This window comes from Thioclava sp. L04-15, assembly GCF_002020275.1.
GTDB classification, from domain to species: Bacteria; Pseudomonadota; Alphaproteobacteria; order Rhodobacterales; family Rhodobacteraceae; genus Thioclava; species Thioclava marina.
Window position 1 is genome coordinate 1002675 of the sequence record NZ_MPZW01000001.1, and the last position, 55688, is coordinate 1058362.

Annotated in this window: 53 protein-coding genes and 2 tRNA genes (2 of these 55 cut by a window edge); 26 read left to right on the top strand and 29 right to left on the bottom strand. The window is 64.0% G+C overall.

All coding sequences use genetic code 11. The features are described from left to right. The 4 genes from gpmI to BMI90_RS04975 form a co-directional block, all read right to left on the bottom strand. Positions 1-193: the start of a 2,3-bisphosphoglycerate-independent phosphoglycerate mutase gene (gene gpmI, locus BMI90_RS04960; protein ID WP_078526594.1), read on the bottom strand. Its footprint begins 1331 nt before the window's first position; only the first 193 of its 1524 coding nucleotides appear in the window; its start codon is at positions 191-193; its stop codon lies off the left edge, out of view. A gap of 59 nt (positions 194-252) precedes the next feature. Then, positions 253-720, bottom strand: coding sequence for a 23S rRNA (pseudouridine(1915)-N(3))-methyltransferase RlmH (gene rlmH, locus BMI90_RS04965; RefSeq protein WP_078526596.1), 468 nt, complete (start codon positions 718-720; stop codon positions 253-255). Positions 721-730: 10 nt separating this feature from the next. Continuing rightward, on the bottom strand, positions 731-1087 hold the full coding sequence (gene rsfS, locus BMI90_RS04970; protein WP_078526598.1) for a ribosome silencing factor: 357 nt from the start codon (positions 1085-1087) through the stop codon (positions 731-733). Positions 1088-1225: 138 nt separating this feature from the next. Then, positions 1226-2569, bottom strand: a complete 1344-nt coding sequence (locus BMI90_RS04975; protein WP_078526600.1) for a mechanosensitive ion channel domain-containing protein — start codon at positions 2567-2569, stop codon at positions 1226-1228. 246 nt (positions 2570-2815) lie between these two features. On the opposite strand from BMI90_RS04975, the gene leuC reads away from it, so the two are divergent. The 5 genes from leuC to BMI90_RS05000 all read left to right on the top strand — a co-directional run bounded on the left by leuC (position 2816) and on the right by BMI90_RS05000 (position 7620). Beyond that, positions 2816-4240 (top strand): 3-isopropylmalate dehydratase large subunit, encoded by a 1425-nt coding sequence (gene leuC, locus BMI90_RS04980; RefSeq protein WP_078526602.1) that lies wholly within the window; start codon positions 2816-2818, stop codon positions 4238-4240. A gap of 12 nt (positions 4241-4252) precedes the next feature. Next, complete coding sequence (gene leuD / locus BMI90_RS04985; protein ID WP_078526604.1) at positions 4253-4858, top strand: 3-isopropylmalate dehydratase small subunit; 606 nt, start codon at positions 4253-4255, stop codon at positions 4856-4858. Between the two features lie 115 nt (positions 4859-4973). After that, the gene (locus BMI90_RS04990; RefSeq protein WP_078526606.1) at positions 4974-5486 is read left to right on the top strand and encodes a DUF308 domain-containing protein; all 513 of its coding nucleotides are present in this window, start codon (positions 4974-4976) and stop codon (positions 5484-5486) included. A 269-nt stretch (positions 5487-5755) separates the two neighbouring features. Beyond that, positions 5756-6583 (top strand): hypothetical protein, encoded by an 828-nt coding sequence (locus BMI90_RS04995; RefSeq protein WP_146642589.1) that lies wholly within the window; start codon positions 5756-5758, stop codon positions 6581-6583. 47 nt (positions 6584-6630) lie between these two features. Further along, positions 6631-7620, top strand: coding sequence for an endonuclease/exonuclease/phosphatase family protein (locus BMI90_RS05000; RefSeq protein WP_348638921.1), 990 nt, complete (start codon positions 6631-6633; stop codon positions 7618-7620). Here BMI90_RS05000 and BMI90_RS05005 read toward each other — a convergent pair. Further along, on the bottom strand, positions 7584-8504 hold the full coding sequence (locus BMI90_RS05005) for a hypothetical protein (RefSeq protein WP_078526610.1): 921 nt from the start codon (positions 8502-8504) through the stop codon (positions 7584-7586). The two genes, BMI90_RS05000 and BMI90_RS05005, sit on opposite strands and share 37 nt — an antisense overlap. Before the next feature lie 215 nt (positions 8505-8719). Between BMI90_RS05005 and leuB the strand changes: the two genes are divergently transcribed. From leuB to BMI90_RS05020, 3 genes are all read left to right on the top strand, one after another. Then, on the top strand, positions 8720-9823 hold the full coding sequence (gene leuB, locus BMI90_RS05010) for a 3-isopropylmalate dehydrogenase (protein ID WP_078526612.1): 1104 nt from the start codon (positions 8720-8722) through the stop codon (positions 9821-9823). 116 nt (positions 9824-9939) lie between these two features. Further along, positions 9940-10923, top strand: a complete 984-nt coding sequence (locus BMI90_RS05015; protein WP_078526614.1) for a DMT family transporter — start codon at positions 9940-9942, stop codon at positions 10921-10923. A gap of 52 nt (positions 10924-10975) precedes the next feature. After that, a tRNA-Pro gene (locus tag BMI90_RS05020) sits at positions 10976-11052 on the top strand. A gap of 458 nt (positions 11053-11510) precedes the next feature. Here BMI90_RS05020 and BMI90_RS05025 read toward each other — a convergent pair. From BMI90_RS05025 to BMI90_RS05035, 3 genes are all read right to left on the bottom strand, one after another. Next, the gene (locus BMI90_RS05025; protein ID WP_078526616.1) at positions 11511-12251 is read right to left on the bottom strand and encodes an SDR family oxidoreductase; all 741 of its coding nucleotides are present in this window, start codon (positions 12249-12251) and stop codon (positions 11511-11513) included. 28 nt (positions 12252-12279) lie between these two features. Further along, a complete protein-coding gene (locus BMI90_RS05030) occupies positions 12280-12630 on the bottom strand; it encodes a cyclophilin-like fold protein (RefSeq protein ID WP_078526618.1) in 351 nt (116 codons plus the stop codon). Between the two features lie 94 nt (positions 12631-12724). Next, the gene (locus tag BMI90_RS05035) at positions 12725-13120 is read right to left on the bottom strand and encodes a cupin domain-containing protein (RefSeq protein WP_078526620.1); all 396 of its coding nucleotides are present in this window, start codon (positions 13118-13120) and stop codon (positions 12725-12727) included. Positions 13121-13233: 113 nt separating this feature from the next. Here BMI90_RS05035 and BMI90_RS05040 point away from each other — a divergent pair, with 113 nt between their 5' ends. The 6 genes from BMI90_RS05040 (at position 13234) to BMI90_RS05065 (ending at position 18612) form a co-directional block, all read left to right on the top strand. Next, positions 13234-14121, top strand: coding sequence for a LysR family transcriptional regulator (locus tag BMI90_RS05040; RefSeq protein WP_078526622.1), 888 nt, complete (start codon positions 13234-13236; stop codon positions 14119-14121). Positions 14122-14376: 255 nt separating this feature from the next. Next, positions 14377-14949 (top strand): dTDP-4-dehydrorhamnose 3,5-epimerase, encoded by a 573-nt coding sequence (gene rfbC, locus BMI90_RS05045; RefSeq protein ID WP_078526624.1) that lies wholly within the window; start codon positions 14377-14379, stop codon positions 14947-14949. Then, positions 14946-15983 (top strand): dTDP-glucose 4,6-dehydratase, encoded by a 1038-nt coding sequence (rfbB, locus tag BMI90_RS05050; protein WP_078526626.1) that lies wholly within the window; start codon positions 14946-14948, stop codon positions 15981-15983. Before rfbC ends, rfbB begins: the two co-directional genes overlap by 4 nt. Beyond that, positions 15980-16825: a dTDP-4-dehydrorhamnose reductase gene (rfbD, locus tag BMI90_RS05055; RefSeq protein ID WP_078526628.1), complete on the top strand. Its 846-nt coding sequence runs from the start codon at positions 15980-15982 to the stop codon at positions 16823-16825. The genes rfbB and rfbD overlap by 4 nt, the downstream gene beginning before the upstream one ends. Further along, positions 16825-17691, top strand: coding sequence for a glucose-1-phosphate thymidylyltransferase RfbA (rfbA, locus tag BMI90_RS05060; protein WP_245794974.1), 867 nt, complete (start codon positions 16825-16827; stop codon positions 17689-17691). Before rfbD ends, rfbA begins: the two co-directional genes overlap by 1 nt. 6 nt (positions 17692-17697) lie before the next feature. After that, on the top strand, positions 17698-18612 hold the full coding sequence (locus BMI90_RS05065) for a glycosyltransferase (RefSeq protein WP_078526632.1): 915 nt from the start codon (positions 17698-17700) through the stop codon (positions 18610-18612). Between the two features lie 3 nt (positions 18613-18615). Here BMI90_RS05065 and BMI90_RS05070 read toward each other — a convergent pair whose 3' ends face one another. Together BMI90_RS05070 and BMI90_RS05075 are read right to left on the bottom strand one after the other, a co-directional pair. Then, a complete protein-coding gene (locus BMI90_RS05070; protein ID WP_078526634.1) occupies positions 18616-19254 on the bottom strand; it encodes a ChrR family anti-sigma-E factor in 639 nt (212 codons plus the stop codon). Continuing rightward, on the bottom strand, positions 19251-19838 hold the full coding sequence (locus BMI90_RS05075) for a sigma-70 family RNA polymerase sigma factor (protein WP_210401914.1): 588 nt from the start codon (positions 19836-19838) through the stop codon (positions 19251-19253). The genes BMI90_RS05070 and BMI90_RS05075 overlap by 4 nt, the downstream gene beginning before the upstream one ends. Positions 19839-20027: 189 nt before the next feature. Between BMI90_RS05075 and BMI90_RS05080 the strand changes: the two genes are divergently transcribed. Genes BMI90_RS05080 through BMI90_RS05095 form a run of 4 tightly spaced genes read left to right on the top strand, consistent with a single transcriptional unit; the run spans position 20028 to position 23818 of the window. Then, positions 20028-21338 carry an FAD-dependent oxidoreductase gene (locus BMI90_RS05080; RefSeq protein ID WP_078526636.1) on the top strand — a complete coding sequence of 437 codons (1311 nt, stop codon included), beginning with the start codon at positions 20028-20030 and terminating at the stop codon, positions 21336-21338. Continuing rightward, complete coding sequence (locus BMI90_RS05085) at positions 21335-22087, top strand: DUF1365 domain-containing protein (protein ID WP_078526638.1); 753 nt, start codon at positions 21335-21337, stop codon at positions 22085-22087. Before BMI90_RS05080 ends, BMI90_RS05085 begins: the two co-directional genes overlap by 4 nt. Beyond that, positions 22087-23250: a cyclopropane-fatty-acyl-phospholipid synthase family protein gene (locus BMI90_RS05090; protein WP_078527241.1), complete on the top strand. Its 1164-nt coding sequence runs from the start codon at positions 22087-22089 to the stop codon at positions 23248-23250. The genes BMI90_RS05085 and BMI90_RS05090 overlap by 1 nt, the downstream gene beginning before the upstream one ends. Position 23251: 1 nt before the next feature. Next, positions 23252-23818, top strand: a complete 567-nt coding sequence (locus BMI90_RS05095) for a DUF3833 family protein (RefSeq protein ID WP_078526640.1) — start codon at positions 23252-23254, stop codon at positions 23816-23818. Here the strand turns inward: BMI90_RS05095 and mtgA are convergent, their stop codons facing one another. The 8 genes from mtgA to BMI90_RS05135 all read right to left on the bottom strand — a co-directional run bounded on the left by mtgA (position 23819) and on the right by BMI90_RS05135 (position 35141). Next, complete coding sequence (gene mtgA / locus BMI90_RS05100; RefSeq protein WP_078526642.1) at positions 23819-24562, bottom strand: monofunctional biosynthetic peptidoglycan transglycosylase; 744 nt, start codon at positions 24560-24562, stop codon at positions 23819-23821. Between the two features lie 31 nt (positions 24563-24593). Next, complete coding sequence (locus tag BMI90_RS05105) at positions 24594-25520, bottom strand: Hint domain-containing protein (protein ID WP_078526644.1); 927 nt, start codon at positions 25518-25520, stop codon at positions 24594-24596. A gap of 138 nt (positions 25521-25658) precedes the next feature. Beyond that, positions 25659-26234, bottom strand: coding sequence for a DUF1269 domain-containing protein (locus tag BMI90_RS05110; protein WP_078526646.1), 576 nt, complete (start codon positions 26232-26234; stop codon positions 25659-25661). Between the two features lie 75 nt (positions 26235-26309). Beyond that, positions 26310-30848 carry a glutamate synthase large subunit gene (gene gltB, locus BMI90_RS05115; protein ID WP_078526648.1) on the bottom strand — a complete coding sequence of 1513 codons (4539 nt, stop codon included), beginning with the start codon at positions 30846-30848 and terminating at the stop codon, positions 26310-26312. Next, the gene (locus BMI90_RS05120) at positions 30845-31603 is read right to left on the bottom strand and encodes a hypothetical protein (protein ID WP_210401915.1); all 759 of its coding nucleotides are present in this window, start codon (positions 31601-31603) and stop codon (positions 30845-30847) included. Before BMI90_RS05120 ends, gltB begins: the two co-directional genes overlap by 4 nt. 36 nt (positions 31604-31639) lie before the next feature. Continuing rightward, entirely contained in the window at positions 31640-33073 is a 1434-nt protein-coding gene (locus tag BMI90_RS05125; RefSeq protein WP_078526650.1) for an NAD(P)-dependent oxidoreductase, read from the bottom strand. 219 nt (positions 33074-33292) lie between these two features. Next, positions 33293-34090, bottom strand: coding sequence for an undecaprenyl-diphosphate phosphatase (locus tag BMI90_RS05130; protein ID WP_078526652.1), 798 nt, complete (start codon positions 34088-34090; stop codon positions 33293-33295). A 64-nt stretch (positions 34091-34154) separates the two neighbouring features. Next, entirely contained in the window at positions 34155-35141 is a 987-nt protein-coding gene (locus BMI90_RS05135) for a complex I NDUFA9 subunit family protein (protein WP_078526654.1), read from the bottom strand. A gap of 160 nt (positions 35142-35301) precedes the next feature. Between BMI90_RS05135 and BMI90_RS05140 the strand changes: the two genes are divergently transcribed. Next, positions 35302-35386: transfer RNA gene (locus tag BMI90_RS05140), tRNA-Leu, on the top strand. A gap of 150 nt (positions 35387-35536) precedes the next feature. On the opposite strand, the gene BMI90_RS05145 is transcribed toward BMI90_RS05140, so the two are convergent. The 8 genes from BMI90_RS05145 to BMI90_RS05180 all read right to left on the bottom strand — a co-directional run bounded on the left by BMI90_RS05145 (position 35537) and on the right by BMI90_RS05180 (position 43772). Then, entirely contained in the window at positions 35537-35887 is a 351-nt protein-coding gene (locus BMI90_RS05145; RefSeq protein ID WP_245794975.1) for a hypothetical protein, read from the bottom strand. An 11-nt stretch (positions 35888-35898) separates the two neighbouring features. Then, positions 35899-36669: a DUF6478 family protein gene (locus BMI90_RS05150; protein WP_245794976.1), complete on the bottom strand. Its 771-nt coding sequence runs from the start codon at positions 36667-36669 to the stop codon at positions 35899-35901. Between the two features lie 163 nt (positions 36670-36832). Next, positions 36833-37474, bottom strand: a complete 642-nt coding sequence (locus BMI90_RS05155) for a hypothetical protein (protein ID WP_168172719.1) — start codon at positions 37472-37474, stop codon at positions 36833-36835. 83 nt (positions 37475-37557) lie between these two features. Then, positions 37558-38196 carry an ATP-binding cassette domain-containing protein gene (locus tag BMI90_RS05160; protein WP_078526660.1) on the bottom strand — a complete coding sequence of 213 codons (639 nt, stop codon included), beginning with the start codon at positions 38194-38196 and terminating at the stop codon, positions 37558-37560. Further along, complete coding sequence (locus tag BMI90_RS05165) at positions 38193-39848, bottom strand: hypothetical protein (RefSeq protein ID WP_078526662.1); 1656 nt, start codon at positions 39846-39848, stop codon at positions 38193-38195. The genes BMI90_RS05160 and BMI90_RS05165 overlap by 4 nt, the downstream gene beginning before the upstream one ends. 7 nt (positions 39849-39855) lie before the next feature. Further along, complete coding sequence (locus BMI90_RS05170; protein ID WP_078526664.1) at positions 39856-41043, bottom strand: ABC transporter substrate-binding protein; 1188 nt, start codon at positions 41041-41043, stop codon at positions 39856-39858. Positions 41044-41055: 12 nt separating this feature from the next. Then, positions 41056-41661, bottom strand: coding sequence for a CDP-alcohol phosphatidyltransferase family protein (locus BMI90_RS05175; protein ID WP_078526666.1), 606 nt, complete (start codon positions 41659-41661; stop codon positions 41056-41058). Continuing rightward, positions 41658-43772: a bifunctional TVP38/TMEM64 family protein/FAD-dependent oxidoreductase gene (locus tag BMI90_RS05180; protein ID WP_078526668.1), complete on the bottom strand. Its 2115-nt coding sequence runs from the start codon at positions 43770-43772 to the stop codon at positions 41658-41660. The genes BMI90_RS05175 and BMI90_RS05180 overlap by 4 nt, the downstream gene beginning before the upstream one ends. A gap of 134 nt (positions 43773-43906) precedes the next feature. Between BMI90_RS05180 and BMI90_RS05185 the strand changes: the two genes are divergently transcribed. Continuing rightward, the gene (locus BMI90_RS05185; RefSeq protein WP_078526670.1) at positions 43907-44728 is read left to right on the top strand and encodes a BadF/BadG/BcrA/BcrD ATPase family protein; all 822 of its coding nucleotides are present in this window, start codon (positions 43907-43909) and stop codon (positions 44726-44728) included. Then, positions 44716-45858, top strand: a complete 1143-nt coding sequence (nagA, locus tag BMI90_RS05190) for an N-acetylglucosamine-6-phosphate deacetylase (protein ID WP_078526672.1) — start codon at positions 44716-44718, stop codon at positions 45856-45858. The genes BMI90_RS05185 and nagA overlap by 13 nt, the downstream gene beginning before the upstream one ends. A gap of 4 nt (positions 45859-45862) precedes the next feature. Here the strand turns inward: nagA and serB are convergent, their stop codons facing one another. Continuing rightward, on the bottom strand, positions 45863-46735 hold the full coding sequence (gene serB, locus BMI90_RS05195; RefSeq protein ID WP_078526674.1) for a phosphoserine phosphatase SerB: 873 nt from the start codon (positions 46733-46735) through the stop codon (positions 45863-45865). A 159-nt stretch (positions 46736-46894) separates the two neighbouring features. On the opposite strand from serB, the gene BMI90_RS05200 reads away from it, so the two are divergent. The 3 genes from BMI90_RS05200 to BMI90_RS05210 all read left to right on the top strand — a co-directional run bounded on the left by BMI90_RS05200 (position 46895) and on the right by BMI90_RS05210 (position 50508). Next, a complete protein-coding gene (locus BMI90_RS05200; RefSeq protein ID WP_078526676.1) occupies positions 46895-48040 on the top strand; it encodes a phosphoserine transaminase in 1146 nt (381 codons plus the stop codon). Positions 48041-48112: 72 nt separating this feature from the next. Beyond that, positions 48113-49708, top strand: coding sequence for a phosphoglycerate dehydrogenase (gene serA, locus BMI90_RS05205; RefSeq protein WP_078526678.1), 1596 nt, complete (start codon positions 48113-48115; stop codon positions 49706-49708). A 65-nt stretch (positions 49709-49773) separates the two neighbouring features. Then, a complete protein-coding gene (locus BMI90_RS05210) occupies positions 49774-50508 on the top strand; it encodes a metallophosphoesterase family protein (RefSeq protein WP_078526680.1) in 735 nt (244 codons plus the stop codon). Positions 50509-50511: 3 nt separating this feature from the next. Here BMI90_RS05210 and BMI90_RS05215 read toward each other — a convergent pair whose 3' ends face one another. Beyond that, complete coding sequence (locus tag BMI90_RS05215; RefSeq protein WP_078526682.1) at positions 50512-51384, bottom strand: MBL fold metallo-hydrolase; 873 nt, start codon at positions 51382-51384, stop codon at positions 50512-50514. A 165-nt stretch (positions 51385-51549) separates the two neighbouring features. Between BMI90_RS05215 and BMI90_RS05220 the strand changes: the two genes are divergently transcribed. After that, entirely contained in the window at positions 51550-52725 is a 1176-nt protein-coding gene (locus BMI90_RS05220; protein ID WP_078526684.1) for an acetyl-CoA C-acyltransferase family protein, read from the top strand. Between the two features lie 128 nt (positions 52726-52853). After that, entirely contained in the window at positions 52854-55073 is a 2220-nt protein-coding gene (locus BMI90_RS05225; RefSeq protein WP_078526686.1) for a response regulator, read from the top strand. Here BMI90_RS05225 and recQ read toward each other — a convergent pair. Then, a protein-coding gene (recQ, locus tag BMI90_RS05230) for a DNA helicase RecQ (protein ID WP_078526688.1) crosses the window boundary here: on the bottom strand, positions 55064-55688 show its final stretch. 1439 nt of this gene lie beyond the right edge of the window; only the last 625 of its 2064 coding nucleotides appear in the window; its start codon lies off the right edge, out of view; it ends in the stop codon at positions 55064-55066. The two genes, BMI90_RS05225 and recQ, sit on opposite strands and share 10 nt — an antisense overlap.

A 55688-nucleotide genomic window follows, 5' to 3' on the forward strand; every position in this document is an offset into this window, starting at 1 on the left:
CGGAATTGCCCATCTGACCGCTTGGCAGCCCGACATCGGGGCCAAAGGTGATCAGGGTCGACTTGTTCGGGTTGTTCCAGATGATCCGGTCGAGGTTCGGGCTGTTGGCCAGCAAAGGCGCGTTGCCCTCGCGTTCCTTTCGCTCACCAAAGCCATCGAGAATGCACAGGACGACGGGTTTCGGGCGGGTCATGGCGGCCTCCGTGATGTGTTGACCCCTCTTACGCCCAGCGGGGCTTTGCTTCAACAGGATCAGACGCGGTGATAGGGGGTGCCGGCGATGATCTGGCCGGCGCGGTAGATCTGTTCGGACAACATGACGCGGGCCAGCATATGCGGCCAGACCATCTTGCCGAAGGAAATCGAGAACTCGGCGCGCTCGCGTAAGGACGGGTCGATCCCGTCCGCTCCGCCGATGACGAAGCAGACATCGCGCGCGCCATCGCGCCAGCCTTCCAGCTTTTTCGCGAATTCCGGCGAGGAGATCAGGCTGCCGCGCTCATCCAGCGTAACGATGACCGCGCCATCGGGGATCGCGCGGGCCAGAAGTTCCGCCTCCGCGCCCTGCCCCAGACCCTTCTTGTCCTCGACCTCGACGACGGAAGCCGGACCGAGCCCGAAGGCCCGTCCGGATTTCTCGAAACGTTTGAGGTAGTCGTCGATCAGCTCACGCTCGGGACCCTTGCGCAAGCGGCCCACCGCGCAGATCGTGATCTTCATATCGTCAAGCTCAGACGGGAGCGCCCGCGGGCATCCACATCTTCTCGAGCTGGTAGAACTCGCGCACTTCCGGGCGGAAGACGTGAACGATCACGTCGGAGCTGTCGATCAGCACCCAGTCACCCTGATCTTTCCCCTCGACCTTGCAGATGCGGCCGAAGTCCTCTTTGAGCCGTTCGGTCAGCTTTTCGGCGATCGCGCCGACCTGACGCGAGCTGCGACCCGAACAGATCACCATGTAATCACCGATCGAAGACCGGCCACGCAGGTCGATCGTCACGATGTCTTCGGCTTTGTCATCTTCGAGGGAAGAAAGAACGCGAGCGAGGATCTCTTCGCTCGTAGCTTCGGCGTTCACGGCCTTCATACTCATGGCCGCCGCCTTTGTGCCGGCATCACTCGGCACGAGAGAAAGATGAGACAGGACATGGTCCTCCAGAGGTTGCGCGCCGGAAAGGCCCCGGCGCAGGCCATGTTTTTAAGGTAGCATCGCCTCTGCACGATTTCAATTTTCCTGCGGCGGTTTTTCGCGGTCAGGCTGAACGGCAAGTTGCGAGCCCTCCACCACGCGCACTTCGCGTTGCGGGAAGGGAATTGTGATGCCGTTCTCGTGGAAAGCGTCCCAAAGCGCAAGATAGACCGCACCACGTACATTAGTCAGCCCTTCGACCGGGTCGGTAATCCAGAACCGCAGGATGTAATCGACCGAGCTGTCGCCAAAACCCGTTATGTGACAGACGGTTGGACGGTTCTTCAGCACGCGCCCCACCGATTGCGCGGCCTCGACCGCGAGCTTGCGGACCTTGTGGGGGTCGTCGTGATAAGACGTTCCGAAATGCAGGTCGATGCGCACGAACTCGTCGGAATGGGACCAGTTGACCACCTGTCCCGTGATCAGGTCCTCGTTCGGGATGAGGTATTCGCGACCGTCGCGCGTGACCACAGAGACATAGCGCGCGCCCAGAGAATTGATCCAACCGAAGGTTTCTCCTAGGCTGATCACGTCGCCGGGCTTGATCGACTTGTCCATCAGGATGATCACGCCCGAGACGAGGTTCGACACGACTTTCTGCAGGCCGAAGCCGAGGCCCACGCCGATCGCGCCCGACAGAACCGCAAGCCCTGTCAGATCGAATCCCACCGCCTTGATGCCAATGAAGATCGCCGCGCCGTAGAGGGCGACCTGCATGACCTTGATCACCAGTTCGCCCATCGAGGGGCTGATATCCTCGTTCGTGCGAATGCGCACCGAGGTGCGGCCCGAGACGATCCGGGCGACCGAAAGCAGGATCGTCGTCAGCACCAGAGCTTTCAGAAGCGCATAGGCTGTAAGGCGGAAGCCGCCGAACTCGATCGCCGCACCCTCGAGGATCTTCACCGTCTCGTCCCACAGACCGAGATAGTAAAGCGTGACCCAGATCCACGCGCCCCAGCGCACGATGGCGCGCAGGAAACCGTTGCGGATCAGCCGTGCGACAAGGCCCACGAAGAGCCAGGCTGTGACGAGCGTCGCGGCGAGCACGACAAGAAAACGCCATGAATAAAAGCCCTTGAGAGCATCGAGGCCCAGAACAGCTCCCCAGGCGAGGATGATGAAGATCAACCCGCGCAGACGTTGGCGCAGCAAGATCACCCAGCGTTTCTGGCGTGTGCTCAGTTCGCGGTTGCGCGCCCAGTCATCGACCTTGGGCGCCAGCCAGATCCGGCCGAGATGGGCGAGCGCGAAGCAGCCCGCGATGATCCCGAACTGCCAAAGCCGCGAGGGCAGCACCATCGAATTGAGGAAAATCTCGATCTGGCTCCAGATCGAGCCCAGAATCTTCAGAATGTCCCCGTTCGCGAAATCCATCCTGTCACGTTAGCTTGCTTTGCGTGCCGCGCCAAACCCTGACTCTTCGATTGCCTCAAAGGCGGATTCGCCGTATTTAGCGCGCCATGACATTCGTTTTCGACATGGACGACCGCGCCCGCCTCCGCGAGCGCTTCTACGGCGAGAGCCGCTCGGTGCTGGCCCGACTTTGACGGCGCGCCGCCCCTGGGCGTTCGCGCCCGCATTCCCATGTCCAAAACCAGCTATCCAAGGAAAGTGAGAGCCATGTCCGCTCCGAAGACCCTCTATGACAAGATCTGGGACGCGCATGTCGTGTCCGAAGACGAAGACGGCACCTGCCTGCTCTATATCGACCGCCACTTGGTCCACGAAGTGACCTCGCCGCAGGCCTTCGAGGGTCTGCGCATGGCCGGTCGCAAGGTTCACGCACCCGAAAAGACCATCGCCGTGCCGGACCATAACGTGCCGACCACGACCGACCGCGCCTCGGGCGTGATCGAGAACGAGGAAAGCCGCATCCAGGTTGAGGCGCTCGACAAGAACGCCAAGGAATTCGGCGTGAACTACTACCCGGTGAACGATATCCGTCAGGGCATCGTGCATATCGTTGGCCCCGAACAGGGCTGGACCCTGCCGGGCATGACTGTCGTGTGCGGCGACAGCCACACCGCGACCCATGGCGCGTTCGGTGCCCTCGCCCATGGCATCGGCACTTCGGAAGTGGAGCACGTTCTGGCAACCCAGACGCTGATCCAGAAGAAATCGAAGAACATGAAGGTCGAGATCACCGGCCATCTGCGCCCGGGCGTGACCGCCAAGGACATCACCCTCTCGGTGATCGGCGCGACCGGCACCGGTGGCGGCACCGGCCATGTCATCGAATATTGCGGCGAGGCGATCCGCGATCTGTCGATGGAAGGTCGCATGACCGTCTGCAACATGGCGATCGAGGGTGGCGCGCGCGCTGGCCTGATCGCGCCCGACGAGAAGACCTTCGAATACGTGAAGGGCCGTGCCCATGCGCCGAAGGGCGCTCAGTGGGAGGCCGCGCTGAACTGGTGGAAGACGCTCTACACCGACGAGGGCGCGCATTTCGACAAGGTCGTGACGATCAAGGGCGAGGATATCGAGCCGGTCGTGACCTGGGGCACCTCGCCCGAGGATGTGCTGCCGATCTCGGGTGTCGTTCCCGCGCCGGAAGATTTCACTGGCGGCAAGGTCGAGGCGGCACGCCGCTCGCTCGACTACATGGGTCTCGAGCCGGGCACCAAGCTGACCGACATCAAGATCGACGTGGTCTTCATCGGATCGTGCACCAATGGCCGGATCGAAGACCTGCGCGCCGCTGCCGAAGTGCTCAAGGGCCGCAAGATGGCTCCGGGCGTGCGTGGCATGGTCGTGCCGGGCTCGGGCCTCGTGCGCGCTCAGGCAGAGGAAGAGGGTCTCGACAAGATCTTCACCGATGCGGGTTTTGAATGGCGCATGGCGGGCTGCTCGATGTGCCTCGCGATGAACCCCGATCAGCTGGCCGAGGGCGAGCGCTGCGCCTCGACCTCGAACCGCAACTTCGAGGGCCGCCAGGGCTACAAGGGTCGCACCCATCTGATGAGCCCGCAAATGGCTGCTGCCGCGGCCGTCACCGGGCATCTGACCGATGTGCGCGAGATGATGGAACTGGAAGACGCGTAAGGAGCGACGAGAATGGAAAAGTTCGAAAAAGTCACCGGGATCGCCGCCCCCATGCCGCTGGTCAATATTGACACCGATATGATCATCCCCAAGGGCTTCCTGAAAACCATCAAGCGCACCGGCCTCGGCGTCCATGCGTTCGACGAGATGCGCTATGACCGCCAGGGCAACGAGATCCCCGATTTCGTTCTCAACAAGCCGCAATATCGCGAAGCCTCGATCCTGATCGCGGGCGACAATTTCGGCTGCGGCTCCTCGCGTGAGCACGCGCCCTGGGCGTTGGCGGATTTCGGCATCAAGGTGATCGTCTCGACCTCCTTTGCCGACATCTTCTACAACAACAGCTTCAAGAACGGCATGCTGCCGATCGTGTTGCCGCAGGAGCAGGTCGATCTGCTCATGAAGGATGCCGAGAAGGGCTCGAACGCGCGGATGACGGTGGATCTCGAAAATCAGGAGATCACCACCTCCGAGGGTGAGACGATCAAGTTCGACGTCGATCCGTTCAAGAAGCATTGCCTGCTCGAAGGGCTCGACGATATCGGCCTGACGCTGGCGAAGGCCGCGGCGATCGACGCTTTCGAAGCGAAGGCCGCACAGGCGCGTCCCTGGGTCTGATCGCATTTTTTACTGAAGCGAAGGCCGTCTCTCGGGGCGGCCTTTTGCTTGAGCGCAGGGAACCGGCCCCCATGTTCTGCGTTTGTCATTTGACATATTTCACGGGAGAGATGCGATGAAACCTTCCACGCTTTTTTTCGCAAGCGGTGGCGCGATGATCCTCTTTGGCCTGTTGGCGCTGGCCAACCCCTTCGCGGCGTCACTCGCGATCACCACCTTTCTCGGAGCGCTCTTTCTGATCGGCGGGGTCATTCAGGCTTGGCTGTCCTTCAATGATCGGGGCGGAGCATACCGCGTCTGGCATGCCGTGGTTGCCTTTCTCAATATCGTCGTGGGCGTGTGGCTGATGGCTGATCCGCTTTCGGGGACGGTGTCCCTCGCTGCGGTGGTCGGCGCGCTGTTTCTGATCATGGGGGCGCTGCGGCTATTGATCGGGATGCAGCTGCCCAACGGGCAACTGCGCTGGATGCTTTTGCTAGCCGGGATCGCCTCCATCGTGATCGGGGTGCTCGTGTTCTCCGATTTCCAGAACGCGGCCACGGCAATCCTCGGGCTCTTGCTGGGGATTCAGCTGCTGGCCGACGGAATTGGTCTCGTCGTTTTTGGACTTTCGTCGCGCAACCTATGATTGTATAGATGCGTAAAATCCTTTAACCACAAGATATTGTAACACCTTCTAGAGCGCCACATTTTCGCTGCTTTATTGATGCAAAGCCGCACCAGTTCTTCCCCCAAATAGGCAGAAACAAACTGTTAATCTTAAGGAAAGATTGCCAGGGGGCATGAATATGGGCAAATTCATGGCAAGAATGAGGCGAGCCGTCACAATTGACGGCGATCACGAGGAAACGTGGTTCGGCAATGTATCGAACCCGACCGTGATGAAGGGGTAGGGCAGTGTTTTCACGTCTGGCAGGGGCGCTTGTACGCGCAATTCTGATCGCGGTGGTGATTTCCATCCCCGCTTTGATCCTTCCCGATACCAATAGCGATACTGCTCAGATCGTGGCGCTGATCTCGCTGTTCGCGGCGGCGCTGACTTTCTTCGAATATGCGTCGGTCTATCCGGGCCTCGTCGAGTTCCGTGACGCCCCGCCCTTCAACCGTATCCGTTTCATCTCGCTTTTCGCGACGGTGTTGTTGCTCACACTGGCAGAGCTGTCCCAGTTCTATCCGTCCACGCTGACACGTTTCATCGAGGTGATGGGATCGACCGTGGCCTCCTCGATCGACGTGCCTTACAGCCCGGTGCGCCTGCTGCAACTTGCGCTCCCGGCTGATGCGGGCGCACAGCATATCGCGATGGTGCGCACGGCTGCGGGCATGGCCTACCTGATCTCGCTCATCACGCTGGGCTATTTCGTCGTCATCCTGCGTCTGATCGGCTGGCCGCAAGCGCAGACGAAATTCAATGTCTGGGTCAACCTTCCCACGTTTGATCCGACCGCGGGCGGGGATGTCGTCGAACGGCTGCGCCGCGACGCATGGTTCAACATCGCGCTGGGGTTTCTTCTGCCCTTCCTCATTCCCGCGGTGCTCAAGATTGTCTCGATCAATTTCGTCGTGGTGACCTTGGAAAGCCCGCATACGCTGATCTGGATGGTGACCGCATGGGCTTTCCTTCCTGCAAGCCTGTTCATGCGTGGCATCGCGCTGGGCCGGGTTGCGCATATGATCGAAGAAAAGCGCCGCCTTCAGGACGCAAACGAGTATCTGCCGGCCTGATCGCGGCACTGTTTCTGGCCGGACCGGCCGCCGCGGAAACGCTGCGCGTGGCCACCTGGGATGCCGGGTTGAGCCGCTCCGGTCCGGGATTGCTTTTGCAGGACATCGAGAAAGGCGATCCTCAGGTCGTTGCTGTGCGCGAAGTGATCGACACGGTCTCGCCCGACATCCTTCTGCTGACCGGGATCGACTGGGATTATGATGGGCAAGCGCTGGATGCGCTCAATAGATCGCTCGCCACGCCCTACCCCTATTTCTATGCGCCCCGCTCCAATAGCGGAATGCAGAGCGGCGCGGATCTCAACGGCAATGGCGTGCTTGGAGAGGCGCGCGATGCGCAGGGCTATGGGCGCTTTCCTGGGCAGGGTGGCATGGCGCTCCTGTCCCGCCGCCCGATCCGGGCCGACGCCGCGCGGGATTTCTCCGACCTGCTGTGGCGCGACCTGCCGGGGACCATGATCGGCAAAACCGGGATGTCGGACGAGGCGCAGGCGGTGCAACGACTGAGCTCCAGTGCGCATTGGGATGTTCCTGTCGAGATCGGCACAGGCGCGCCGCTGCATCTCCTCGCATTCGCCGCGACACCTCCTGTTTTCGACGGCCCCGAAGATCGCAATGGCTGGCGCAACCATGACGAGGCGGCGTTCTGGCTGCGCTACCTCGATGGCGATCTGCCCGAGACGCCGCCCGCGCGGACGTATATCCTGCTCGGGGATGCCAATCTCGATCCGGCCGACGCAGAGGGGCGGCGCGCGGCGCTTCAGTCCCTCCTCAGCGGTGGGTTTCTGCAAGATCCCGCGCCCCGAAGCAAAGGCGCCGAGCTTGCCGCGGACGCAGATCACAAAGGCGATCCGGGGCTCGATACGGCCGATTTCGATGGGCCGGGCAATCTGCGCCTCGATTATGTGTTGCCCTCGAGCGATCTGAAAATCGCGGCAGCGGGAGTGGTCTGGCCTGCCCCGGATGCCCCGCTTGCCAAAGCTGCCGCGCGTGCGTCGCGTCAGAAACTGGTCTGGGTCGACATCGTCTTGCCCTGATCGGGAACGACCTTCAGTCCGCGAATGTAGAGATGTTCGAACACGATCCGTTCAAGCGTCTTGGGTGTCATGTCGGGGAAGCGCGCCGAAAAGTCACTGCCGTCGATCGAGTGGCTCATATCGTAGAGATAACGCATCTCGCGCAATTCGCGCGCCAGCTCCCAGACCGGAGAGGCCAGCAACAGCGCCGTCCAGGGAAACCGCCTGATCGCGATCTCGCGCCCCATCTGGCGCGACAGTTCCGTGGCCAGTTCCTGTGCCGAGAAGACCGTGCCCGGAAACCCGAGATCGAGCAGCCCCGGCTCGGCGTCGCCCGTTTCGGCCAGTCGCACAGCAATGCGGGTCAGATCCTCGAGATCGCCATAGGTTCGACGGGCTTCCGGTTTGCCGAGCGTCGTGATCCGGCCCTTGCGCAGATCCTTAAGCATAACCCGGTTGAGGATCGTATTCGTGGCCTCGGCATGGATGAAATCGCCGCTGCGCAGGATCACCACGGAATGCCCGTCCGCGGCATGGGCGTGGTAGCGTTCCTCCATCTCGGCGCGAATGCGGCCTTTTCGGGTGCAGGGGTGATGGGGCGTCTGCGCGGACCAGGGCGAGGGTTCGCGCCCGAAGACATAGACATTGCCCGGCACCATGACCGAGGCGCCGCTGTCGCGTGCGGCCGCCAGAACCTGATTGGTGATCTTGGGGATTTCGCCGGCCCAATCATGATAGTTGGGCGGGCTCATCGCGTTCACGATCCAGCGCGCCCCGCGCGCGGATATCCCCATATCGGTCCCGCGCCTGTAGCGATCGACATCCCAACCGGCCGCCCGGAACGCCCGCGCGGCGGCGGATCCGAACACGCCGCCCATTCCCAGGATCAGCACCCTGCGAGTCATTTCCGGCCTCATTTCATCTCTGCTCTTGTGCGCAAGCATGCGCCGATCCGCGTGCGGGTGCCACTCGGTCCCGTCGCGATCCGCAAAACCCCGCCGAACCTTCGGCAAGCCATTGCCGATCGTCCAGACACGCTTTCGCGACCTCTGCCGCTTGACCAAGGGGCGGGCAGGGGATAGGCCCTTCGCAACCCTGTTTTTCTTGGGAGATAAGCCTCATGTCCAACCCCTCCATCCTCATCCTGCCCGGCGACGGGATCGGCCCCGAAGTCATGGCCGAGGTGCGCAAGATCATCGACTGGTTCGGCGCCAAGCGCGATCTCGTCTTCGATGTCAGCGAAGACCTCGTGGGCGGTGCCGCCTATGACAAGCACGGCGTGCCGCTGGCCGATGAGACCATGGCCAAGGCGCAGGAAGTGGACGCGGTGTTGCTCGGCGCCGTCGGTGGGCCGAAATACGACGTGCTCGACTTCTCGGTGAAGCCCGAGCGCGGCCTGCTGCGTCTGCGCAAGGAGATGGACCTGTTCGCGAACCTGCGTCCGGCGCAATGCTTCGACGCGCTGGCCGATTTCTCGTCGCTCAAGAAGGATGTCGTGGCCGGTCTCGATATCATGATCGTGCGCGAACTGACCTCGGGCGTCTATTTCGGCGAACCGCGCGGTATCTTCAACGAGGGCAACGAGCGCGTGGGCATCAACACCCAGCGCTACACCGAGTCCGAGATCGAGCGCGTTGCCCGCGCCGCCTTCGAGCTCGCGATGAAGCGCAATAAGAAGCTGTGCTCGATGGAAAAGGCCAACGTCATGGAGTCGGGCATCCTCTGGCGCGAGGTCGTGACCCGCGTCGGTCAGGACTACCCGGAGGTCGAGCTGTCGCACATGTATGCCGACAACGGCGCGATGCAGCTGGTGCGCGCGCCCAAGCAGTTCGACGTGATCGTGACCGACAACCTCTTCGGCGACATCCTCTCGGATTGCGCGGCGATGCTGACCGGGTCGCTCGGGATGCTGCCTTCGGCCTCGCTCGGCGCGCCGATGGAAAACGGTCGCCCGAAAGCGATGTACGAGCCCGTGCACGGCTCGGCCCCCGATATCGCGGGTCAGGGCAAGGCCAACCCGATCGCCTGTATCCTCAGCTTCGCCATGGCGCTGCGCTACAGCTTCGATCAGGGCGATGAGGCGACCCGCCTCGAAACCGCGATTGAGAAGGTGCTGGCAGACGGCGTGCGCACGGCGGACCTGATGGGTCCCGAAGGCGGCGTGCCAGTTTCGACCGCCGAGATGGGCGACAAGATCATCGCGGCGCTCGACGCCTCGCTCTGATCCAGTCAGACAGTCAGTCAAAAGGCGCGGGCAAAAGCTCGCGCCTTTTTCGTCTGACAGCCTTGCAACTCCCGCGCAACCGCTCAAGATGTGAGCGGTAACACCGGGAAGCTCGAATGTCCGAAATCGGCGGAAAATCCAATGCGCGCGGCGCGGGCCTTGGCCTGTTGTCGATGGCGATCTTTGCCACGCATGACGTTATCATCAAACATCTCGGCCAGACCTATTCGCCCGTGCAGATCGTTTTCTTCGCGGCGCTTTTGTCGTTTCCGCTGCTGTCGGTCATCCTGCTCAACGACAAGCGAGAAGGCAGCCTGCGCCCTGTCCATCCCGGTTGGGTCATCGCGCGGGTGATCACCACCGTCGTGACCGGTCTGTGCGCCTTCTACGCGTTTTCGACACTGCCTCTCGCGCAGGTCTACCCGCTTCTCTTCGCGATGCCGCTTCTGGTGACGGTCTTCTCGATCCCGCTTTTGGGCGAGAAGGTGGGCATTCATCGCTGGGCGGCGGTGATCCTCGGGTTGATCGGCGTCGTGATCGTGGTGCGGCCGGGTCAATCCGATCTGGCGCTGGGTCATTTCGCGGCAATGACGGCGGCGGTGACCGGTGCGCTGGCCTCGGTGATCGTGCGTCGGATCGGCTCGGAGGAACGCTCCGTCGTTCTTCTCCTTTCGCCGCTTCTGGGAAATGTGATCGCCATGGGGCTCTCGCTCCCCTTCGTCTGGGTTCCGCTGCAACTCCCCGATCTGGGGCTGATGGCGGTGATCGCGATTTTCGGGCTGACCGCATCGTTTCTGCAAATTCTGGCCTACCGCGCCGGCGAGGCGGCGATCGTCGCGCCGATGCAATATTCGCAGATCCTCTGGGCGATTTTCTACGGCTGGGTGTTCTTCCATGAAAGCGTCGATCTGCCGACGCTGATCGGGGCGGGGGTGGTGATTGCCTCGGGCCTCTACATCGTTTTCCGGGAGGCGACGGCGCATACTTCGGACAACCAGCCCGTGCTGCGCACCCGTGGCCGGAGTGAAACCGTGACCGCCCCGCGCTCGTCGATTCTGGGTCGTGTTCTGGGCCTGCGTGCACGCAATTCAAGAAGCTGAGCGAGACCCCCTTGCAAAAGCCTGCACAAGCCGCTAATTCCCCGCCCACGGTCGGAGCGTAGCGCAGCCTGGTAGCGCACCTGCTTCGGGAGCAGGGGGTCGGAGGTTCGAATCCTCTCGCTCCGACCATTTCCCGAAATTCAAGATCAGGGCATTGCCCCCTTTGGTGTCACAAGTCGCCCCTTGGGTGATCTGGCACCCCGTCTTCGCTGGTTCGCCGATTGAGCGCCTGGACCTGATCGGCGGGCAGTTCGGGCCCGCACTGCCTCATAAAAACATGAATGACCTGCGGGACTATCACAGCAAGTGAGATGTGGCTTGGGCCAGCGAAGCGGGCGGACAGCTTCCCGCGTTGCGAAGGCAAATTCGTCACCAGACTGAGGCTAGCGCACCGGTGGAGTGGTGCCAAAGCCGTGGTTTTCTTGGCGGGTGGCATCACTTCATCGACAGCAACTGAAAATCCGGCGGTCAGAATCGCCTTGGTTCGCTCTCGTCGAACGGTAGTCCCGGTGACGGCGCGGCCCCGCAAGTGGCATCCAGGCCGCATGGGTCAGGGCGGCGGAGCCATCGCCCCGCCGCCCATCGCTTTACCAGGCCTGAACGGTCGGCCCGACGGTCAGTTCGCTGACATTGGTGTCCGCAGGCTGCTCGATCGCAAAGGCCACGACATTGGCGATCCGGTCGGGGGTGATGCCGACCTGTTCATAGAGCGCAGCCATGCCCGCCGCGGTGCCCGGCTCGCTGATCGTGTGAAGAAGCTCGGTGTTGATGGCGGCAGGGAAGATCGTCGCAGTGCGAATGTTGGTGCCTTCCATCGCCGACTCCATGCGCAGGATTTCCATGAAATCGCGCACGAAGAATTTGGTGCCGCCATAGACCGCCGCTGCCGGATAGGCCTTGAGCCCCGCCACTGACGAGGTGGCGATCACATGGCCCGATTTCTGCGCGACGAATTCGGGCAGAACGGCCGCGACACCATTGAGCACGCCCTTGATGTTGATATCGACCATCGCATGCCAGTCGTCGGTCTTGAGCGCCGAGAGCGGCGAGCTGGGCATGATCCCCGCATTGAGGAAAATCACGTCGACGCGGCCATAGGTCTCCTTCGCCAGTTTCACGATGGCGTCGTTGTCGGCCTGTCTGGTGACGTCGAGCACCTGCCAGATGGCCTCGCCGCCTGCCGCGCGGATCTCTTCGGCCAAAGCCTTCAGCCGCTCTTCGCGCCGCGCACCGAGGACGACCTTGGCGCCCTTTTCGGCCAGCAGTTTCGCGGTGGCCTCGCCGATACCGGACGAGGCGCCGGTGATGATGATGACCTTGTCTTTCATGTCGGTTTCCTTTCGTTGAAACAGGCCCTCAGCCATGAGAGATCACGTTGAGGGGATAGGTGCCGCGCAGCTTGAGCGGGGCGATGTCGCCCTCGACCCGGCCCAGCCGGACCAGGCCACGGGAATAGCGATAGGGTGCGTGGAAAAACACGAGGTTGCCCCAGGGCGCATAGGTGCAGACATCCCCAATCGCCTCGTCCGAGAAGGCGGTCGCGCCCTGCTCGGTCAGCTTGCGTGGCAGATAGGCGATCTTTTCGTTCTGCGCGTAATCCTCGATCGTCAACTCGAGCGGGAGCAGCGACAGCAGATCGCGCGCCGCCCGACTGTCGTTCAGCGTGACGTCAAAGGACTGATCGGCAAATCGGCAGGTGAGGCGCATCGGAGGCTCCTTTGGTGTCGCGCGCGCGGGGCGGCTCATCGGCAGCGCACAGGTAGCGCCTACGACAAAGCCACGCCGCGTCATCACGGCGGATTCAGCCGCGGTAATCCGCATCACTGACCTTCTCGAGCCAGGTGACGACCTCACCGTCGACCGCTTCCTGAATGGCGATATGGGTCATTGCCACGTCGGGGGCGGCGCCATGCCAGTGCTTCTCCCCTGCCGGGAACCAGACCACATCGCCGGGGCGGATCTCTTCGATTGGGCCGCCATCGCGTTGCACCCGGCCAAGTCCTGCGGTCACGATCAGCGTCTGGCCCGCCGGGTGGGTGTGCCATGCGGTGCGTGCGCCGGGTTCGAAGGTCACGGCCGCCCCTGCCGCCTGACCGGGCGGTTCGGCCTGAAAGAGCGGGTCGATCCGGACTGTGCCGGAAAACCAGTCATCCGGTCCCTTGACCGAGGGCGTACTGCCTGCGCGGGTGATTTTCATGAGAGCCTCCAGCTTTCGGGTTGCTGTGGTTGTTATATGGCTTGCCGAGACTTATTGATTAGGGTCGGAGCCTCGTTTGAACTTATCGACTACAGCCATGAATTGGAGCCGCGATGGCACAGACCGATTTCAACGATCTGATGTGGTTTCTCGCCGTCACTGAGGAGGGTAGCTTCACCCGCGCGGCGGCCAAGCTTGGCGTGGTGCAATCAACATTGAGCCACCGGATCAAGAAACTCGAGACGAAGATGGGCATGCGTCTTCTGGCGCGCACGACCCGCTCTGTCTCCACGACCGAGGCGGGCGAGCGGTTGCGCCGGACGCTGGCACCACGTGTGAGCGAGATCGAGGAAGAGATCGCGGCATTGATGGAGCTGCGTGACAGGCCTGCGGGTTCGGTGCGGATCACACTGTCGCATCATGCGCTGACGCAGCTGATCTGGCCCAAGCTACGGCCCGTCCTGCGTGACTATCCCGACATCCGGCTCGAGCTGAGCGTCGATGGTGGTTTTCGCGACATTGTCGAGGATGGATTCGATGCCGGGATCCGATTGGGCGAGAGCGTCGAGCATGACATGATCGCCCTGCGCGTCGGGCCGGATTGGCGATTGGTCGCGGTCGCGACCCCCGACTATCTCGCCGCCCGGGGGCGCCCCGCTCATCCGCAGGACCTGCTTGCGCATGACTGCATCAACCGGCGTCTGGTGACGGCGGGCGGCCTTTATGCATGGGAGTTCGAGAAGGACGGCAAGGAGTTGCGGGTGCGCGTCGAGGGGCGCTTGACGCTGAATGACGAAGCAACGATCGTCGCGGCGGCGCTTGATGGTGTCGGCATCGCCTATGTTCCCGAGGATATGGTCGCCGAGCATCTTGAAAGCGGAGCGCTCGAGCTTCTTCTGGATGACTGGTCGCCGCGCTTCGCCGGATATCACATCTACTACCCGAGCCGGCATCAGAACCTTCCCGCCTTCAAGGTCGTCGTGAACGCATTGCGGCATTGAGGGCGGCGGCTCGAACGCCTCGGCCCCCTCGAAACGTGACCCCCGCTGCGAGACAGGCGCGCTTGCCCTGCAACTCACGCAATGCCTCTTTACCTCGAAGTGGCCCTCGAGTTTTCATTGGGTTTGCGAGGGGTGCGAAAACGACAAATCCGGTGTGCCTCCATAACATCCCCCGAATTCGAGCCGCGCCCCAAAGCGTCTGGCTTTTGTGGCCCGGCTTTGGCACAAATCCACAAAGCAATAAAGGCAGGTCGGATGCAGGTTGAGACAACCCCTTTGAGCGGCGTTCTGGTGATCACGCCCCCGCGCTTTGGCGATCATCGTGGGTTCTTCTCGGAGAGCTACTCGGCGAAGCGCTTCGCCGAGGCGGGGATCGCGATCGGTTTCGTTCAGGACAATCACTCGGTCTCGGAAACCTTGGGCACCGTGCGCGGTCTGCATTTCCAGGCGCCACCCCATGCGCAGGCAAAGCTCGTGCGTTGCGGGCGGGGGCGGCTTTGGGATGCCGCGGTCGATATCCGCAAGGGCAGCCCGACTTATGGCCAGTGGTTCGGCACGGAACTCAGCTTCGAGAATGGCAAGCAGCTCCTGATCCCTGCGGGCTTTGCGCATGGGTTCGTCACGCTCGAGCCGGGCACCGAGATCGTCTACAAATGCTCGGATTACTACGCGCCGGAGTGCGAGGGCGCCATCCGTTGGGACGACCCCGATCTGGCGATTGACTGGCCGCTTTCCGCAGGAACAGAGCCTGTCCTGTCGGGCAAGGATGCCGAAGCGCCTGCCTTCGCCGATCTCGACAGCCCCTTTGTCTGGGAGGGTGCGGCATGAAGATCCTCGTCACCGGCGGCGCGGGGTTCATCGGCTCGGCGGTCGTGCGCCTCGCCGTCTCGCGCGGCCATAAGGTCGTCAACCTCGATGCGCTGACCTATGCGGCATGCCTCGAGAACGTCGCGCCCGTGGCCGATAGCCCGCTCTACGCGTTCGAGAAGGCTGACATCCGCGACCCCGAGGCGCTGGCCGAGATCTTCGTGCGTCACAAGCCTGACGCGGTGATGCATCTGGCGGCGGAAAGCCATGTGGATCGCTCGATCGACGGCCCCGGCGCCTTCATCGAGACCAACGTGATGGGCACCTACAACATGCTGCAGGCGGCCCGCAGCTTTTGGGAGGCCGAAGGCCGTCCCGAGGGCTTCCTCTTCCACCACATCTCGACCGACGAGGTCTATGGCACGCTCGGCCCCACGGGCCAGTTCACCGAAGAGACGCCCTACGCGCCGAACAGTCCCTATTCCGCCTCGAAAGCGGGCTCGGACCACCTCGTGCGCGCCTGGCACGAGACCTATGGGCTGCCGGTCGTGCTCACCAATTGCTCGAACAATTACGGGCCTTACCACTTCCCCGAAAAACTGATCCCGGTGGTGATCCTCAACGCGCTCGCGGGCAAGCCGCTGCCGATCTATGGCGACGGCTCGAACGTGCGCGACTGGCTCTATGTCGAGGATCACGCGGATGCTTTGCTTCTGGTGCTGGAGAAGGGCGCTTTGGGGCGCAGCTACAATATCGGCGGCGAGAACGAGCGCTCGAACCTCGAACTCGTGCGCACGATCTGCGCCATTCTCGACCGGTTGCGCCCAGCCAAGCAGCCTTACGCCGAGCAAATCACCTTCGTCACCGACCGCCCCGGCCACGACGCGCGTTACGCGATCGACCCGACCCGCATCCGCGAGGAACTGGGCTGGCGGCCGAGCGTGACGGTCGAGGAAGGGCTGGAGCGCACCGTGCGGTGGTATCTCGAGAACGAAGACTGGTGGCGGCCGCTCTTGGAGCGGCACGGCGTCGGCGAGAGGTTGGGCAAGGCATGATCCTGGTCTTTGGACAGACGGGCCAGGTTGCGCAGGAGATGCAACAGCTCGTGCCTGATGCGACGTTTTTGGGCCGTGATAGGGTCGATTTGAGCGAGCCCGAAGCTGCCGCCACAGCAATCCGCGAGGCAAATCCGAGTGCCGTGATCAACGCGGCCGCCTATACGGCTGTCGATAGAGCCGAAGAGGAAGAGGCACTCGCGAAGGTGGTCAATGGCGACGCTCTCGGCGCAATGGCCGAGGCCTGTCGTGACCTGGGAATTCCGCTCGTTCATATCTCGACCGATTACGTGTTCGACGGTTCGGGCGAACGACCGTTCACGCCGATCGATCCGACCCGGCCCCTTGGTGCCTATGGCAGGACCAAGCTCGCGGGCGAAGAGGCAATTCGCGCGGCGGGTGGCCCCTATGCGATCCTGCGCACCAGCTGGGTCTTCTCCGCCCATGGCGCGAATTTCGTAAAGACGATGCTGCGCCTGTCGGAAAGCCGCGATCATCTGCGGGTGGTGGCCGACCAGATCGGTGGGCCGACGCCTGCCCGCGCTATCGCCGAGGCCTGCCTGACGATCGCGCAAGACTTGCAGCGCGCGCCGGAGAAAAGCGGCGTTTACCATTTCTCAGGGGCTCCGGATGTAAGCTGGGCAGGCTTCGCACGAGAGATCTTCGCGCGGGCCGGGCGTCAGGTAAACGTGGAGGAGATCCCCTCCACCGCCTATCCGACGCCTGCGAAACGGCCGCTCAACTCACGACTCGACTGCAGCGATCTGGCCGTGTTCGGCCTGCAAAGACCCGATTGGAGATCGGGATTGGATGAAGTTTTGACCGAATTGGGGGCGATATGATGCGCAAGGGGATCATTCTGGCGGGCGGCTCGGGCACGCGGCTTTATCCGATCACGATGGGCGTCTCGAAGCAGCTCCTGCCGGTCTATGACAAGCCGATGATCTACTATCCGCTGACGACGCTGATGCTGGCGGGCATTCGCGAGATCGCGGTGATCACCACGCCCCACGATCAGGAGCAGTTCATCCGCACGCTGGGCGATGGCAGTCAATGGGGGCTGACCCTCACCTATATCACCCAACCCTCGCCCGATGGTCTCGCGCAGGCCTATCTGCTGGCCGAGGATTTCCTTGCCGGCAGCCCTTCGGCAATGGTTCTGGGGGACAACATCTTCTTCGGCGCGGGGCTTCAGAACGTCTTGAGGTCCGCCAACGAGCAGACCGAGGGCGGCACTGTCTTCGGCTACCGCGTCCGCGACCCCGAGCGCTATGGCGTGGTCGATTTCGACGAGAGCGGCAAAGCCCGCGCGATCATCGAGAAACCCGAGGTCCCGCCGTCGCAATTCGCGGTGACCGGGCTCTATTTCCTCGACGGGACCGCGCCGGAGCGAGCGAAGACGATCACCCCCTCGGCCCGCGGTGAGCTGGAAATCACGACGCTCCTCGAGACCTATCTGCACGAGGGCAACCTTTCGGTCACCCAGATGGGCCGCGGCTTTGCCTGGCTCGACACCGGCACCCATGGCAGCCTGCTGGACGCGGGAAATTTCGTGCGGACGCTGGAGGAACGTCAGGGTCTGCAAAGCGGATCGCCCGACGAGATCGCTTATGAAAAAGGCTGGATCAGCGACGAGCAACTGGCCGACCGAGCGAAGAAATTCGGCAAGAACAGCTATGGTGAGTATCTGCTGCGTCTGATCGAGTGAGCCGGGATGGCGCGCGTCACGATCTTGATGGCGGTGCATGAGCCGGGGCCGGAACTGGCTGAACAGCTTGCCAGTTTCTCGGCTCAGACACATCGGGATTGGCATTTGATCGTGAGCGACGACAGCAGGACTGCGTCGGCGCGCGCGGCTCTGGACCGCTTTGAAGCGGAGGGGCATTCGGTTATCACGGTGCAGGGGCCGGGGCAGGGCCCAGGTCCGAACTTTCAGTTTCTTTTGCAGCACACCGACGCGAATGGGCGGGATTTCATTGCTTTTTCAGATCAGGACGATGTCTGGTTTCCCGAGAAACTCGAACGCGCGCTTCTGGCGCTGAAGGCTGAAGATTGCCCTGCGCTTTACTGTTCACGCAGCCTCGTGACCGGGGCGTCGCTCGAAGATCCGCAGCCGTCGCCGCCACGTCCGCGCCCGCTCGGGTTTCACAACGCGTTGGTCCAAAACGTCGCCGCGGGCAACACGATCGTGCTCAACCCGGCGGCGGCGCGGCTCGCGCGGGAGGCGGCGGCCGAGGCCGGGCCGATCCTCAAGTTCGATTGGTGGCTGTATCAAGTGCTGTCCGCTTGTGGTGCGGCGTTGATCCATGATGATCGTCCGACGCTTTATTACCGCCAGCACGGCGGCAATGCCGAAGGGGAGAACCTGTCCGCCCAAGCGAGGGTAAGCCGCCTGCGCCGTTTTCTCAAAGGCGAATGGCGCAACTGGACCGATGCGCAACTGAGGGCACTGGCTGCCTCGCGCCACCGTTTCACCCCTGAAAACCGGGTGCTTTTCGATAGATTCGTTCGGATACGCCAAGCGCCCCTGCCGTCCCGTTTCACGCAATTCGCGCGGCTCGGGCTTTATCGCCAAAGCCGGGCGGGAACGGTTGCGATCTGGTTCGGGGCGCTGTTTCGGCTGATATAGAGCCTAAATGCGGAAGATCGGTTGCAGCAGCCGCGGCAGGAAGCTCTTGAATTTCAGTGGCGCGTCGGTTGCTGCAAGGCAGATGCAGACGTCCTCCATCCCGGCAACCGGGGTGTGGTCGAGATCGTCGCTGGCCACTTCCACGTCACCGACGCCGAACCGCCCGGTCTCATCCGAGAACGAACCCTGCAAGACCAGTGTCAGCTCCAGTCCGTTATGGCCATGATCGGGCACGGCCATGCCCGGCGGGATGTAAAGCAACCGGGCCGAGCCCTCGCGATCCTCGCTCAGGATTGCCTGACGAATACCGCCGCCAAGCGCGCGCCAGCGCGGTTCGGCCCCACCCATCGCCTCGACGACGGCACCGGGATAGATGCCCGAGCGCGCGGGTGCGGTGAAAGCCGCCGGCGGATCGCTGTCGAGCCCGTCAAAGACCCGTTTGCGCAGATCGTCGCTTGCAGAGACCGCGTCGAGCGATTCCAGAACGACCCCCCCGGCCAACTCCTCGGCCTCCAGCCGCGCCCGACAGTCGTCGCATTGGCTCACATGCGCCGCCACGACCAGCGAAAACGCATGGCCCAGCGAGCCGGTCGCGTAGGACCGGATCAGCCAATCGGGCAAATGATGCGTAATCTCCGTCATTCCTCTCTCAGATCCTTCAATTCGTGCCGCAGTTTCTCCAGCGCCAACCGGATCCGCGACTTGATCGTTCCCAGTGCAAGGCCCGTTGCCTCGCGAATTTCTGCCTGCGTGAGCTCGCCCACATAGGCGCGCTCGATGATCTCGCGCTGCGCTTCGGGCAGGGTCTCGAGCGCCTGGCGCAGCTGCGCGGCTTCCTGTTCCAACCCCACCAGCGCATCGGCCTCGGGCGACTCGCGCGTTTCGGCCTCGGCAATCATCTCGTCTGGAACGGGGCGCGGGCGTCTGCGGATCACATCGATCTGCCGATTGCGCGCGATCCGGTAAATCCAGGCCGAAGCCCGGGCCCTGCTCTCATCGTAGAGATGGGCCTTGTGCCAGATCGTCAGCATCACATCCTGCACCACGTCTTCCGCCGCCGCGCCGGACATCCCCGAACGCATCAGCATCCCCTTCAGACGCGGCACGAAGTGATCGTAGAGCCGCGCGAAGGCTGCCTTGTCGCGTCGATCCCGCACCGCGACCAGCCATTCGGTCTGCTCGCAGGCCTCGTCGGACGCTTTTGCTGACGTTTTGCGGTTGTCCATTCTCTTCCCGGCAGAGGCGAGCCCCGCCGCCATCGGCGCGGGCAATTTCGTCTCAAGGTTTGTGGTCGCTTCCCTCAGCATGAATCAACTACGCGCACAATGCGCAGGCAGATCACACGGAGGCGAAAAAACTTCTGATCCAAACCCTAACATCCGCCGTTACGTCTTCAAGTCTTTGGGAGAACTGCGATGTCCTTCGATGCCTTGCATCCTCACGCCCAGCGGATCGCCATAATTGGATCTGGGATCTCGGGTCTCGCCGCAGCCTGGCAGCTGGCGCCGCACAACCGCGTGACGGTGTTCGAGGCGGAAGCGCGTCTTGGCGGCCACTCGCGCACGATCGTTGCGGGGCGCAATGGCGATCGGCCGGTCGATACCGGCTTCATCGTGTTCAATTACGCCAATTATCCCCACCTGACGCGGCTTTTCTCGGAGCTGGATGTGCCGGTGGAAAAATCGGATATGGGGTTTGGCGTCACGATCGATCAGGGGCGGATCGAATACGCGCTGCGCGACCTCGGCAGCCTGTTTGCCCAAAAGCGTAACCTGTTGCGGCCGGGATTTGGCCGGATGATCGCCGACATCGCGAAGTTCAACACCAAGGCGGTCGCGCTGGCGCAAAGTGACGATGTGACGATCGATCAGCTGCTTGACGAGCTGCGTATGGGAGAGTGGTTCCGCCGCTATTATCTTCTGCCCATCTGCGGCGCGATCTGGTCGACCCCGGCGGACAAGATCGGGGAATTTCCGGCCCGCAGCCTTCTGCGCTTCTTCGAGAACCACGCGCTCTTGTCGGCCACCGGGCAACATCAGTGGTGGACGGTTTCGGGCGGATCGATCGAATATGTGAAGCGGCTGGAGCGTGCCTTGCGCCTGCGCGGGGTCGAATTCCGTGTAGGCTCGGCGGTGAAAGCTATTCAGCGCAGCCCGAAATCAGTCACTATTTCAGCGGAAAATGCTGCTCCGGAACAGTTCGATCAGGTGATCATCGCCACGCATTCCGATCAGGCGCTCAAGCTTTTGCCGAACCCGACCGGAGAGGAGCGCGCGGCACTTTCGGCGGTCCGCTACCAGCCCAACGATGTCTATCTGCATCGCGACGAACGCCAGATGCCCGTGCGGCGTGCCTGCTGGTCGAGTTGGGTCTATCAGGCGCAGACGCGTGCGAACGAGACCCGCCTTGGCGTGACCTACTGGATGAACCGGTTGCAAAACATCCCCGAGAGCGATCCGCTCTTCGTCACGCTCAATCCCGAGAACCCGATTGCCGATGAAGCGATCTATGATCACGAGGTCTTCTGGCATCCCGTTTTCGACCGCGCGGCCCTGCGGGCTCAGGAACAGATTCAGGCGATCCAGGGCCAGAACCGGACTTGGTATGCGGGCGCGTGGCTGCGGCACGGGTTCCATGAGGACGGCTTTGCCTCGGCGGTACGGGTTGCGCGGGCGCTCAATCGCGGCGCCATCCCCGCATCCGAGCTTGAGGCGGTCCCCGCATGATCGCCCAGTTCTGCCCCGGCGAAACGACCCATGCGCGCCGCGGCTCGATCGGGCACAAGTTTCGCTATCACGTGGATTATGTGTTGCTCGATCCCGAGGCGCACGGTCCTTGGCCGCGCCTTTTCTCACGAAAGGGCGGCAATCTCGCGCGGGTGGATGACCGCGATTATGGCGGGGCGCCGGGGAAGGGCGAGGCGGCGGCCTGGGTGCGCCGCAAGCTGGCCGAACTCGGGGCGCCGGAGCCTGCGCGGCTGTTTCTGCTGACCCAGCCGCGGATCTTCGGCTCTGGCTTCAATCCGGTGAATTTCTGGCTGGCCTATGATGGCGGGAATAAGCTCCGCTGTGTGATCGCGGAGGTGAGCAATACTTTCGGCGACCGGCACTCCTACCTCTGCGCGACACCCCAATTCGACCCTATTACGGCGGAAACCGAGCTTCAGGCGGAGAAAATCTTTCACGTTTCTCCCTTTCAGAAGATCGCGGGCGAATACCGCTTCCGCTTCCATATCGACGCCGAGCGGATCCGCATCCGCATCGACCATCGCAACGGTGAGGAGGGGGTGATCGCCACGCTCACCACCGCACGCCGCCCGCTCAGCTCGAAAGCGCTGCTGATGGCTGCGATACGCCGTCCGCTTACTCCGATCCGCACGCTGGGCCTGATCTATTGGCAGGCTCTGCAACTCAAGCTCAAAGGCGCGCGCTACCTGCCGCGCCCGACACCCCCAAGCGAGGAGATCAGCCGATGATGCCCTTCCTGACGAACCGCATCCGCGCGGAATTTCTCGATATGTGCGAGCGGATTTCGCACGGGTCCCTGACCCTGCGCCTTCCCGACGGCACGCGGCGCCATTTCGGACGTGGCCAGCCGCAGGCCGAGATGGAGATCCGCGACTGGCAGGCGGTGGTGATGATGGCCTCGCGCGGCGATGTCGGCCTGGGTGAGGCCTATATTGCGGGTCTCTGGGAGACGCCCTCGATCGAAGCGCTTCTGAGCCTTGCGCTCAAGAACCTCGAACTGGTCGACAGCTACGCCTATGCGGGTTTCTGGTCGAACCTGAAATTCCGGATCATCGACCGGTTGATGCGGGCGAATTCTCTGCGTGGCGCCTCGCGCAATATCCGTGCGCATTACGATGTCGGCAACGAGTTCTACCAGATCTGGCTTGATGAGGGGATGAGCTATTCCTCTGCGCTTTTCGCCCCGGGCGATCGCGATCTTCACCGGGCGCAGAACCGCAAGCTCGACCGGATTCTCGATAGTCTGGGGGATGGCGAGCGAGTGCTGGAGATCGGCTGCGGCTGGGGCCATTTTGCCGAGCGCGCGGCCGAGCAGGGGCGCCACGTCACCGGCATCACCATCTCGCCCAGCCAGAAAGGTTACGCCGATGCGCGGCTCGACGGGCGGGCGGAAATCCGGCTTCAGGATTACCGCAAAACCCCCGGCACTTTCGATCACATCGTGTCGATCGAAATGATCGAGGCGGTGGGCGAGCGCTATTGGCCAACCTACTTCGCCACGCTCAAGGAGCGCCTGAGCGAGGGTGGATCTGCGATGATTCAGGCCATAACAGTTTCTGATTCCTACTTCCCGACCTATCGCAAGACGTCGGACTTCATCCGCCAATATACGTTCCCCGGTGGGATGCTTCTGTCGGACGGCGTGATCCGCGATCAGGCGGCGAAGGCGGGGCTTGCGGTCAAGGAAAGCTTCGCCTTCGGTCAGGATTACGCAGAGACCTGCCGACAATGGGCAACCCGGTTGAAAGAGCGCAGCGCGCGCGCCGCCCAGCTTGGCTTCGGGCCGGAGTTTCTGCGCAACTGGCAGTATTACCTCGAGGCCTGCGCGGCCGCCTTCGCGGTCGGTCATACGAACGTGGTGCAGGTCCAGCTGGCACATGTGAGGCCTTGAGATGTTGACCAAGATCCTTCTGGCTTTGGCGATCCTCATTCTGGCGGCGATCCTGATCCGTCACCTCTTCTTCGCCTTCCCCGCCCAGACCAGCGCGGACTATGCGTCCGACACCCCGAAATTCGACATTCGCCGCGCTTTCGAGGGGCCCGTTGAGGCGCATGGGATGATCTACGGCCCGACCGGCCGCATCACGTCGCGGTTCCGGGCGATCATGCGGGGCAGCTTCACCAATGAAGGCGGCGTGATCGAGGAAGAATTCGACTATGCCTCGGGCCGCCGCCAAACCCGCGCCTGGAACATCCAGTTCGGGCCCGATGGCGAGATCAGCTCCACCGCCGCCGATATCGAGGGCACCGCAGAGATGGAGCAGATGGGCAACGCCCTGCGGATGCGCTACCGGCTGCGCCTGCCGGAAGATGCGGGCGGGCATGTGCTCGACGTGACCGACTGGATCTACCTGATGCCGGACGGGACGATGCTGAACCGCTCGCAGATGCGCAAATTCGGGGTCAAGGTAGCAGAGCTTTTCGCGGTCATGCGCCCGATGGTCGAACCGGCCGAGTGATCACTCGAAACAGCTTGCGCGACCGTCATTCTTGATCGTCGCGGCCCCATCCATGATCGACTGCGCCCGCCGCGCGAGGAATTTCGTAGGCTTCGCGGCGGAGCGATCCTTCGGATCGGGGAGCACGGCGGCGATCAGGGCGGACTGATACGGGCTGAGCTTGTCGGGCGAGGTGCGGAAATAGCGGAAGGCGGCCGCATCGACCCCGAAGGCGCCCTCGTCGAACTCGGCGACGTTCAGATAAATCTCGAGGATGCGGCGCTTGCCCCAGATCGCCTCGACGAAGGGGGTAAGAACCGCTTCCATCGCCTTGCGCGGCCAGCTGCGTCCTTGCCAGAGAAAGACGTTCTTGACCGTTTGCTGGGTGATCGTCGAAGCCCCGCGATTGCCGCCCTCGTCGAGGGCCTCGCGGATCGCGCGCATGTCGAAGCCCCAGTGATTGCAGAAATTCGCATCCTCCGCGGCCACGACAGACCGCGCGAGCACCGGGGAGATCTCCTCGAGGGCGACCCATTGCTGATCCACGGCACCAAGACGCTGGCGTTCGCTCCACATTGTCCAGGTGGTCGGCGGGTTCACGAATTTGAAAGTCACGATCAGCGCCAGAAGCACCGCGACGAAAACGAGTGCGCCCCGACCAAGCCATTTCAACGCCACCCGAAACGGGGCGCCTGCCGCTTGGCTGAGGCCGGAACGGGCCTTGCGCTTGCCCGAGGTTCTGCTCGTTTTCTTCTTCGTCGCCATGCGCCCATAAGTCATGGGGAGGCGGGACCGGTCAAGCCGCCAGAAGTGCGATTTCCGGTCCGCGCGCGACCTGTCGCGCAGTTACCATGGTCTCGATCGGCCGGGTGCTGCGGCGGGCCCAGGCGGCGCGGATTTCGGCACTGATCCGGCGGTCTTCTTCGAGGATCATGTTGCCGGGAAAGAGGCTCTCGCTGGGCGCCCCTTCGGCGATGAGAATGTGATGCGCATCGAGGAGAATATGAACATAGTGCAGATGCGCCATCTCGGTCAGGCGCACAGATTGTCCGTCAACCAGATGCTTTGCAGCGACCAGAACCTCGTCGGAGCCGCAGGCAAGCTCGGCGCGCCAGCCGCTTACCAGCATCCGGTGCTGCTGCGACACCAGAAGCGGGCGCGAATTGCCCAGCGAACCGGTTTCGAACCGGACCGGCGCGTAGCTTCCATAACCGCGCACCTGTCGCCCGCCCGTCCAGAGGATGGGCTGCGGTCCCGCGTCGCGTGTCATCACCAGATCGCCGATGCGCAGCCATTCGACGGGTTTCTCCCCCTCGGGCGTGGCGATCATCGTGCCGGCGGTAAAGCACTCCGGGCCGAGATCACCCACCGCCATTTGCGTGCTCTGGGTAACATAGGTCGAGCTGATGAAGGTGGAATTGTGCAGGATCGAGCCATCGATCGGGGTAAAGACCGCCCGGCCGTCTTCAAGATAGAAGGTGGTGCCGGTGATCGAGTATTCGACGCCATTGGGTTTGGCGAGCGTGATCGTATCGCCTTCCCAGACCGCCGTGACCCGAACGCCATCGACCATGTCATAGCGGCCACCGCCGCCGGTCGTGGGGGTGACCCAGCCGTCATTGTTTCGATCGTTGATCGAGAGCGTCGTAGGCGACACAGCCGTACCCAGAGGAGGCGGATTCCCCGGATCAAGCGTGTAGAACTGATCGTAATAGATTGCCATTTGCGCTGCTCGATGGCGATTTTCGCCGTTTGATTGTTTCTAATCTAACGACAGAATGTGGCGCAAATGGGGCGCGTGTCCGCGCGCTACCTAATGTTTACGTAGGTTTGCATTAGGTTTTGCAGGGGTTCTGGGCTCTCAGAGCGCCGAGGGACCGACCATCCGGGCCAGCGACCCGGTCGCCCCTTCCGCGATCTCTTCGCCGGTAAAGGCCGTTGTGCCGCCCGTCTTGAGAGCGGTTTCGAGGCGTTGGTGAAAGTCTTCGGGCACGGGGATCTTGAGGACGCGACCCGTCGCGTGGCCCAGCGTCTGCATGCGCTCCAGCATATCGGCCGCCGTGCCTTTGCGCAGCAGCACGAACACCGCAGACCCGCCCAGCGGCAGGCTTTGACCGGCATCGCGCAGGAATTCGTCATTGATCCCGAGATCGGTCGCGTGACCGGCGACTGCGCCCGCTCCCGCCCCGATCGCGGCGCCCACCACCGGCGACATGAAGACGAGCCCGATCAGCCCGCCCCACACCGCGCCGCCAATTGCGCCCAGGGCGGTTGTATTCGTGTCCTGATGCAGGCGGACCTCGCCGTTTTCCTCGCGCGTCACGACGACGATATCCTCGGCATCGAAGAAGCCCTCCTTGCGCAGCGTCTCCAGTTCCTCGCGCATCGCGAAACCGGCGGCTTCCGTTTCATGGGCCATGACGAGCAGTTCGGACATCGTTACCTCCAGACAAAACAAAGGGGCGAGACTTGCGCCTCGCCCCCTCAACGTATGCTGTCCGGGAAGGTTCCCTTATTCCGCCGGGACCGCCTGGGGCTCGTCGCTCAGCGGGTAGGGCAGGTGGATGAGCATCTCCTTCGGGCAGATCTGCAGGAAGTTCGCACGCTCCGCCTCCCAGTGCTGAAGGATATCGGCTGCCTTGCGCGAGCCGGTCTCGGCCACGTGGCGCTCGATCAGGCCCTTCAGCTGGGCTTCCCAATGCTCGTGGCCCAGTCCGCAGGTGACGAGGCTTTCGAGGTTGATCTGCTCCTCTGCGATGTTCTCCGGGTCGTAGACATAGGCCATGCCGCCCGTCATGCCCGCGCCGAAGTTCGGCCCGATCGAGCCGAGGATCACCGCGACGCCGCCGGTCATGTATTCGCAGCCGTTCGAGCCGCAGCCTTCGACCACGACCTTCGCACCCGAGTTGCGCACCGCGAAACGCTCGCCCGCGCGGCCCGCCGCGAAGAGGTAACCGTCGGTCGCACCGTAAAGCACGGTGTTGCCGATGATCGTGTTTTCGGCGGCCACCAGCGGCGAGGCCATCGGCGGACGCACGACGATCGTGCCGCCCGAGAGACCCTTGCCCACATAGTCGTTGGCATCGCCCGACACTTCCAGTTTCAGACCCGGTGCGGCAAAGGCACCAAGCGACTGGCCGCACGATCCCGTCAGCTTCACCGTGAGGTGGTCGGGTTGCAGCGCGTTGCGCATCCCGAAGTTCTTCACGATGTGGCTGGACGCGCGCGTGCCGATGGTGCGCAGCGTGTTGCGCACCGCGTAGCTGAGCTGCATCTTCTCGCCTTCCTCGAAGAAGCGGTGACCATCCTTGATGATCTCCGCGTCGAGCGTGTCAGGCACCCAGTTGCGCGGCTTCGAGCGGTCGTAGACGATCTTGTCCCAGCCATCGACGGTGATCAGCAGCGGGTTCAGGTCGAGATCGTCGAGATGGGCCGAGCCACGGCTGACCTGCGTGAGCAGATCGGCGCGACCGATCACCTCGTCGAGCGAGCGCGCGCCGATCGAGGCGAGGATCTCGCGAACTTCCTGGGCGTAGAAGGTGATCAGGTTCACCACCTTGTCCGCCGTGCCGGTGAACTTGGCGCGCAGCTCGGGGTCTTGCGTGCAGACGCCCACCGGGCAGGTGTTCGACTGGCACTGACGGACCATGATGCAGCCCATCGCGATCAGGGCCGCGGTGCCGATGCCGTATTCCTCGGCGCCCATCATCGCCGCCATCACGATGTCGCGGCCCGTGCGCAGACCGCCATCGGTGCGCAGGGTGACGCGTTCGCGCAGGTTGTTCATCGCGAGCACCTGATGCGCCTCGGTCAGGCCCATCTCCCACGGCAGACCGGCATATTTGATCGAGGTCGCAGGGCTCGCGCCCGTGCCGCCATTGTGACCCGAGATCAGGATGATGTCGGCCTTCGCCTTTGCCACACCGGCCGCGATCGTGCCGACGCCGGACGACGCCACCAGCTTCACCGTCACTTTGACCTTCGGGTTGATCTGCTTGAGGTCGTAGATCAGCTGCGCGAGGTCTTCGATCGAGTAGATGTCATGGTGCGGCGGCGGCGAGATCAGCGTCACGCCCTTGGTCGAGTGACGCAGACGCGCGATCAGGTCGGTGACCTTCATCCCCGGAAGCTGGCCGCCCTCGCCGGGCTTGGCGCCTTGGGCGACCTTGATCTCGAGCTCTTCGCAATGGTTGAGGTATTCGGCGGTCACACCGAAACGACCCGAAGCCACCTGCTTGATCTTCGCCGAGGGGTTGTCGCCATTGGGTTCGGGCACGAAATGCGCCGGATCCTCGCCGCCTTCACCGGAGTCCGACTTCGCGCCGATCCGGTTCATTGCGACGTTCAGCAGCTTGTGCGCCTCGGGCGAGAGCGCGCCGAGCGACATGCCGGGGGTGACGAAGCGCTTGCGGATCGAGGTGATCGATTCCACCTCCTCGATCGGGACGGCTTTACCCAGCGGCTTGATGTCGAGCATGTCGCGAATGTGGATCGGCGGGTTCGCCCGCATCATCGAGCTGTATTGCTTCCACAGGTCATAGCTCGCGCGGTTGCAGGCCGATTGCAGCATATGCATCGACTGCGCACCCCAGGCATGGGTCTCGCCGGTGCGGCGCGACTTGTAGAAACCGCCGATGGGGAGTACGTCCTGACCGCCCTTCCAGCCCTTGGCGTGCACCTGCTCCAGCTTGTGCTGGATGCCGTGCAGACCGATGCCGGAGATGCGCGAATGCATGCCGGGGAAATACTCCGCGACCATCGCCCGCGACAGGCCAACGGCTTCGAAGTTCAGACCGCCGCGATAAGACGAGATCACCGAGATCCCCATCTTCGACATGATCTTCAGCAGACCGGAATCGATCGCATCGCGATACTTGCGCATCGCGTCGACGAGCGTGCCGCCAAGCAGTCCGCGGTCAATGCGGTCGGCCAGCGTGTCCTGCGCGAGATAGGGGTTCACCGTCGTCGCGCCGGCGCCGATCAGCACCGCGAAGTAATGCGGGTCGATGCATTCGGCCGAGCGGACATTGATCGAGCAGAAGGTCCGCAGACCCTTTTGCGTCAGCCAGCTATGCACGGCCGAGGTCGCGAGGATCATCGGCATCGCGACCTTGTCCTCGCCCTGATCCTTGTCGGTCAGCACGATATGGAGCGAACCCGAGCGCACCGCGTCTTCGGCCTCGTGGCGGATCCGGGTCAGGCCATCGCGCAGCGCTTCCTGATCGGCATTGGCCGGGAAGGTACAGTCGATCATCGTGACCTGCTCGCCGAATTCCTTGAGCATCACGTCGAATTCGGAATTCGCGAGGAACGGGCTTTCGAGGATCCAGATCTCGGTCTGCGAGCTGTCCTCGTCGAGCACGTTCTTGAGGTTGCCGAACCGCGTCTTGAGCGACATCACGCGGCTTTCGCGAAGGCTGTCGATCGGCGGGTTGGTGACCTGGCTGAAGTTCTGACGGAAGAAGTGGCTCAGCGGACGGTATTGCTTGGACAGAACCGCGGGCGGGGTGTCGTCGCCCATCGAGGCGATCGCTTCCTTGCCGTCCTCGGCCATCGGCGCGAGGATCTGCTCGATCTCTTCGACCGAGAAGCCCGCAGCGATCTGGCGCTTGCGCAGTTCGGCGCCCGAATATTTCGGCTCCTCGGGCACGTCCACGAGGATCGCGTTGAGGTCCGTGACCTTGCCGACCCACTCGCCGAAGGGCTGGGCCGCCGCGAGTTTGTCCTTGATTTCAACGTCGTGGTAGAGCTTGCCCTCGGCCATATCGACCGCGATCATCTGGCCCGGACCAAGTGCACCCTTCTCGACCACCGTGGCCTCGTCGACCGGCACCATGCCCGCTTCCGAACCCGCGATGAGCAGGCCATTGCCGGTGATCACGTAGCGCAGCGGACGCAGCCCGTTGCGGTCGAGACCGCCGCAGACCCAGCGGCCATCGGTCATCGCCAGAGCCGCAGGACCGTCCCAGGGCTCCATCACGGCGTTGCAATAGGCATACATGTCCTGCCACGCCTTCGGCATGTTCTCGGTGGATTTCGACCACGGCTCGGGCACGAGCATGGTCTTCACCATCGGTGCGTTGCGGCCCGAACGGACCATCAGTTCGAACACAGCATCGAGCGCACCCGAATCCGACGCGCCCGCCGGGATGATCGGCTTGATGTCCTCGGCGCTCTCGCCGAAGGCCGACGAGGCCATGCGGATCTCGTGGCTCTTCATCCAGTTGATGTTGCCCTTGATCGTGTTGATCTCACCGTTATGGGCGAGCATGCGGAAGGGCTGCGCCAGCCACCACTGCGGGAAGGTGTTGGTGGAGTAGCGCTGGTGATAGATCGCGAAGGCCGACTCGAAACGATCGTCCTTGAGGTCGGGGTAGAACTCGGCGACCTGCTCCGCGAGCATCATCCCCTTGTAGATGATCGAACGGCACGACAGCGAGCAGATGTAGAGCCCGTTGATCTGCGCAGCGATCGCCGCTTTCTCGATGCGGCGGCGGATGATGTAGAGCTCGCGCTCGAATTGCTCCTGGTCGATATCCTTCTCGTTGCGGATCAGGATCTGCTCGATCTCGGGGCGCGTCGCGTTGGCCTTATCGCCCAGAACCTCGGTGTTCACCGGAACGTGGCGCCAGCCGTAGATATAGTGGCCCATCCGCAGGACTTCGGATTCGACGATCGTGCGGCAGCGCTCCTGCGCGCCGAAATCGGTGCGCGGCAGGAAGACCTGACCGACAGCGACCATCTTCTCCATGTCCGGCTCGTGGCCGGTGCGGCGGATCTGGTCATAGAAGAAGGGGGCGGGGATCTGGACGTGGATGCCCGCGCCGTCGCCGGTCTTGCCGTCGGCATCGACCGCGCCGCGGTGCCAGATCGCCTTCAGCGCGTCGATGCCGTTCTCGACGACCTTGCGCGAAGCCTTGCCGTCGATCGAGACCACGAGACCAACGCCGCAGGATGCCTTCTCGTCATCCTCTTTCCACAGCGAATGCTCATTCATCCACTGGCGCTTGGCTTCCTCGGCGGCCACCCAGGCTTCATCATATTTGGTCATCTCAGTGCCTCCTTGGAGAATGAGCGGGAATTGGGGGCGAGCCCGATGCGCAACGGCGCCGGAACGGTCGCCTCGGTCATCATCAGGTCGCAGTCATATTCGGGAACTTCGGTCGAGAAACCGGGATCCCCGGGAAAGTCGAAGCGCACGGGGCTGTCGTCATATTCGACGACATCGCCCTGCGCGTTCTCGAACCGCTCGGCGCCGCTGAGAAACAGACGGTGCTTGCGGCTGACATATTGCGTGCCGGTCCGGTGCGAGAGAAGCGCGCCGGTTTCATCGTCTTCGCGCAGATCGAAGGTGATCGTCTCGAGCGGCACGTCGTCGATCGTGACCGACTGGCCGGTCAGCGTATCGGTGCCGCGATAACGCTGGAGACCGCGGAAATTGCTGCGCGTGACGAAATCGTAATCGTCCTTGCCATCCGAGAGCAGCGCCGAGAAGGACGGCGAGTCCTTCGACGCACCCGGATCGAAAAGCTCGATCTCGCCGGTATCGGTCGAGATGCTTTCAATCCAGCGCGTCTCGGAATCGATATGGCTGATGTAATAGACGCCCTCGCCATCGGCATAGGCCGACCATTGATCGCCCGCCGGATCGCCCGCGCAGGTGTAGTAGTTGGCAACCTGGCAATTGCGCATCTGCACGGTCATGTAGACCTCGCAGCCCTTGGGCGGGGCGAAATTCGCGGCATGGGCCGAGAGGGCGCTGAAGAGCACCCCGCCGATCGCCAAGCCGAGAGAGTTCGACCGCATTGCCAGTTCATCCTTTCGCGAAAGCGCGGGGGCGGATCACTCCGCCGCGACCGCCGCCTGGTTCTCGAGATAGCGCAGGATCGCATCGCCCGCCTCGCGACCGTCGCGGATCGCCCAGACGACGAGGCTCGCACCGCGCACGATATCGCCCACCGCATAGACGCCGGGGATCGAGGTTGCATGGGTGCCGAAGGATGCTTTCACCGTGCCCCAGCGGGTCGTTTCGAGATCCTTGCTCTCCCACTGGTTCGCGAGATCCTCGGGCTCGAAGCCGAGCGCCTTGATCACCAGATCGGCCTCTTCCTCGTACAGACCGCCCTCGATCTTCTCAGGGCTTTGACGGCCCGAGGCATCCGGCGCGCCGAGGCGCATCTTCTGCACCGTCACCGAAGAGACGGGATTGCCCGAGAAACCGGCCGGAGCCGCGAGCCAGACGAATTCCACGGCCTCTTCCTCGGCATTCTGCACTTCGCGCTGCGAGCCCGGCATGTTGGCACGGTCGCGGCGGTAGAGACATTTCACGCTCGTCGCGCCCTGGCGGATCGCGGTGCGCACGCAGTCCATCGCGGTGTCGCCGCCGCCGATCACGACGACGCGCTTACCTTCGGCATTCAGCGTGCCATCCTCGAATTCGGGAACCTCATCGCCGAAGCTGAGCTTGTTCGACACCGTCAGGTAGTCGATCGCGCGCACGATGCCCGCCGCGTCCGAACCCGGATCGGTCAGCTCGCGCGTCTTGTAGACGCCGGTCGCGATGAGCACCGCGTCATGCTTGCCGCGGATCGCGTCGAAGGAGATATCGGTGCCGACATTGCAGTTCAGCACGAACTCGACGCCGCCATCTTCGAGCTGCTTCACGCGCTGCATGACTATGTCTTTTTCCAGCTTGAAGCCGGGGATGCCATAGGTCAGCAGCCCGCCCGCGCGGTCATAGCGGTCATAGACCGTGACCTGCACGCCCGCGCGGCGCAGCACGTCGGCCGCCGCGAGGCCACCGGGGCCGGCGCCGATGATGCCGACGCTCTCGGCGCGCTCGGTGGCGGGCTTGATCGGCTTGACCCAGCCCATGTCCCAGGCGGTGTCGGTGATGTATTTCTCGACCGCGCCGATGGTGACGGTGCCGTGGCCCGACTGCTCGATCACGCAATTGCCTTCGCACAGGCGGTCCTGCGGGCAGATGCGGCCGCAGATCTCGGGGAAGGTGTTGGTGGCCTGGCTGATCTCGTAGGCCTCTTGCAGACGGCCCTCGGCGGTCAGACGCAGCCAGTCGGGGATGTTGTTATGCAGCGGGCAATGCGTGTGGCAGTAGGGCACGCCGCACTGGCTGCACCGACTCGCCTGCTCCTTCGCCTTTTCGTCGGCAAACTCGCGATAGATCTCATTGAAGTCATGGGAGCGGACATCCGCATCGCGCTTTTGAGGCATCTCCTTCGCCGTGTGGACGAACTTGAGCATCGGTTGCTTGGCCATGTCGGCGCCTCCCTGGGTAAATCTTGGGTGCGCATTGCTACACCGCTTCGCGCGGCATTAAAAGTAAACTATGCTGACCTATTTGTAGGAAAAACGATGCCAAACGCGACGAATATGCGTCGGCATCGTGAATTTTAAGTCAGTGTCTGTTACCTAAACCTCGCGGGACCCTGAAAATCTTGAGGTTGCGAAGGTCGGAAATAGTGATTCGCGACGTAGTCAGCCTAGCACGCCGATGCCCGCAAGCGTCAGAAGAAGCCCGCCGAAGAGGATCCGGTAGATCGCGAAGATCGTGAAACGGTGCCCCTGAATGTATCCGAGCAGCCATTTCACCGCGATGAAGGCGGTGACGGTCGAGACCACGAAAGCGATCCCGAGGCCTGTCCAATCCTCCGATTGCGCGCTGCCCGAGGTGAATTGCTTGAGCAGCTCATATCCGCTCGCCGCATACATCGTCGGGATGCCGACGAGAAAGGCGAACTCCGTCGCGGCGGCGCGGTTCGACGTGCCCAGCAGCATCGCCACGAAGATCGTGGTTGCCGAACGCGACGTACCCGGGAAGATCCCGGCGACGATCTGCGCGATGCCGACCGCAATCGCCACGCGCCAGAAGATCTCGGAGTTGTCCTCCTGCCGGTCGGCGACACGTTCGGCAAAGAGCATCCAGAAACCGCCGATCACTAGCGCCCAGGCGACGGGCTGGATCGTGGTGGGCAGCTCGAACCCCATCTTTTTCACGATCAGGCCGAGAACGGCGGTGATCAGGAAGGCGACGGTCAGTTTCGCGAGGTAATCGCGGTTCTCCGGCTCACGCCAGTTGAACAACAGCTCCATCAACCGCCGCCAGTAGATCAGCGTCACGGCAAGGATCGCCCCGGCCTGAATGACGATATTGTAGGTATCCGAGCGCGTGCCCAGCCAATGCTCGGCGAGGATCAGGTGCCCGGTGCTCGAAATGGGAAGGAACTCGGTGATCCCCTCGATCACACCGAGCAGCACATCGTTGAGATAAATCACGAAATCTTGCCTTGTTCAGATGCGCGACGCGCGCGGGACACTCGTATCAGACCCCGCGCAGGCCTCAGATCTTGCGCAGGTTCTTCGCCGATGCCTTGATTGCATCATACTGCCCGCCCGGACGGAAGCGCCACAGGTAGCCCGGCAGAATCGCGCCCATTGCGACCGGCTGGATGCCGAGATCGGCAAAGCTCTTCGCGCCTGCGGCGACGACATTGTCCGCTTGCAGGTTCTTCACCTGATCGCGCGTGAGGATGCGGTTGACCAGAAGCCCGCCGGTGACGGCCTGCACCAGATCGAACGCGCCACCCAGGATCGAGGCGATCCAGCGCGGCAGCGACAGCACGACGCGGCGACGGTTGATCACCTCGAGCATCTGCTTCATCAGGTCGTGGAAGGTTTCGACATCGGGCCCGCCAAGCTCGTAAATGCCCGGAGCGACCTTGCCTTCAGCGCCCAGAACCGCCGCCTTGGCCACGTCATCGACGAAGACCGGCTGGAATTTCGTTGCTCCGCCAGTGATCGGCAGGACCGGGGTGAATCGCGCCATCGAGGCGAATTTGTTGAAGAACCCGTCTTCGTTGCCGAAGATGATCGAGGGGCGAAGGATCACCGCCTGCGGATAGGCTTCGAGGACGGCTTTCTCGCCGGCGGCCTTGGAACGCGCATATTCGCTCTCGCTATTGGCGTCGGCCCCGATTGCCGAGATCTGCACTAGCGACTTCACGCCCATTTCCGCAGCGATCTTGGCCACGCGGCCCGCGCCTTCGGTCTGCACCGGGCCGAACTTGTTCTTGCCCTCGTTCACGAGGATGCCCACGCAGTTGATCACCGCATCGGCGCCCTGCATTGCGGCGCGCACGCTCGCGTCGTCGCGGATGTTGCACAGAACGGGTTCGACCTGTCCCACGGCGCCGTAAGGTTTGACGAAGAGCGCCTCGTTCGGACGACGCACCGCGACCCGGATGCGCCAGCCATCCTTGGCCATGCGCCGCGCGATATAGCGCCCTACGAACCCCGAACCGCCATAGATCGTGACCAGCTTGGACATGGGCAGAGGCCTTTCCTTGCGACAAATTTGTCCCTTGATTACCGCCAAGACCCCACAGGAACAAGGGTAAAGACCCGCAACCGGCGCGGGCGCGAAAATTTCCTGCCGATCCCCGTTGACAGTGCTCGCGGGCCTCTGTATCTCGCGCTCCACGACACCTGCCCAGGTGGCGGAATTGGTAGACGCGCACGGTTCAGGTCCGTGTGCCGCAAGGCGTGGAGGTTCGAGTCCTCTCCTGGGCACCAAATACAGCCAAGAGCCCCGAGACCATCTGGTTTCTCGGGGCTCTTGCTTTTCCGGGCATGGGAAATTCGGTCCGAATGACCAGGACTTCGCGCGGTTCACAATCGCGGAAAGATCCCCGAAATCTTTGAAATAAAAGCCTGTCGGCGCGATCAGCCGTCGCTTTCGGCGCAATGCTGGCGGAAGGCGCGCTTGAGCAGGTCAAGTTCGGCGCGCAGCAATTCGATCTCGGCGCGAAGATCCTCGGCCAGCGGCGCGCCGGCGACGAGGGTGAAGCGATCCACGATTTCCTCGTGCCCTTTGCGGCAAACAAGAAAGGTCAGAACCCCTTCGTTCAGGAGTTCGGGGGGAATCGGCTGAACGATCCGCCAGTCGCCCGGTCCGCCGCTCACCTCAAGCCCGTCAAGCACCTCGCTCAGATGGCGCACTTCCAGCTCGGGGCAATCCTGCGCTTTCGACCGGGCTTCCCAGCGCCCACCCTTGATCCGCGTCCTCTCGAGCATGCGCGTCTCCCTCAGATTTCCGCCCGCGGATAGCGCGCGAAGGTCACGTCCCGCAGCTCGATCTCGTTCAGGCGGGGGCTTTCAAAGATAATGTCGACCCAGGCCTTCTCGAGGCGTTTCTCGTTCATCCGGGTATAGGCGAGGTCGAATTCGACGAATTGCGCGCCCTCGCCACCAGGCATTTCGCGCACCAACTGCTCGTGATTGGGGCCGTGCTTGATGTTGAGCCGACAGAAAATCTCGAGCGGGCGCTCCAGCGCCAGATCCATCTCGAGGCGCAGCAGGTGATTGAGCTGCAATCCGTGCAGCGCGCTTTCGGGAAGGTCGATCACCAGCGACAGGAAACTGCCGTCGAAACCCAACACATCCATGCGCAGCCCGTAAGGCGCCACGGTGTCGGCACCCGTGTTGCGCAGCTGGCGCAAGGTGATCTCGGAGCGGGCACAATCGTGAAACAGCGTCAGTTCGTGCCCGAGCTTCGCCCGGTTTTCGGCCCCTGCGAGCCCGATCGGCCGCACCGGCGCGCGCCAGAGTTCGGGCCGCCAGACCCAGTCGCTGCCCGGGGGCTGGGCGGGTGAGACCGTGTCGGGAAAGGCGGCTTGAAGCCGGGATTGCGTCGCGCGCAGCACGGCATCGAGTTCATTGCGCAGACCCCGCGCCTGACCGCGCAGACTGCGCAGCCCGTCGGCGTCCAGACCATCGAGCGATTTCGCCGCGCGCTGCCAGCGCCGAAGCGTCCGGCGCTCATTCATGCGGTCAAAGAAGGAAGAGCCTCGCCCCACGGCCATCATCCTGTAAACGTTTACAAAACCTAGGCCTTGCGGGATGCGAAGCCGTTTTCATTGATCCGAGTTATTTCTTAAAATCCACCCTTACGAAAGGGGAATTCTGAGAAAAACAGCTCATAAAACAGGGCGTTGGTGCCGCGCCGGCGGCATTCAGGCGTCAGTTCGCCGCCCGGATCGCCGCCGCGAAATCGCGCATCAGCCCGCGCTGGGCATCGGCGCTCATTTCGCCGTCTTTCAAGGGCATGACCGCCAGCGCGGTGATCCGGCCGCTTAGATCGGTGATCCCGCGCAGATAGGTCGTCGCGATCGGCGGGCCGCCGGATTTCGAGCGATCGCTGATGGTGAGCAACAGCATGTCGTCGGCGATTTCGGATTTCTGGATCGTCACGTCTTTGGCTTCGCCCGAGCGGGCCAGCGCGGCACGTCCGATCTCGGAGCGGAAGAATTCCCCGATCTTCTGAAGCCGCGCCTTCGACAGTTTTCCGGCCTCATCTTCGATGGCGGGCGGGCCGACTGTGACGCTCAGCAGCGCGGGCTGGCGCGCATGGGAGTCGTCAGGATTTTTCGAGATCGCGGCGCAATTTCCGAACAGGGCGAAGCCGCCCGCCCCGGAGTTGCGCAGGCTCTTGGGGTCGATGCACCAGCCCTTCGGCGCCGCCACCGTCAGCGCACCATTGGCGAGCGAGGTCCGCGATTGCGCGACCTGTGCGGTGCCGAACTCCCCGGGTACGCAGCCGCTCAGAAGCCCTGCGATAGCGAGGCTGGCGACAAGCGCGGTGAAAGGACGGAACAGAGACATCGAGACATGGCCAAACATGGCAAAGGGGATAATTCCAAGGCGGCTCTCCCGCAAGCCCGGGCAGGTCGGCGAACCGGCGGCTTTCAGCCGTGCAAGGTGACAGTGCGTGCGGCGGCGAGCGCGTCGCCCTCGTCATGGCTGACCATTAGCGCCGGTATTTCGCGCGCACGAATGTGATCGAGGACGAAGCTGCGGATCTCTTCGCGCAACCCGGTATCGAGCGCGGCGAAGGGTTCGTCGATCAGGATCGCGCGCGGTTGGGCGAGCAGCGTGCGCATCAGCGCCGCCCGCGTGCGCTGCCCGCCCGAGAGCGTCGCCGGATCGCGGTCTTCCATCCCCGCAAGCCCTGCCCGTTCGAGCGCCTCGCGCACGGCCTCGCGCCTTGCAACCCTCCCGCGCAGCTTCGGGGTCAGGCCGAAGGCGAGATTGTCACCGACCGAGAGATGCGGGAAAAGCTGCGCCTGCTGGAACAGCATTCCAATTCCACGTTTCTCGGCGGGCAGCGCGGTGACATCCTGCCCGTCGAGCCGAACCACGCCCGTGGTGCGAAACCCGCGCGCCAGGTGGCCGCCGATATGGGCGAGCAGGCTCGATTTGCCGATGCCCGATGGCCCCATGACGCAGACCACCTCGCCGGGCCCCACACTCAGCGACAGGGCTGCGAACAGCGGTGCGTCGGCCCCCGGCGCGGTCAGGCTCAGCTCGATCAGTTCCAATGTCATACGGCCCCTCCGCGCAGCCCGCGCCGATTGCGATGCCACCATGCAGGGACCGCGAGCGCCAGCGCAAATCCGGCCCAGGGCAGCGCCGCCTGCATCAGCGCAAGGATCGCCGCCAGCCGCCGATCCGCCCCCGAGGCCAATGCCACGGCCTCTGTCGCCAGTGCCTGCACCCGGCCCGCACCAGGCAGCAGCACGGCCAGATATTGCGCCACCGATACCGCCACTCCGATCGCCGCCGCCGCGCAGATCGGACCAAGCAGCATCGGCAGTTTCACCGCGATAAGCCTGCGCCAAGGCCCCGCCCCGAGGCTCGCCGCGCTCGCGAGCTGTGCCCGGTCGAGTGCCCGCCACGGCCCCGCCAGCGCGATCATCACATAGGGAAAGACGAAGAGCAGTTCGGCCCATGTCACGGCCAGCGCCCCGGATGGCAGCCCCAGCCAGAGAAACCCGGTCGTCAGCCCCTGCAAGAACCCGATCTGCGGCAGCAGAAGCGGCAAAACGATCAGCGCACCCAGCGGCAGGCGCCTGCCCGCGCGATCCTCGCTTTCCAGCCAGAGCACGGCAAGGACCAGCGCAAGCGCCGTCGCTGCCAGCGCGAGCCTCAGGCTGGTCAGCGCAGGCCCCGCCCAATCGGCACTGGCCCAGCGTTCGAGCGTCAGGCGCGCAGGCAGCGCATCGGGAAAGCGCCAGAAGCTCGCGAGGCTCCAGAGGATCAGCGCGCCGAGCGCTCCAAGCGCCAGCGCGCCGCCCGCGCCGATCAGCCCGGCAGCGGCCCAATTCCCGCGCGACACCCCGCGATGTCCCTGCTGGATCAGGGCTTTTGCAAGCCGCGCCACGGCCTTCTCGCCCGCCAGCCATAGCACCACGCTCCCCGCCATCACCGCCAGCAGCAGCACCGCCAGCGCCGAAGCCGGGACCGCCTGCGCCGGATCGGGCGCCCCATAGAGCCGCAAGATCCGCACCGCGAGCGTCGGCGGGTTCGAAGGCCCGAGGATCAGCGCCATGTCCACCACCGACAGCGAAAACGCCAGAACGATCAGCACCGGCAGCCGCAGCGCCGAGTAAAGCTGCGGCCAGACGATGCGCGTCCAGACCCGCCCCGGCGCATAGCCAAGCGCCCGGCCCGCCGCCATCTGTCCACAGACCGGGCGCTGCGCCGCGGCTACCAAAGTCATCAGTGTCAGGAACGGCACCTCTTTCAGCATCAGCCCGAGGATCAGCGACAGCCCCCAGGGGTCGCCCACCGTCACGACCTGCGGCGGCAGCGCCCACCCCGTCGCCCAGGGCGAGACCAGCCGCGCGGCCCAGCCCGAGGGCGCGATCAAAAAGGCCAATCCGATCGCCAGCGCCGCATGGGGCACCGCCAGCAAGGGCGTCAGCCACCGCGCCGCGGCCTCTCGCGTCACCAGCCAGCGCGCGAGCGGGATCGAGGCCGCCAGCGACAGAACCGTCGCGCCGATCCCCGTCACCAGCGTCAGCCGCAGCGAGGTCAGGATGCCGGGGGCGCCGAAAGCGTCGACAAATCCCTGCCAACCCAGATCGACCCGTCCCAGCCCCGGCTGCCAGCCGAACGCGGTCGCAACCGTCAGCGCCGCGCCGATCATCACCGGCGCGCCGATCACCAGCGTCAGGATCGCCCCGGCGAGCCGCATCAGGACCTCACTTCGTGTAGCGCCGGGCCCAATCCTCGGTAAGCCGCGTCATCCAGCTTGGATGCGGCTCGGGCAGGGTCGGGCCGAGTTCGTCGAGCGTCGGCAGCGCAGGCGCGGTGGGCAGCGCCGCGAAGGCCGCCTTCGCCCCTTCGTCCAGCTTCGCCGGATCGAGCACCGAGAAACTGCCCAGCACGCGAATATCCTGCATATGCGCCTGCGTGGCCGGGTCGAGCAGGAAATTCGCCACCAGCTCCGCCCCCGCCCTATGCGCCGCGTTATAGGGGATCGCGACGTAGGAGATATTCCCGATCGTCCCGCCTTCGGGCACCCAGACGCGCACCGAGGGCGGCAGCACGCCCTGCTCGATCATCGCCGCCGGGGCGGCCGGATCGAAATGCATCCCGAAATCGACCTCGCCATCGGCCAGAAGCTGCGCCTGCACGCTCTCGTTCTCCGGGAAGGCCTCTCCCTCGCGCCACATCAAGGGGCGCAGCGCGTCATACCAGGCCCAGAGCGGCGCAGTCTCCGTCGCATAGGTTTCATCCGTCACCGGCTGCGCCAGTGCCGCCGGATCATGCGCCATCCCGACCAGCGCCTGTTTGAGGAAGGTCGCGCCGATGAAATTCGACGGGTTGGGATGGGTGAAGCGGCCCGGGTTCGCCTTGGCCCAGTCCAGAAGCCCCGCCATATCCTTCGGCGGGGTCTTCACCCGCTCCTCATCGTAATCGAACACGAATTTCGCCAGCCGCCACGGGCTCTCATAGCCATCGGTCGGCACGGTAAAATCGGTGCTCGCCGCCGCGCCTTCCGACAGATCCAGATATTTCGCATTCGGCAGATCGGCCACGAAGGGCCCGTGCAAAAGCCCCGCCTCTTTCATCGCCAGAAAGTTCGGCCCGTTGATCCAGATAAGATCGACCGCCCCGCCCTCGTCCTTGCCCGCCGCCTTCTCCGCCTGCACGCGCGAGACCGCCTCGGCGGTGTCGGTCAGCTTCACCTGCTCGACCGTGACGCCGTATGTCTCCTGCATTTGATCCGAGACCCATTCGATGAAGGCGTTGGTGCGCGGATCGCCGCCCCAGGCGTTGAAATAGACCGTCTGGCCCTTGGCCTCGGCTTGCGTTTGCGCCCAGTCGGCGAAGGCAGGCGTCGCGAGCGACAGCGTTATGGTAAGGGCGGCAAGAAGGGGTCTCATACTTTCTCCACTTTAGGAAAACGCCCGCCAGCCCATCAGCCAGCGGGTCAGGGTGGTCACGAAACAGGCGGCGGAAAAGATCGCGGCAAGGATCGGGAAGGCCTGCGGAAACAGGCAGATCGCCGCGAAGAAGAGGATCGTCTCGGCCCCCTCAGTGAGTCCGCCAAGGTAGTAGATGCCCTTGGTCGGGTAGCTCTCGGCGCTCATCCCGCGCTTCGCGGCAATCGAGGCAAAGGCCAGAAAGCTCGACCCGGTGCCGACGAAAGCGGCGATCAGGATCGCGGCGGGCAGCGCATTGCGCGCCGGATCGGCCAGAGCGAAGCCCACCGGGATCAGCGCGTAGAACAGGAAATCGAGCGCGATATCGAGGAACGCCCCGCGATCGGTCGGCCCCTTGATCCGCGCGATGGCCCCGTCGAGCCCATCCGCGATCCGGTTCAGCAAGATCAGCGCCAGCGCCAGCCAATAGGCGTGAAACGCGATCGCCGGGATCGCCAGAAGGCCCAGCGCAAATCCCGCCACCGTCACCTGATCGGCCCGGATGCCACGCGCGGCCAGCGCCTCGGCGGGCGGCTGCAACATCGCGCGTTGCAGGGGAAGGAGAGCGGCGTCGATCATCCGCGCCTCCAGGACATGAAGCGCTCCGCGATCTTCAGCGTGCGCGGATTCACATGGGCCTGCCGCCAGCGCCCGGCGGCGTTCTTCGCGGCCTCGGACCAGCTCGGATAGACATGCGGCGTGGCCAGGATCTTGCCCAGCCCCAGCCCGTGGCGCATAGGCAAGACGAATTCCGCCAGAACCTCGGCGGCATGGGCCCCGCAGATCGTCACGCCAAGGATCTTGTCGGAGCCTTTCGCGGTCACGATCCGCACGAACCCCTCGCCCGCGCCTTCCGCAAGCGCCCGATCCAGATCGCCGAGCGGATATGTCGTGACCTCATGCGCGACACCCTCCGCCTCGGCCTGGGCCGCTGTCATGCCCACCCGCGCCAGCTCGGGCGCGGTGAAGACCGCATGCGGGATCGGCGCGGCATGGGCCTTGAAGCGCCAGAACGGGGAGGCCAGCGCATTGGCCGCAGCAATCCAGCCCTGATGGCCGGCCGCATTGGTCAGCTGCATCGGCCCCGCCACATCACCCGCGGCGTAGATATTCGGCATCATCGTCTCGAGATAATCGTTTGTCTCGATCACACGGTTGGCCGGAATACCGAGGTCTTCCAGCCCGAACCCCTCCAACCGCGCCTTGCGTCCGACCGCGACCAGCAGCGTATCGAATTGGAGTTTCGATCCGTCCTCCAGCTCCAGCCATTTGCCCGCATCGCGCCCGAAGCGGATCGCCTTCGCGCCAGTCATCACTTCGACCCCATCCGCGCGCAACGCCGCCTCAATCGTCTCGGCCGCCTCCGCATCCTCGCGGATCAACAGACGCTCCGCCGCTTCGATCAGGGTCACCCCCGCCCCAAGCCGCGCCAAGGCCTGCGCGATCTCGCAGCCGATCGGACCGCCGCCGAGGATCACCATCTTCCCGGGTGGCGCAGCCATCGCCGCGAGCGCGTCCCAGAGCGTGTCCGAGGTCAGCGGCTCCACCGTCTCGATCCCCTCGATCGGCGGGATCACCGGCGCGGCGCCGGTCGCCAGAACGATCCCGCGCGCGGTCAGGCGTCGTTCACCCACCCGCACCGTCCACGGGTCTTCCAGCCGCGCATGGCCCTCGATCACCTCGACGCCTAGCCCTTGATACCGCTCGACGGAATCATTCGGCGCGATCTGCGCGATCACCTCGGAAATACGGCGCATAACGACGGGCCAATCGACACTAACCTCGGCCTTCACACCCAGATCAGCGGATCTCCGAGCCACCCCCGCCGCGCGCGCCGAGGCAATCAGCGCCTTCGACGGCACACAGCCGAAATTCAGGCAATCGCCCCCCATCGGGCCTTCCTGCACCAGCGTCACCTTCGCCTTGGCTTGAGCGGCGACATACGACGCCACCAGCCCCGCCGCCCCGGCCCCGATCACGATCAGGTTGCGATCGAACTTCGCCGGACGCTTATACCCGCGATAGGCCCGCCTGCGCGTCCAGAGCCGCAGCACCGCCCGCGCCACCCACGGAAACACAGCCAGAGCCGCGAAGGCTCCCAGCAGCCCCGGCGAGACGATGCCCGACAGGCTGTCCAGCTCCCCAAGCTGCGCGCCCGCCGCGACATAGACCGCCGTTCCGGGCAGCATCCCGAGCTGCGACACGCCATAGAATTTCCACGCCTTCATCCGCGTCAGCCCAAAGGCGAGGTTGATCACGAAGAAGGGCACCACCGGGATCAGCCGCAGCGAGAACAGGTAAAACTCGCCGTCGCGCGCCGCCCCTTTCTCGATCTTCGCCAGCCGCGGCCCGAGCCGCCCGCGCACCCAGTCGCGCATCAGGTAGCGCGCCACCAAGAACGCCAGCAAAGCACCGATCGAGGAGGCGAACGAGATCAGCACCAGCCCCTGCCAAAAGCCCAGCAATGCCGCCCCCAGCAGCGTCAGCCAGACCGCAAACGGCAGCGACAGCGCCGTCACCACGACATAGGTCACGAAAAACCCGATTGGCAGCGCAAGCGGATGTGCATCGCGCCAATCCACCAGACCGTCGCGCAAGGAACGCAGCTTGTCGGGATCGGGATCGGCGACAAGCACCGCCGCGATTACCGCCAAAGCGATCAGGCTCAGAAATATCAGGGGCTTGCGCATGGTTCTCCCGCAGCTCACGCCCCAGTGATAGAGGCGTTCCGATCTTTCCCCAAGTCGTTTTGCGCGCACTCTTCGTTACGCGCTTTCTCTCGGGCGCATGATTTGGCACTGTTACGCGCAAAACGGAGGCGGGGATGCATTTTCTGGGTGTCGATGGCGGAGGCAGCGGGTGCCGGGCGGCTCTCGCCGATGCGTCTGGCCGCGTGATCGGGCGCGGCGAAGCGGGCCCGGCCAATATCGCCTCCGACCCGGAAGGGGCCCTCGGCAATATCCTCGCCGCGTGTTCGGCCGCGATGGACGAGATCCCCGCGCAGGACATCCGCGCCGTTCTCGGGCTCGCAGGCGCCAATCTGACCCCGAATGGCGAGGCGTTGATCGAGAGACTGCCTTTTCGTGCTCGTGTGGTTCAGGACGTGACGACCTCGGTGCGCGGAGCGCTGGGTTCGTCGGACGGTATCGTTGCGGCGATCGGCACCGGGTCGGTCTTCGCGCGCCAGATCGGTGGGAAGATCCATTCGATCGGCGGTTGGGGGCTGCGGCTGGGCGACGAGGCCTCGGGCGCGTGGATCGGCCGCGCGCTGGGTATGCGCGCGGGGCGGGCGCTCGACGGGTTCTGCGACGTGACGCCCCTGTTGCGCGCCTTTCTTGAAGAGATCGACGGGCGCTCGGGCCTGATCGCATTCAGCCTGCGCGCCACACCCGCCGACTGGGCGCGCTTCGCCCCGCGCGTGCTTGAGGCGGACGATCCGGCAGCGACTGCGATCCGGGTTGCGGCGGCCGAGGAAATTCGTGCGGCGATCACGCTTTTGCAACCCGAAGACCGGCTGCCGGTGACCTGGATCGGCGGGCTCGGACCGGCACTGGCGCTGGACGACTGGCCTCGCGCAGAGGCGAAGGGCAATGCGCTCGACGGGGCCCTGGCGCTGGCAATGGAGGATGTGTTTTGGACCGGTTGATCCTGACGGCTGCGCGCGTTTTCGACGGCACAGCTTTCCATGAAAACCATGCCATCGTGCTGGAACAGGGTCGAATTTCGGCGCTCTGCCCGATCGCGGAGCTGCCCGAGGGCCAAGTGATCGAACTCCCCGGCGGAACGCTCGCGCCGGGCCTCGTCGATCTGCAGGTGAATGGCGGCGGTGGCGTGATGCTCGACGGCCATGCGACGCTCGACACACTCGCAACAATCTGCGCGGCGCATGCCCGGCTTGGGACGACGACGATCCTGCCCACGCTGATTACCGACACCCGCGCCTCGACCCAGACCGTGCTGGCCGCAGGAATCGCCGCCGTGTCGCGCGTGCCGGGGTTCGCAGGGCTGCATCTCGAGGGCCCGCATCTCGACCCCAAGCGCCCCGGCTGCCACCCGTCTGACCGCATTCGTCCGATGGACCAGGACGACATCGAGACGCTGCTGGAGGCCAAGACCGGCCTGCCCGCGCTGATCGTCACCCTCTCGCCCGCCAACGCCACGCCCGAACAGATCGCGCGCCTGTCCGAGGCCGGGATCGTGGTCAGCCTCGGCCATTCCGAATGCAGCTTCGATCAGGCTCAAGAGGCCATCGCCGCAGGCGCGCGCATGGTCACGCATCTCTTCAACGCGATGAGCCAGCTTGGCAGCCGCGAACCGGGGCTGGTCGGCGGCGCCCTCGCGACCCCGGTCTCAACCGGCCTCATTGCAGACGGAATCCATGTCCACCCCGAGTCGATTCGGCTGGCATTGGCCGCGAAACGACAGGGCGAGATCTTCCTCGTCTCCGATGCGATGGCCTGCGCGGGCTCGGAGCTGACCGAATTCATCCTCGCCGACCGCCGCATCCTGCGCCGCGACGGCGCGCTGCGGCTGGAGGATGGCACACTTGCGGGCGCCGATCTGTCATTGCCTCAGGCTGTGCGCTTAATGATCGAGACGGTTGGCGTCACCCCGGAACAGGCGCTCGCCATGGCGACCCGCATCCCGGCCGAGGCCATCGGTGCGCCCGTGGGCCGGATCGCGCCGGGCCTTGCCGGGGATCTGGTGCATCTCGATGAAGATTGGCGCCTGACCGAGGTCTGGCAGGGCGGTCAGGCGAAGTCCCCGATCGCGTAGGCGATCAAGCGAAATCCTCGACCGCGTAGCCCTGGATGTAGAGCAGCGCGCTCAGATCGCCGAAGTTGATCCGGATATCGCATTCCGCGGCGACCGAGGGTTTGGCATGCAGCGCCACGCCCGCCCCGGCGAGCTTGAGCATGCCGAGATCGTTCGCCCCGTCGCCCACGGCCATCACCTGCGCATGATCAAGCTTCAGCATTTCCGAGATTTCCAACAAAGCCTGAACCTTTGCCTCGCGCCCGAGGATCGGCTGCGAGGGCACGCCGGTCAGCTTGCCTTCCTCGACCAGCAGCAGGTTCGCGCGGTTCTCGTCAAACCCCAGCGTCTCGGCGACATAGCCGGTGAACGCCGTGAACCCGCCCGAGACCAGCGCGCAATAGGCCCCGTTCGCCTTCATCGTCGCGATCAGGTCATGCCCACCCGGCATGAAGGTGATACGTTCCTCGATCACCCGCGCGATGACTCCCTCGGGCAGCCCCTTGAGCAGACCGACCCGCTCGGTCAAGGCGCCCTCGAAATCCAGCTCGCCATTCATCGCCCGCGCGGTGATCTCCTTCACGCGCTCTCCCACGCCCGCTACATCGGCCAGCTCGTCGATGCATTCCTGCTGGATCATCGTCGAATCCATATCCGCCAGCAGCATCTGTTTGCGCCGCCCTTCACTGGGCTGCACCACCAGATCGACGCCGAGCCCCTGAAGCCCTTCCCAGGCCTCCCAGCGATTCGACGGCACCTGTTCGACGCTGAACTCCGCCGCGACATTCGGGTTGAGCCAGCGCGCATCGCCCCCGCCCCAGGCGCCGCACAGCGCATCGAGCGTGGCCTGATCCAGGTTGGCCTCTTTCGGGTCGGCGATCAGCGTGGCGGTAAACATGCGCGCTCCTTGAGGAAAGTCCGTGGAAATGTCGGTTCCGTGACCTGATGCGGCGCATTAGACCAAAAATTTCCCTTGCGCCAGAGCGGGCGCGGGCGTAATGGCGGCGGTGGGACACCCTTCCCCAACGAAGGGCGCTTATCTGGAAGGATACCAGCAATGGCTATCGACGCTCCGGCCGCGCGGCCGGCAAATCCGCGCTTCTCTTCGGGCCCCTGCACGAAGATCCCCGGTTTCTCCCTCGACATGCTCAACGACGCGCCCCTGGGCCGTTCGCACCGTGCCGCTATCGGCAAGGCGAAGCTGAAAGAGGTGATCGAAACCACCCGTGAAATTCTTGGTGTGCCCGCCGATTACCGCATCGGTATCGTGCCCGCCTCCGACACCGGCGCCGTCGAAATGGCGCTGTGGTCGCTGCTCGGCGCTCGTAAGGCGACCATGTGCGCCTGGGAGAGCTTTGGTTCCGGCTGGGTGACCGATGTGGTCAAGCAGCTCAAGATCGACGCCGAAGTGAAGACCGCCGAGTATGGCGACATCGTCGATTTCGCCGACGTGGACTTCAACACCGACGTCGTCTTCACCTGGAACGGCACTACCTCGGGCGTGCGCGTCCCCAATGGCGACGCGATCCCGGCGGATCGCGAAGGCCTGACCATCTGTGACGCCACCTCGGCCGCTTTCGCGATGGAGCTGCCTTGGGAAAAACTCGACGTCACCACCTTCTCCTGGCAGAAAGTGCTGGGCGGCGAGGGCGGTCACGGCGTTCTGATCCTGAGCCCCCGCGCCGTCGAGCGTCTGGAAAACTACGCCCCCGCCTGGCCGCTGCCGAAGATCTTCCGCATGACCAAGGGCGGCAAGCTGATCGAAGGCATCTTCAAGGGTGAGACGATCAACACCCCCTCGATGCTCTGCGTCGAAGACTACCTCGTCTCGCTGAACTGGGCGAAATCGGTCGGCGGCCTGAACGGCCTTGTCGAGCGCGCGAATGCAAACGCGAAAGCCGTCTGGGATTTCTGCGACGCGCGCGACTGGATCGCGAATCTCGCCAATGATCCGGCGACCGCTTCGACCACCTCGGTTTGCGTGAAGTTCACCGATGACCGCATCAAGGACGGCGCGGCGTTTGCCAAGGCTGTGGCCAAGCGGCTTGAGGCCGAAGGCGTGGGCCTTGACCTCGGCGCCTATCGCGACGCCCCGGCCGGTCTGCGCATCTGGTGCGGCTCGACTGTCGAAAAGGCGGATGTCGAAGCGCTCCTGCCCTGGATCGAATACGCTTTTGAAGCCGAGATCGCGGCGCAAGCCTGATCTGAAAACAGAGACGGCGGGCCGCGCGGCCCGTCTTTCCCCGATTTTCTGAAAATTCAAGGAGCCCCGAAAATGGCGCCCAAAGTTCTCGTCTCCGACAGCCTCTCCGAAACCGCTGTCCAGATCTTCCGCGACCGTGGCATCGAGGTCGATTTCGAACCCAAGCTCGGCAAGGATAAGGAAAAGCTCGCCGAGGTGATCGGCAAGTATGACGGTCTCGCGATCCGCTCGGCCACCAAGGTCACCGCGAAGCTGCTCGAAAACGCGACCAACCTGAAGGTTGTCGGCCGCGCCGGTATCGGCACCGACAACGTCGACAAGGAAGCGGCCTCGAAAAAAGGCGTGATCGTCATGAACACGCCCTTCGGCAACATGATCACCACCGCCGAGCATGCCATCGCGATGATGTTCGCGGTCGCCCGCCAGATCCCCGAAGCCGATGCCTCGACGCAGGCCGGCAAGTGGGAAAAGTCGAAATTCATGGGGGTCGAGCTGACCGCAAAGACCCTCGGCGTGATCGGCGCGGGCAATATCGGCGGCATCGTCTGCGACCGCGCGCGTGGCCTGAAGATGAAGGTCATCGCCTATGATCCCTTCCTCGGCGAAGAGAAGGCCGCGAATATGGGCGTGGAAAAGGTCGAACTCGACGAGCTGCTCAAGCGCGCCGATTTCATCACGCTGCACGTGCCGCTCACCGACTCGACCCGCAACATCCTGTCGCGCGAAAACCTGCAGAAGACCAAGCCGGGTGTCCGCATCATCAACTGCGCCCGTGGCGGTCTGGTGGACGAGCAGGCGCTGGCCGACCTGATCAAATCGGGCCATGTCGCGGGCGCTGCCTTCGACGTGTTCTCGGTAGAGCCCGCCACCGAAAACCCGCTCTTCGGTCTGCCGAACGTGGTCTGCACCCCGCACCTCGGCGCCTCGACGACCGAGGCACAGGAAAACGTGGCGCTGCAAGTGGCCGAGCAGATGTCGAACTACCTGCTCGACGGCGCGGTCGAGAATGCGCTCAACATGCCTTCGATGACCGCTGAAGAAGCGAAGGTCATGGGCCCGTGGGTGAAACTCGCCCAGCACCTCGGCGGCTTCATCGGCCAGATGACCGACGACGCGATCAAGGCGATCAACATCACCTTCGACGGCGTGGCCTCGGAAATGAACCTCAAGGCGCTCGACGCCGCGGTGGTCTCGGGCATCCTGAAAGCGTCGCAGCCCGACGTGAACATGGTGTCTGCCCCGGTCATCGCGAAAGAGCGTGGCATCCAGATCTCGACCACCTCGCAGGATCAGACTGGCGTCTTTGAAGGGTACATCAAGGTCACCGTCGTGTCGGAAAGCAAGGAGCGTTCGATCGCGGGCACCGTGTTCTCGGATGGCAAGCCGCGCTTCATCCAGATCAAGGGCATCAATATCGACGCCGAAGTGGGCGAGCACATGCTCTACACCACCAACGAGGACGTGCCCGGCATCATCGGCAAGCTCGGCACCGTTCTGGGCGAGCATGGCGTGAACCTCGCGAACTTCACCCTTGGTCGCTCGAAGCAGGGCGGTGAGGCGATCGCTATTGCCTATGTCGATGACGTGGTTTCGCCCGAGGTGGTGAAAGCCCTCAAGGAAAGCGGCAACTTCAAGCAGGTGAAGCCGCTGGAATTCACCCTCGGCTGATCTAGCTGAGGCCGGACACAGGGCCCTCCGCACCTGCGGGGGGCCTTTTACATTCGGGGATCAAGATGCGGACCTATGCGATCGGAGACATTCACGGCCATCTGGCGAAACTGCGCGGCGCCCATGCGTTGATCGCAGCGGATCGCTCGGCCTGCGGCGATCAGGAGGCCCCGATCGTGCATGTGGGGGATCTCGTCGATCGCGGCCCGGAATCTGCGGGCGTGATCGACTATCTGATGAGCGGTCAGACGCGGGGCGAGGACTGGATCGTCCTGCGTGGCAATCACGACCGGATGTTTCTGGGCTTTCTCGACGATCCCTTCACCGAGGATCACCTGCTCAGTTCCGAGGTCTCCTATCTCAACCCGCGTGTGGGCGGCGAGGCGACGCTCGAAAGTTACGGCATCGCGGATGCGTTTTCCCGCCCGCTGGCAGAGATCGCGTCCGAACTCGGCGCCATCCCGCAGGTCCATCGCGACTGGCTTGCGTCCCAGCCCGCGTATTTCACCCGCGGCGAAGCGATCTTCGTGCATGCGGGGCTGCGTCCCGGTATCCCGCTCGAAGATCAGGTCGAGGATGATCTGCTGTGGATCCGCAAGCCTTTCCTGACCGACCCGCGCGATCACGGCGCGCTCGTCGTGCACGGTCACACCAATATCGAGGCGGCCACCCATTACGGTAACCGCCTCAATCTCGATTCCGGCGCGGGCTATGGCCGCCCGCTTTCGACCGTGGTGATCGAGGGCCGCGACGCATGGCTGCTCACACCCGAGGGCCGGGCGGAGCTGCCACGCGGCTGAACCTCAGCGCGGCTCGAAATAGTCGAGCGGGATCTTGAGGTAGGACCGCCCGTTGCCTTCCGCCTCGGGCTTGCGACCGCCACGGATATTCACCTGTAGCGCGGCCAGCATCAGTTTCGGCAGCGGCAGGGTCGCATCGCGCGCCTCGCGGGTGGCGATGAACTCTTCGCGCGAAATCCCGTCCTTCACATGCTTGTTGTGCGCGCGGTGCTCGGCCACGGTCGCCTCGCAACGCGGCTCTTCCCCCTCGCCGGGATAGTCGTGACCGATGAACAGCCGCGTGTCGGCTGGCAGATCGAGGATTGCGCGCACCGAATCCCACAGCTCGGCCGCCGAGCCACCGGGGAAATCGGCGCGGCTGGTGCCGCTCTCGGGCATCATCAGCGTGTCATGCACGAAAGCTGCATCGCCCACGACATAGGTGATCGAGGCCAGCGTATGCCCGGTCGAAAGCATCACCCGAACCTCGAGATTGCCGATCGTGAAGGTTTCTCCCTCGGCAAAGAGGTGATCCCACTGGCTGCCATCCTGCGGCAGATCGGGCGTGTTGTAGATCCCGGTCCAGAGGCTCTGCACCTTGCGCACGCGCTCGCCGATCCCGCGCCTGGCGCCCAGCTTTTCGGCCAGCCAGACGGCAGAGGAGAAGTGATCGGCATGCGGATGCGTATCGAGCACCCATTCCACCTCGATCCCGGTCTCGCGGATGTAATCGAGGATCTTCTCGGCATTTCCATAGCCCGTGGCTCCCGCTTGGTGATCGTAATCCCAGACCGGATCGACCACGGCGCCCTTCATCGTCTCGGGGTCGTGGAAGACATATTGCCAGCTTCCGGTGGGCTTGTCCCAGAATCCCTTCACAATCGGGTTCGCGCTCATTTCTCTCTCCTGTCTCACATTCGTCTTCATGAATGTGTTTGCGACCTCTCCTGTTTCAACCCCACCTGAGGGCGTTTGTGACGTGTCGTCATTATGACGCAGTCGTGCTGGCCCGGGCTCCACCAAGGGATTACGCTCCCGCCCAAAGTAACCATGGAGGCCCCCATGACTGGCATCGTCATTCTTTCCGGCACCCGCACGCCCATCGGTACATTCGGCGGATCGCTCTCGGGTTTCGCACCCATCGACCTCGCCACCCTCGTCTCGAAAGAGGCGATCGCCCGCGCCGGCATCGCCCCCGAAAAGATCGACCAGGTCGTCTTCGGGCACATCATCAACACCGAGCCGCGCGACATGTATCTCAGCCGCGTCGCCGCCGTGCAGGCGGGCGTTCCGGTCGGCACGCCCGCAATGAACGTGAACCGTCTTTGTGGCTCGGGTGTTCAGGCGGTGGTCTCGGCGGCGCAGATGCTGATGCTCGGCGATGGCGATTTCGCCCTCGCGGGCGGCTGCGACGTGATGAGCAAATCGCCCTATATCGTGCCCGCTGCGCGCTTCGGCCAGAAGATGGGCGACACGCGGATGCTCGACATGATGACCGGTGCGCTGTCGTGCCCCTTCGGCACCGGCCATATGGGCGTCACCGCCGAAAACGTGGCTGCGGAGTGCACCATCTCGCGTGAGGATCAGGACGCCTTCGCGATGGAAAGCCAGGAACGCGCGGCCAAGGCGATCGCCGCGGGTCACTTCAAGGACGAGATCACCCCGGTCGAGATCACCTCGCGCAAGGGCACCGTCGTCTTCGACACCGACGAGCATCCCAAGGCGACCAGCCTCGAGAAACTCGCAACCCTCAAGCCCGTCTTCCAGAAGGACGGCTCGGTCACCGCCGGCAACGCTTCGGGCATCAACGACGGCGCGGCCGCGCTTGTCATTGCACGCGAAGAGGCTGCCGCCGCGGCTGGGCTGAAGGCGCGCGCCAAGATCACCGGCTACGCCATCGCGGGCGTGCGCCCCGAGGTGATGGGTCTCGGCCCGATCCCCGCCGTTTGTGCGCTCCTCGAGAAAACCGGCCTTTCGGCTGCGGATTTCGACTGGATCGAGAGCAACGAGGCCTTTGCGGCGCAGGCTCTCGCGGTTTCGCGCGAACTCGGCCTCGACCCGGCCAAGGTCAACCCCGATGGCGGCGCCATCGCGCTTGGTCACCCGATCGGCGCCACCGGCGCGATTCTGATCGTGAAGGCGATGCATGCGCTCGAGCGCACCGGCGGCAAGCGCGCGCTGGTGACCATGTGCATCGGCGGCGGCCAGGGCATCGCAATCGCGATCGAGCTGGCCTGACCCGGCGGCGGGAGAAAGATCGGATTTTCACAATTTTCTCCCGCCCACCTCCCCATCGCGGTTAAGCGGCTGTTCATGCGGCTCTGCCAACCTGCCTGCCGAAAGATTTTCGGGGGCAATCGGGCGGCATGCATGCGACGATCGCGAATAAACTCGCTCAGGAGCGGCGCTCACGCCTCGCCGCAGAGAAACTTCTGGAGCAAAAAAGCCGGGAGCTTTTCGCAGCCAATCAAAAGCTCGCGCTGCATGCGCGCATGCTCTCCGATCAGATCGTCGAACAGCGCAAGGGGCTCGCCCGGGCCTTGTCAGAACGCGCCAGCCTGATCGGCGAAAATGACCGCGTCCGCACCGATCTTGAACGCGCCAATTCGTTGGTGATGATCGCGCAGCGCCGGCTTTGGGATGCGGTCGACGCGATCTCGGACGGGTTCGCGGTCTATGACAGCGAGTTGCGCCTCGTCGCCGCCAACCATGTCTATCTCTCCTTTTTCGTGGGGGAGATCCCGATCGGCCCGGGTATTTCCTATGATGAGGTCACGCGCATCGCGGCGGATCGCGGCCTTTTCGACCTGCAAGGCCGCGACCCGCTCGACTGGCATTTCGAAATGAGCGAGCGGATCCGCCGCAAGGAAATCCCCCCGCTCGAGATCCAGACCCGTGACGGCCGCTGGTTTCGCATCAACAACCGCTGGGGCGCGCAGGGCGATCTGGTCACCTACGCGCAGGACATCTCCGACGCGGTCCGCCGCGAGGAAGACCTGCGCGAGGCGCGCGACCGCGCAGAGGCTGCCAGTCGTGTGAAATCCGCCTTCCTGGCCAATATGAGCCACGAGATCCGCACCCCTATGAACGGTGTCGTGGGCATGGCGGATCTGCTCGCCGAAACCGACCTGACCGAGGAGCAACGCCTCTACGCCGATACGATCCGCTCCTCGGGCGAGGCGCTTCTGACGATCATCAATGACGTGCTCGACTATTCCAAGATCGAGGCAGAGCGGATGCGCCTCTACCCCGAGCCCTTCGATCTCGAACGCTGCCTGCACGAGATCATGGTGCTGCTGCAGCCCGGCACGAAGGATCGCGCGGTGAAACTGCTCGTGGATTACGACCTCTTCCTGCCCACCCGCTTCATCGGCGATCCCGGCCGTATGCGTCAGATCCTCACCAACCTGCTCGGGAACGCTGTGAAATTCACGCAAGCCGGTCATGTTCTCGCCCGCGTCGTCGGCTTCGAGCGCGACGCAGGCCGATACGAGCTCCACATCACGGTCGAGGATACCGGGATCGGCATTGCGCCCGAGCTGCTCGAACATGTCTTTGGCGAGTTCAATCAGGTCGAGGCGGAATCGAACCGCAAGTTCGAGGGGACTGGGCTGGGCCTTGCGATCACCCATCGCCTCGTGCAGCTGATGGGCGGAGAGGTCTGGGTCGACAGCGCGCCGGGGGAGGGGTCGTGTTTCGGCTTCAAGCTCACCTTGCCGCGCGCCGAACCCGCGACCCCAATCGACGCGCCGTGCCCGCCGATCACCCTGCGCACGGCCCTCGTGGTCGACGATCTTTTCGTCAACCGTGTCATCCTCGAGCGCCAGTTGCGGACCTACGGGCTCGACGTCACGCTTTGCCGCACCACCGAAGAGGCCTTGCGGGTGCTCGGCGACGGGGCGAAATTCGACGTCATCCTCACCGATCACCGCCTGCCCTCGCTTGACGGGATCGCTATCGCCCAGAGCCTGAGCGCCTCCGGCTACGACGTGCCGATCCTGCTGATCAGCTCCGATCCCGAGCTGGCAGGCGCGGTGCAGCTCCCCGAAATCGCGGGCTGCCTGCAAAAGCCGGTGCTGCGATCAGAGCTGTTTCGCACCCTGCAAGACCTCTCGCGGCGCAGCTTGCCTGACCCTGCCGCATTGCCCGATCCGTCGCCCGCATCCGACCCGCCGGCCCGCCAGATGCGCGTGCTCGCCGCCGAGGACAATCGCACCAACCAGCTCGTCTTTTCCAAGATGGTGAAGGATCTCGATATCGAGCTGCGCTTCGCCAACAACGGGCGTGAGGCGGTCGAGATCTGGCGGGATTTTGCCCCGGACCTGATCTTCATGGATATCTCGATGCCGGAAATGGACGGGCGTGAAGCCACCCGCGCGATCCGCGCGGCGGAGGGGCCGGGGGCGCATGTGCCGATCTGTGCGCTCACCGCCCACGCGATGGACGGCGACAGCGAGTCGATCTTTGCCGCAGGGATCGACCACTACCTCACGAAGCCGCTCAAGAAGCCATTGATCGCAGAGCGGATCGGCGCCTCCGCTCACGGCCACATCCGCCCCCCGCTACCCGCAGCGGATCAGCGATAGCCGTCGAGAATTCCGAGGATGGGCTCGGCAAAGCGGTCGAGCTTCGACTCGCCCATTCCCGCAATCCGCCCCAGCGCGGTGCGGTCGCGGGGCCGCGTCTCGGCGATCTTGCGCAGCGTCGTATGGGTCAGCGAAAGGGGTTTGCCGATCCCGTCCTCGCCGCGCAGGAGCCGCGTGACCTCGGCCAGAAGTGCGTCGAAGATCTCGCCCTCCTGCCGTCCCGCGAGCTTGCGCCGCGTGGGGTGCATCTCCTCCACGGCGCCGGCGATCACCGACAGGAACTCCGCACCATAGCTTTCCAGTTTCTTTGCGCCCACACCGCCGATCCCCGCCATCTCGTCGAGGCTCATCGGCCGCTTCTCGGCCATCTCGATCAGGGTTCGGTCGGTGAAGACGATATAGGCGGGCACGCCCTGCGCCTCGGCCAGCGCACGGCGCTTGGCCTTGAGCGCAGATAGAAGCGGCGCGTCTTCCTCGCTCACCAGCGTCTTGATCACGTTTTTCGCTTTGGCCGATGCCACCAGATCGCGGCGCAAGGTGATCGACTGTTCGCCGCGCAGGATCGGACGCGCCGCGTCGGTCATCACCAATGCCCCGTGCCGCGCCGCATCGGGG

What these genes read in the sequence shown, in the direction of transcription:
- BMI90_RS05030 (WP_078526618.1), bottom strand. Translation starts at nt 12,630, where the DNA reads ATGCGCCTCACCTGCCGATTTGCCGATCAGTCCTTTGACGTCACGCTG.
- BMI90_RS05040 (WP_078526622.1), top strand. Translation starts at nt 13,234, where the DNA reads ATGGCACAGACCGATTTCAACGATCTGATGTGGTTTCTCGCCGTCACT.
- BMI90_RS05075 (WP_210401914.1), bottom strand. Translation starts at nt 19,838, where the DNA reads ATGGACAACCGCAAAACGTCAGCAAAAGCGTCCGACGAGGCCTGCGAG.
- BMI90_RS05135 (WP_078526654.1), bottom strand. Translation starts at nt 35,141, where the DNA reads ATGTCCAAGCTGGTCACGATCTATGGCGGTTCGGGGTTCGTAGGGCGC.
- BMI90_RS05160 (WP_078526660.1), bottom strand. Translation starts at nt 38,196, where the DNA reads ATGACATTGGAACTGATCGAGCTGAGCCTGACCGCGCCGGGGGCCGAC.
- leuC (WP_078526602.1), top strand. Translation starts at nt 2,816, where the DNA reads ATGTCCGCTCCGAAGACCCTCTATGACAAGATCTGGGACGCGCATGTC.
- BMI90_RS05185 (WP_078526670.1), top strand. Translation starts at nt 43,907, where the DNA reads ATGCATTTTCTGGGTGTCGATGGCGGAGGCAGCGGGTGCCGGGCGGCT.
- BMI90_RS05015 (WP_078526614.1), top strand. Translation starts at nt 9,940, where the DNA reads ATGTCCGAAATCGGCGGAAAATCCAATGCGCGCGGCGCGGGCCTTGGC.
- BMI90_RS05225 (WP_078526686.1), top strand. Translation starts at nt 52,854, where the DNA reads ATGCATGCGACGATCGCGAATAAACTCGCTCAGGAGCGGCGCTCACGC.
- BMI90_RS05110 (WP_078526646.1), bottom strand. Translation starts at nt 26,234, where the DNA reads ATGTCCGAACTGCTCGTCATGGCCCATGAAACGGAAGCCGCCGGTTTC.
- BMI90_RS05070 (WP_078526634.1), bottom strand. Translation starts at nt 19,254, where the DNA reads ATGACGGAGATTACGCATCATTTGCCCGATTGGCTGATCCGGTCCTAC.
- leuD (WP_078526604.1), top strand. Translation starts at nt 4,253, where the DNA reads ATGGAAAAGTTCGAAAAAGTCACCGGGATCGCCGCCCCCATGCCGCTG.
- BMI90_RS05090 (WP_078527241.1), top strand. Translation starts at nt 22,087, where the DNA reads ATGCCCTTCCTGACGAACCGCATCCGCGCGGAATTTCTCGATATGTGC.
- BMI90_RS04990 (WP_078526606.1), top strand. Translation starts at nt 4,974, where the DNA reads ATGAAACCTTCCACGCTTTTTTTCGCAAGCGGTGGCGCGATGATCCTC.
- BMI90_RS05035 (WP_078526620.1), bottom strand. Translation starts at nt 13,120, where the DNA reads ATGAAAATCACCCGCGCAGGCAGTACGCCCTCGGTCAAGGGACCGGAT.
- serA (WP_078526678.1), top strand. Translation starts at nt 48,113, where the DNA reads ATGGCGCCCAAAGTTCTCGTCTCCGACAGCCTCTCCGAAACCGCTGTC.
- BMI90_RS05005 (WP_078526610.1), bottom strand. Translation starts at nt 8,504, where the DNA reads ATGACTCGCAGGGTGCTGATCCTGGGAATGGGCGGCGTGTTCGGATCC.
- BMI90_RS04975 (WP_078526600.1), bottom strand. Translation starts at nt 2,569, where the DNA reads ATGGATTTCGCGAACGGGGACATTCTGAAGATTCTGGGCTCGATCTGG.
- rsfS (WP_078526598.1), bottom strand. Translation starts at nt 1,087, where the DNA reads ATGAAGGCCGTGAACGCCGAAGCTACGAGCGAAGAGATCCTCGCTCGC.
- BMI90_RS05080 (WP_078526636.1), top strand. Translation starts at nt 20,028, where the DNA reads ATGTCCTTCGATGCCTTGCATCCTCACGCCCAGCGGATCGCCATAATT.
- BMI90_RS05175 (WP_078526666.1), bottom strand. Translation starts at nt 41,661, where the DNA reads ATGATCGACGCCGCTCTCCTTCCCCTGCAACGCGCGATGTTGCAGCCG.
- BMI90_RS05215 (WP_078526682.1), bottom strand. Translation starts at nt 51,384, where the DNA reads ATGAGCGCGAACCCGATTGTGAAGGGATTCTGGGACAAGCCCACCGGA.
- serB (WP_078526674.1), bottom strand. Translation starts at nt 46,735, where the DNA reads ATGTTTACCGCCACGCTGATCGCCGACCCGAAAGAGGCCAACCTGGAT.
- BMI90_RS05085 (WP_078526638.1), top strand. Translation starts at nt 21,335, where the DNA reads ATGATCGCCCAGTTCTGCCCCGGCGAAACGACCCATGCGCGCCGCGGC.
- BMI90_RS05095 (WP_078526640.1), top strand. Translation starts at nt 23,252, where the DNA reads ATGTTGACCAAGATCCTTCTGGCTTTGGCGATCCTCATTCTGGCGGCG.
- rfbA (WP_245794974.1), top strand. Translation starts at nt 16,825, where the DNA reads ATGCGCAAGGGGATCATTCTGGCGGGCGGCTCGGGCACGCGGCTTTAT.
- rfbD (WP_078526628.1), top strand. Translation starts at nt 15,980, where the DNA reads ATGATCCTGGTCTTTGGACAGACGGGCCAGGTTGCGCAGGAGATGCAA.
- mtgA (WP_078526642.1), bottom strand. Translation starts at nt 24,562, where the DNA reads ATGGCGACGAAGAAGAAAACGAGCAGAACCTCGGGCAAGCGCAAGGCC.
- gltB (WP_078526648.1), bottom strand. Translation starts at nt 30,848, where the DNA reads ATGACCAAATATGATGAAGCCTGGGTGGCCGCCGAGGAAGCCAAGCGC.
- leuB (WP_078526612.1), top strand. Translation starts at nt 8,720, where the DNA reads ATGTCCAACCCCTCCATCCTCATCCTGCCCGGCGACGGGATCGGCCCC.
- BMI90_RS05025 (WP_078526616.1), bottom strand. Translation starts at nt 12,251, where the DNA reads ATGAAAGACAAGGTCATCATCATCACCGGCGCCTCGTCCGGTATCGGC.
- BMI90_RS05105 (WP_078526644.1), bottom strand. Translation starts at nt 25,520, where the DNA reads ATGGCAATCTATTACGATCAGTTCTACACGCTTGATCCGGGGAATCCG.
- BMI90_RS05065 (WP_078526632.1), top strand. Translation starts at nt 17,698, where the DNA reads ATGGCGCGCGTCACGATCTTGATGGCGGTGCATGAGCCGGGGCCGGAA.
- BMI90_RS05220 (WP_078526684.1), top strand. Translation starts at nt 51,550, where the DNA reads ATGACTGGCATCGTCATTCTTTCCGGCACCCGCACGCCCATCGGTACA.
- BMI90_RS05120 (WP_210401915.1), bottom strand. Translation starts at nt 31,603, where the DNA reads ATGCGGTCGAACTCTCTCGGCTTGGCGATCGGCGGGGTGCTCTTCAGC.
- rfbC (WP_078526624.1), top strand. Translation starts at nt 14,377, where the DNA reads ATGCAGGTTGAGACAACCCCTTTGAGCGGCGTTCTGGTGATCACGCCC.
- BMI90_RS05170 (WP_078526664.1), bottom strand. Translation starts at nt 41,043, where the DNA reads ATGAGACCCCTTCTTGCCGCCCTTACCATAACGCTGTCGCTCGCGACG.
- BMI90_RS05180 (WP_078526668.1), bottom strand. Translation starts at nt 43,772, where the DNA reads ATGCGCAAGCCCCTGATATTTCTGAGCCTGATCGCTTTGGCGGTAATC.
- BMI90_RS05145 (WP_245794975.1), bottom strand. Translation starts at nt 35,887, where the DNA reads ATGCTCGAGAGGACGCGGATCAAGGGTGGGCGCTGGGAAGCCCGGTCG.
- BMI90_RS05125 (WP_078526650.1), bottom strand. Translation starts at nt 33,073, where the DNA reads ATGGCCAAGCAACCGATGCTCAAGTTCGTCCACACGGCGAAGGAGATG.
- rlmH (WP_078526596.1), bottom strand. Translation starts at nt 720, where the DNA reads ATGAAGATCACGATCTGCGCGGTGGGCCGCTTGCGCAAGGGTCCCGAG.
- BMI90_RS05200 (WP_078526676.1), top strand. Translation starts at nt 46,895, where the DNA reads ATGGCTATCGACGCTCCGGCCGCGCGGCCGGCAAATCCGCGCTTCTCT.
- BMI90_RS05155 (WP_168172719.1), bottom strand. Translation starts at nt 37,474, where the DNA reads ATGTCTCTGTTCCGTCCTTTCACCGCGCTTGTCGCCAGCCTCGCTATC.
- BMI90_RS05210 (WP_078526680.1), top strand. Translation starts at nt 49,774, where the DNA reads ATGCGGACCTATGCGATCGGAGACATTCACGGCCATCTGGCGAAACTG.
- BMI90_RS05165 (WP_078526662.1), bottom strand. Translation starts at nt 39,848, where the DNA reads ATGCGGCTCGCCGGGGCGATCCTGACGCTGGTGATCGGCGCGCCGGTG.
- rfbB (WP_078526626.1), top strand. Translation starts at nt 14,946, where the DNA reads ATGAAGATCCTCGTCACCGGCGGCGCGGGGTTCATCGGCTCGGCGGTC.